This is a genomic window from Phyllobacterium sp. NPDC097923, from assembly GCF_044760925.1.
Taxonomy (GTDB): Bacteria; Pseudomonadota; Alphaproteobacteria; order Rhizobiales; family Rhizobiaceae; genus Phyllobacterium; species Phyllobacterium calauticae.
Window position 1 is genome coordinate 617057 of sequence record NZ_JBIWBL010000002.1, and the last position, 55125, is coordinate 672181.

Genomic DNA, 55125 nt, shown 5'->3' on the forward strand with positions numbered 1-55125 from the left:
CGGCCAGCCCCTTCAATTCGCGAGCAAAAACCTGCCGCGCCAGAAAACCGCTTTCGGAGATGGCCGGGAAAAGCCAGGGATTGCCGGCAAGGTTCGGCAGGGCATCGCGCACGGCGAGATAGGTGGTCATTGCCGTGCGGGCCTTGCCGGAGAGCGGGACCATCCGGTCTTTCGAGCCCTTGCCGCGCACCATCAGAAAGCGGTGATCGGAGCGGGCAACCGTCACCGGCAGCCCGACCAGCTCGGAAACGCGCAAGCCCGTCGCGTAGAGAATTTCCAACAGCGCATGCAGGCGCAGGGCGCGCAGATGATCGCCCGCCGGGGCCTCTGCATCCAGGGTTTCCAGTTCGGCCCGCCCCAGCAGTTTCTCGACATCCGCCTCGCTGAGGATTTTTGGCAGCGAACGGTCCTTCCTTGGCGCGTCCAGCGTGCCCGTGGGGTCATCGGTGCGGATATTTTCCGTATAGAGAAAGCGGAAAAACTGGCGCAGCGCGGACAAGCGCCGTGCCTGTGAGGTCGCTGCATAACCCCGTCCGGCGATATCGTCGAGATAGGCGCGGATTGTTGCGGGCTCCGCCATGGTCAGCTGCACGCCGGCGGTACTGGCAAACGCCGCCGCATCCTCCAGGTCGCGGCGATAGGACTCGAGCGTGTTCTGCGCTGCGCCCCGTTCGGCGCTCATCATCTCAAGAAATGTCTCTATCGCTGCTGCTGCACGCATGGCTCTACTTTGGATTGCCGGGTTTGACATTGAGCTTTTCCGCGGGAATGCGGATGGTCAGTTCCGTCTGCGTCGGATGCACGAAGGTCACGAGCGCCAGCATTCCCGCATAGATGAGCCCGGCGAGAACCGCGAGGGTGATGATCAATCGGGTCAGTGTGGGCATCAAATCGACTTTGCAAGCTGGCTTTCCATGTTCCATAATCCTGCAACGGAAACTCTTATGAATTGATGAAGGCCAGACATAAGGACAACCCCACACTTTGCTTGACGAAAGCCCGGTTTTCCTGTCGAAACGCATTTATGAACAGCATTGACGATATTCTTGGCACAGCCCAGGTTCCGGAGTTGGCCCGATCCATCCGGGAGCGCCTGGGGCACCGGTCTATTGTGCTCGTCGGTTTGATGGGCGCAGGCAAATCCACCGTGGGTAAAAAACTGGCTTCGCTGGTCGAACTGCCGTTTTTTGACGCCGACAACGAGATTGAAAAAGTCTCGACCATGACCATTCCCGAACTGTTCGAGGCCTATGGCGAAGCGGAATTCCGCGATCTGGAGCGCCGGGTTATCGCGCGCATGCTCGAAGAAGGCCCCATCGTTCTGGCGACCGGCGGCGGCGCCTATATGAACGAGCAGACGCGCGGTGCCATCGCATCCGAAGGCATATCGATCTGGCTGAATGCGGAACTCGACGTGCTGATGAACCGCGTGGTGCGCAAGCAGAACCGGCCGCTCTTGAAAAGCGACAATCCGCGCGCCGTCATGGAACGGCTCATGAGCGAGCGCTATCCGGTCTATGCGCAGGCGGATCTGACCATTCTCTCACGCGAGGAAAAGAAAGAAATCATCGCGCTTGAAGCGATGCAGGCCGTATCGCAGCATCTGGACAACAAGGAATTCCCGCGATGAGCGCCCTGACGACAGTTCCGGTCAAACTCGGAGACCGTTCCTACGACATTCTCATCGGCGCTGGCCTGATCGAGCGCGCCGGGCAGGAGATTGCCGGGCGTACGGGCGCAGGACGGGTGGCCATCGTCACCGACGAGAACGTTGCCGCGCTGCATCTGCAGCGCCTGGTGGACAGCCTGAAGGCCGGCGGCATCGAATCGACGCCGGTTCTCGTTGCGCCCGGTGAAAAGTCGAAAGGTTTTGCCACGCTCGAAACCGTCACCAATGCCATCCTGGCCGCCCGGCTGGAACGGGGCGATATCGTCATCGCCTTTGGCGGCGGCGTGATCGGCGATCTCGCCGGCTTTGCCGCAAGCATCGCCCGGCGCGGCATGGGCTTCGTGCAGATACCGACCTCGCTGCTGGCCCAGGTGGATTCATCCGTCGGTGGCAAGACCGGCATCAACACGGCGCATGGCAAGAACCTCGTCGGTGCTTTCTATCAGCCGCAATTGGTGCTGGCCGACACGGATGTGCTCGACACGCTCAGCCCGCGCGAATTTCGCGCCGGCTATGCGGAAGTTGCCAAATACGGGCTGATCGACCGGCCGGATTTCTTCGCATGGCTGGAGACGAACTGGCAGGGCATTTTTGCCGGCGGGCCGGAGCGGACCCACGCCATTGCCGTATCCTGCCAGTCAAAGGCCGATGTCGTGGCGCGCGACGAGCGCGAAACCGGCGACCGGGCGCTGCTCAATCTCGGCCACACATTCGGCCACGCGCTGGAGACAGCAACGCACTACGATTCCGCCCGTCTCGTGCATGGCGAAGGCGTTGCCATCGGCATGGTCCTCGCCCACCAGTTTTCGGTCAAGATGAATCTGGCGAGCGCCGACGACGCCCGGCGGGTCGAAGCGCATTTGCGGCAGGTCGGGCTGCCGGTTTCCATCGGCGACATTCCCGGTGCCTTGCCGCCGGCGGAGAGGCTGATGGAGTATATTGCCCAGGATAAGAAGGTGACGCGCGGCACGCTGACCTTCATTCTCACCCGCGGTATCGGCCAGTCCTTTATCGCCCGGGATGTGCCGCCATCGGCCGTTCTCAGCTTTTTGCAGGAGAAACACCCAAAATGAACCTGGAACTCTGGATCTTTTGCGGAATCATTTTCCTTCTGATCCTGATGTCTGGTCTTTTTTCAGGATCCGAAACTGCGCTGACCGCCGTGTCGCGCGCCCGGATGCACCGGCTCTCGAAGCGCGGCGATGACCGTGCAACGGTTGTCGAAGGTCTCATCGAAAAGCGCGACCGCCTGATCGGTGTCATGCTGATAGGCAACAATCTCATCAATATTCTTGCGTCATCCCTGACCACGAGCATGCTGCTCAACCTGTTCGGACAGGCGGGCGTTGCCTATGCCACCGCGATCATGACCGTGCTTCTGGTGATCTTCGCCGAGGTGCTGCCGAAATCCTGGGCGATTTCCAGCCCCGACCGCAATGCGCTGGCGCTGGTGCGGTTCGCGCAGGTTGCCGTGTTCATCTTCGGCCCGCTGTCGGACCTCATCAACTGGATCGTGCGCCGTATCCTCGGCCTGTTCGGCATCGATCTCGGTTCGGTGAAATCGATGCTGTCGGCGCAGGAGGAACTGCGCGGCGCCGTCGATCTCCTGCACCGGGAAGGTTCGGTGGTGAAGCGCGACCGCGACCAGATCGGCGGTCTGCTCGATCTGCGCGAGCTCGAAGTCTATGACGTCATGATCCACCGGACGGATATGGATTCGATCAATGCCGATGATCCGATCGAGGAGATCATCGGCCAGATTCTGGCGAGCCATCACACCCGCATTCCGGTCTGGCGCGGCGACAACGACAATATCGTCGGTGTCGTGCACGCCAAGGACCTGGTGCGGGCCATCCGCGATTCCAACCGGGATTTCTCCAAGATCAACATCATGAAGGTGGCGACCAAGCCCTGGTTTGTGCCCGATACGACAACCCTGCAGGACCAGCTCAATGCCTTCCTGCGCCGCAAGGCGCATATCGCGATCGTCGTGGATGAATATGGCGACGTGCAGGGGCTGATCACGCTCGAAGACATCCTTGAGGAGATTGTCGGCGATATCGCCGACGAGCATGACATCGACGTTCAAGGCTGCCGCCCCCAGCCGGATGGGTCGGTATTGGTTGATGGCTCGGTTCCGATCCGCGATCTCAACCGGGCGCTCGACTGGAACCTGCCGGATGCGGAGGCCACGACCATTGCCGGTCTCGTCATCCACGAAACCCAGAGCATCCCCACGGAAAAACAGGCATTCACCTTCCACGGCAAGCGCTTCACCGTGCTGAAGCGGGAAAAAAACCGCATTACCCGGCTTCGTATTCGACCTTTGGAGGATGACGAAAAGGGCAAAACCAGTTAAGCTGCCGCCACTGGTTCGATTATTTTAAGATATTGTTTTTTCAGACGCTTTCCTGCGCATAAGCTAGGGGCTGCATGCATATTGTTATTGCCATTTTAAGTGGAATTGCGGCGATTTTTTACTGGATGTTCCGGCTGCAATGGGCCGCTCGTTCCATTCGGGATCTGGACAGAAATACGCCTCGTCTGAGAAACAGGAGCAAGCGGGCATTCGACCGTCTCGTTGGTTCGCGCCACAGCCGGATCCGTGATCCACGGCTGGCGGCAACCGTGTTGATGATCCAGCTCGTGCGCACCGGTGCGCCGCTGACCCATGCTGAAAGACGGCAGATCATCGCGCTGTTGGCCGGTCCGCTGGGGATCGGCGATCCGGATGCGATGTTTCGCAAAGCCTGGCGCTATACCAGGCGTCGGGGTTCGTTCCCCTCGATGGCCGACGCTATGGTGCCGATGCTGCGGGCGCGCCTGAGCGTGGACGAGCGTTTTCAGCTGATCGGCATGCTGTGGCAGACTGCCGCCGCTTATGGCGGAGAGAGCGAGTTGCAGGCGCAGATGATCGCCCGCCTGCAACGGCAACTGATGCAAAGCGATGATGTTTAGGCAGGAAAGCCTCTAGCGGCGTGTCGCTTCACCGGGAGCAGCCGGTTCCAGTGCGAGCGCGTGGACACTGCCGGCCAGTTCGTCCTTCAGCACCTCGTTGATCGCCCTGTGCCGCGCGACGCGCGACAGGCCCGCAAAAGCTTCTGCGACAATGCGCACGCGAAAATGCGTTTCACCCGAACCGTCGAATGTGGCATGATGCCCGCTGTCTTCATGATGGTGGCCGGCGTGAAGGTGGCTCTCGTTGATAACGGTCAATGAAACAGGATGAAAAGCCTGCGTCAGTTTGTTTTCGATCGCTGACTGAGTGGACATTTCGTTCTCCTGCGCCCATATGGTAGTTTCATTTGGCAAACCCGTACATGATCACAAATTTACCGCCATTTCAGGCGTTAGGTTGATCCATGGGCAATTGTCAATTCTTGTCTTGTAAACCAATCCGTTGATAATCGTACGCAATGACCTCAAATTCGAAATATTTTGACAGCATCCGCATCCGCCCGAAAAAGGTGGAAGAGGAGAAATCGCGCATTCCCGTGTGCCAGTGGGATGGCTGCGACAAGCCGGGTCCGCACCGTGCACCGGTTGGGCGCATGAAGGAAGGCGAGTTCTTTCATTTCTGCATCGATCATGTCCGTGAATACAACAAAGGCTACAACTATTTTTCCGGTCTCTCCGACGCGGAAGTCGCGCGTTATCAAAAGGAAGCCCTGACCGGCGACCGGCCGACCTGGACCGTCGCAGGCCTGCCGGGCAGCGGCGCTGGCGCCAGCGCGGCGGCCGCAGCGTCTGGCGGTGCGAAGACGTCGCCGGACTTTTCCAAGCTGCGTTCGGGCCGGGCTGCCTATCAGAACCGTTTCCGTGATCCGAACAGCGTGTTCGGTGATGCACGGCCGAGTGCGCGCCTGCGCAAGGCCAAGCCTTTGGAGGCAAAAGCGCTGGATACTCTCGGTCTTGATGTAAAAGCCACTGGCGAAGACATCAAGTCGCGCTATAAAGAACTGGTGAAGCGCCATCATCCCGATGCAAACGGCGGTGATCGGGCTTCCGAGGATCGTTTCCGCGACGTTATCCAGGCTTATCAATTGCTCAAACAGGCTGGTTTTTGCTAAGGACCATGTTTGGCTGAATTCGAAGCCTCCCGTCGAGGCTTCATGGGTGTGACTATCTTATTGCGTCTGCGCGTGCAGTCGCGCTGGAGGCATGATGAATAAGGTTGATCGCGATATTGCGAATTTGCCGGATACTACGGTTTCTGCCGCAAAGCTTTTCGGATTTGATACCGACATGATGGTCCCTGCCTACAAGGCAGGCGATGCATACGTGCCGGAGACCGATCCGGATTATCTGTTCGACAAGCAGACCACGCTGGCCATTCTGGCCGGGTTTGCCTTCAACCGGCGCGTCATGGTGTCCGGCTACCACGGAACAGGCAAGTCGACCCACATCGAACAGGTCGCCGCCCGCCTCAACTGGCCGTGCGTGCGCGTCAATCTCGACAGCCATGTCAGCCGTATCGATCTGGTCGGCAAGGATGCCATCGTCGTCAAGGACGGCATGCAGATCACCGAATTCCGCGACGGTATCCTGCCATGGGCCTATCAGCACAATGTGGCGCTGGTGTTCGACGAGTATGATGCCGGCCGTCCGGACGTGATGTTCGTGATCCAGCGCGTGCTTGAATCGTCCGGCCGCCTGACCCTGCTCGACCAGAGCCGCGTGATCCGTCCGCATCCGGCGTTCCGCCTGTTCGCAACGGCCAACACCGTCGGTCTCGGCGATACAACCGGTCTCTACCACGGCACGCAGCAGATCAACCAGGCGCAGATGGACCGCTGGTCCATCGTGACGACGCTCAACTATCTGCCGCATGACAACGAAGCCGCCATCGTCCTCGCCAAGGCCAAGCACTACCAGAATAAGGAAGGCAAGGAGATCGTCTCGAAGATGGTCCGCGTTGCCGACATGACCCGTGCCGCCTTCATCAATGGCGATCTCTCCACGGTGATGAGCCCGCGTACGGTCATCACCTGGGCTGAAAATGCCGATATCTTCAAGGATGTCGGCTTCGCCTTCCGTCTGACCTTCCTCAACAAGTGCGATGAACTGGAACGTCCGATCGTTGCCGAGTTCTATCAGCGTGCGTTCGGCAAGGAACTGCCGGAGTCGACGGCCAATGTGGTCATAGGCTGAGCGTCATCAGAGCATGGCGGGCCCGGGAGACAATTCACGCACAAATCCGAAAGGCCCGGTTGATTCCGAGCCCTTCAAGCGCGCGGTTACGGCCTGCATGCGGGCCATTGCCGGTGATCATGAAATGGAAGTCGGGTTTGGCAATGATCGCCCGGCCCTGACGGGGCATCGGGCGCGTCTGCCCGACCTGCCCAAGCGTCCAACGGCGAACGATATCGCGGTTACCCGCGGCATCGGCGATTCCATGGCGTTGCGCAAGGCATGCCACAACGACCGCATTCATGCGACGCTGGCGCCGGAAGGCAAGCAGGCGCGCGCCATTTTCGATGCGGTCGAACAGGCGCGTGTCGAGGCAATCGGTGCCCTGCGCATGGACGGCATGGCCGAGAATCTCAGTTCGATGCTGTCGGACAAATATTCCCGCGCCAATTTTCCGGCCATCACCGACAAGGCCGAAGCACCGCTGGAAGAAGCGATTGCGCTTGTGGTGCGCGAGAAGCTGACGGGCCGCAAGGCGCCCGAGTCTGCCGGCAATGTCGTCGATCTCTGGCGCGACTGGATCGAGGAAAAGGCTGCGGCTGATCTTGAGCATCTCGGCGACAAGATCAACGACCAGAACGCCTTTGCCCGCGTTGTCCGCGAAATGCTGGCTTCCATGGAGATGGCCGAAGAGCTGTCGCAGGAAAGCGAGCAGGACGAGGACCAGGAAAGCAACGAGGACACGCCGGAGCCCGAAGAGAACAACGAGGGCGGTTCCGACGAAGACCAGGGCAGTGATGCATCCGAGGACGATGATTCGGAAAGCTCCAGCGATGACAGCCAATCGGGTGAAACCGAAGCAGCCGATGCCTCATCCGACGAGATTGACGACGACGCGGATACGGATGCGGAAATGCCCGGTGAGGCACGCCGTCCGAACCAGCCGTTTTCCAATCTCGGCAGCGAAAGCGGCTACAAGGTCTTCACCCAGGAATTCGACGAAACCACCGATGCGGAAGAACTGTGCGACGATGCGGAGCTGGAGCGCCTCCGGGCTTTCCTCGACAAGCAGCTCGCCAATCTTTCCGGTGTCGTGGGTCGTCTCGCCAACCGCCTGCAGCGGCGCCTGATGGCGCAACAGAACCGGTCCTGGGATTTCGATCTGGAAGAGGGCTATCTCGATTCGGCGCGTCTCGTGCGCGTGGTCATCGATCCGACGCAGCCGCTGTCCTATAAGCAGGAACGCGATACGGATTTCCGCGATACAATCGTCACCCTGCTGATCGACAATTCCGGCTCCATGCGTGGCCGCCCGATCACGGTCGCGGCGACCTGTGCCGACATTCTGGCGCGCACGCTCGAGCGCTGCGGTGTGAAAGTCGAGATTCTCGGTTTCACCACCAAGGCGTGGAAGGGCGGGCAGGCGCGCGAGGCGTGGCTGGAGCGCGGCAAGCCTGCCAATCCCGGCCGTCTCAACGATCTGCGCCACATCGTCTACAAGCGTGCCGATGCCCCGTGGCGCCGCTCACGGCGCAATCTCGGGCTGATGATGCGTGAAGGGCTGCTGAAGGAAAACATCGACGGCGAAGCACTGATCTGGGCGCATCAGCGTCTGCTGGGGCGGCCGGAACAGCGCAAGATCCTGATGATGATTTCCGACGGTGCGCCGGTCGACGATTCCACCCTGTCGGTCAACCCGGGCAATTATCTCGAACGGCACCTGCGCGCCGTGATCGAAGAGATCGAGACGCGCTCGCCGGTCGAGCTGATCGCCATCGGCATCGGCCATGACGTGACGCGCTACTACCGGCGTGCGGTGACCATTGTCGATGCGGAAGAGCTGGCGGGTGCAATGACCGAGCAGTTGGCATCGCTGTTTGAAGAACAGGAACAGCGCCGCGCCGCAGGTAAATCTGCCGCCCGCAGACATTGAGATGAACCGTATGACGCTGCTTGGTCGGCGCATACGGTTCATTCTTCTTCCGGTTCTGCCGCCCGCAGCCGTCGCGGCGACCGATTCGATCCCGCAGAGAAATCTTTATCTGGAATTCCGGTTGGCCGAATAGATCGCCGGCGCGAAGACGGCAAGAATGGCGCCGTAGGGCACCAGCATCACCACGGCCATGACAATCTTCACCATCAGGTCGCCGAAGCCGAGCGACATCCACAGCGGGATATCCTTGCCGAGGAACGGCACCAGCATGGCGAGCGATGAGTCGGCACGCCCCGTCGCCAGATCGATCCAGGCGAACTGGGCGGCAAAGGCGATGGAGAAAAACAGCAGCGTATCGAGCAGCGAACCGAACACGGCGGACGCGAACGGCGCTTTCCACCAGGTCAGCTGGCGCAGCTTGCTGAAAACGGTGACATCCAGCAGCTGGGCGCAGAGAAACGCCGAGCCCGAGGCGATGGCGATGCGCGGCGTTGCCAGCCAGACCGACAGAATCACCGCGATGACGAAACCGGCATAGACGACCTTGCGGGCGAATTGCGGTCCGAAACGGCGGTTCGACAGGTCATTGACGAGGAAGGCAACGGGATAGGTGAAGGCGCCGTAGGTCAGGATTTCGTTCAATCCAAGATGATTGAACGGGTACTGCACCAGAATATTGGAGGCAGCCACGACCAGGCACATGGCGAGGACGGGGAAAATGAAATCCGACAGGGAATAGGCGCGCGAAAGCGGCATTTTTTTATCCTGGGTAATGGAACCAGCAACAATAAGGCCAGCATGCGCTGGCCTCTAGCGATTAGGATGTCAGAGCCGTGTCGGCCGATCAGGCAGCAACCGGCGCTTCAGCCGACTTCTTGGCGATCTGACGCTTCAGGAGGCGGGCACGCTGTGACAGCTCCTTCTCGTCAGCCTTGTTCAAGAATGCATCCAGACCACCGCGATGTTCAACGGTGCGCAGGGCATGGGCCGAAACACGCAGACGGAAGCTCTGACCGAGAGCTTCGGAGATCAGCGTAACGTGGCAGAGGTTCGGCAGGAAGCGGCGGCGCGTTCTGTTGTTCGCGTGGCTCACATTGTTGCCGTACTGTACCGATTTAGCGGTCAATTCACATGTGCGGGACATTGGGTCTCACCTTCAAAATTCATTACCTATAGCCCGAATGTTCTTGTTACCATCACACGTCGCCGTGCAGCGGCGCGCATATCGGACAGGCGGCCTATTGGGAAGTCGCGTTTCTATAGTGATATGAGCCGCGCGCGTCAAGTGTGCTTCTGCTCCGGTTTTGTGTATTTAACGGACTTGTCGCAATGTTTAACACAACTTTGCCTGCTTTGTACGGTCTCACCACAGGCAATTCACACGTGCGTGATGCAATTTGAAGGAGCGGGACATGACTGGTCTCATTCGGCGGCCCGGCTGCGGATATGCTGCGATTGCCGCAGGGATACTGCTCGTTGCGGGGGCGCTCCCGGCACGCGCCGAGGAAGTCTACAAATCCGATTACCGGGTTTCGCTGCTCGGCCTGACGATTGCCAAGGCAAATTTTTCAACCAGTGTCTCGGGCGGCGCCTATACGGTATCGGGTGGCCTGAGAAGCTCGGGCCTCGTGACCGTCTTCGACGACACCAAGGGCAATATCGATGTCAAAGGCCAGTTTGGCAAAACCGGCCCGCTGCCGAACTCCTATCTGGTCAAGTACCGGCACGGCAAGAAGGACAAGAGCACGTCGATTGCCTTCGCCAATGGCAATGTGACGGAAACCACCAATGTCCCGCCAGTCAGGAAGAAGGACAAATGGGTGGAGCTTGAGCCCGCGGCGCTGCAGGGCGTGACCGATCCGATCTCCGGCGTCATGGTCGCTGCGGACAGCATCGGCCAGGTCTGCACCCAGACCCTGCATCTCTACGACGGACAGACGCGGGTGGATCTCCAGCTCTCGCCATCCGGGAGTCCGCAGCCGTTCTCCACCAAGGGTTTCAAGGGCGATACGATCACGTGCTCGGTCAAGTTCATTCCGGTCGGCGGCTACCAGGCGGGGCGCGATGCGATCGAATATCTGAAAAACAAAAGCAAGATCAGTCTCACCTTTGCATCCCTCGGCAAGTCCGGTATCTATTCGCCAGTGCAGGCGAAGATCGGCACGCAGATCGGAACGGTGACGGTTTACGCGACCCGTTTTGAAAAGATGCAATAGAAGCGGCGGGGGCGCCGCTCTTTCGAATGGGGGCGGCGCGTGGCTACATCTGTCGGGTTTCTTGCGGTTATCATGTGGGCGATGCTCGCGCTGTTCACCGATGTCTCCGGCAAGGTGCCGCCGTTTCAGCTGACGGCCATGACCTTCGCCATCGGCGCCTGCCTTGGCCTGTTGTCCTGGCTCTGGCGGCCGGGCGCGGCACAGCACCTGCGCCAGCCGGCAAAGGTCTGGGCTCTCGGCGTTGTCGGCCTGTTCGGCTATCACTTCCTGTATTTCACCGCCCTGCGCAACGCGCCGGCCGTTGATGCCAGTCTCATCGCCTATCTCTGGCCGCTGTTCATCGTGGTCGGCTCGGCGCTGATGCCGGGCGAACGCCTGCGCTGGTTCCATGTGCTGGGAACCCTTTTGGGGCTGGCCGGTACGGTGCTGATCGTCACCAAGGGCGGCGGTGTCGGCTTCGAGGCGCAATATGCCTTCGGTTACGCCATGGCCGGGCTTTGCGCCCTGACCTGGTCCGCCTATTCGCTGCTGTCGCGGCGTTTTGCCAGCGTGCCGACCGATGCGGTGACCGGCTTTTGTGTCGCGACATCGGTTCTGTCGCTGATTTCGCATCTGGCGCTCGAGCAGACCGTCTGGCCCGAATCGCTGACGCAATGGCTGGCCGTGCTGGGGCTCGGGCTTTTCCCGGTGGGCGCGGCCTTCTATGCCTGGGATTTCGGCGTCAAGCGCGGCAATATCCAGGTGCTGGGTGCATCGAGCTATGCGGCGCCGCTGCTGTCGACCCTTGTGCTGATCGCGGCGGGGGCCGCCGAACCGACGGTGCGCGTCCTGCTCGCCTGCCTGCTGATCACTCTTGGCGCGGTACTTGCCGCCAAGGAAATGATTTTCCGGAAGAGGCCTGTTTAGGGCTCCCAGCCCGGTTCGGCCAGCTCGAACTGGGCGAAGTCGAAGCCCGGTGCAACCGTGCAGCCAACCAGCGTCCAGTCGCCAAGCGATTTGGCTGTCTGCCAGTGTCCAGCGGGAACAATGCCCTGCGGCCGCTCGCCGGCCATGATATCCATGCCGAGCCGGTGGACCTCATGCGGCGCGCCTTCGGTTGCAATGGTCAGTTGCAGCGGTGCCCCGCCATACCAGTGCCAGACCTCGGCCGCGTCTTTCACCCGGTGCCAGGCGGAAACCTCGCCCTTCTCGAGCAGGAAATAGATGGCGGTCGAATGGCCGCGCCCGCCCACCGGCCAGCCGTTCTGGTTGTCGCGAAACATCTGGATATAGGCGCCGCCCTCGGGGTGCGGCTGCAGCCCCAGCGCGGCGCGGATCTGTTCAGCGGTCAACGTCATCAGAAATTGTCCTTACGCTTGCGGATTTCGGTGAAAACGGCTTCGTCGCTGGCGTTCTCCAGCTTGAGGTTGCGGCGGATCGCCGGGTCGTGCCAGCGCAGGAACGGGTTGGTTGCCATTTCGCGCAGCAAGGTGGTGGGCAATGTCGGCAGGCCAGCCTCGCGCAGGGCAAAGATCTCCCTGGCGCGTTCCTTCAGCGCCGAATTGTCAGGATCGATCGACAGGGCAAACCGCGCATTGCTTTCGGTATATTCGTGCCCGCAATAGATCTGCGTGTCGACCGGCAGCTTGATAAGGTGGTTGAGCGACCGGAACATGGTTGCCGGCGTTCCCTCGAACAGGCGCCCGCATCCGAGCGAGAACAGCGTGTCGCCGGTGAACACAACCTTGGCGTCGGGGATATAATAGGAAATCTCGCCGGCGGTATGGCCGGGCGTGGAAATGACGAACACGTCGAAATTGCCGAAGCGGAAGCGGTCACCGTGCTTCAGCGTGCGGTCGATGCCGGGTATATTGGCCTTTTCCGCGTCCGGACCGAGGATTTCAAGCTTGAACCGCTTTTTCAGCGCAAGGTTGGCGCCGACATGATCATTGTGGTGATGGGTCGAGAAAATGTGGGTCAGCGTCCAGCCGCGGCGCTTGAGCGCGTCGAGCACAGGCTTTTCTTCCGGGGCATCGATGGAAGCGGTGAGATTGGCATCGGGGTCGTGGATCAGCACGCCGAAATTGTCGCTGAGCGCGGTGAACTGTTCTATCTGCAGATTTGACATGGGGCCTGTCCGGTTTGTGCGTTGCGATCAGGATAGCCAGCTGTCCGGCAGGCGCAACCCGTCTCCAAGCCATTTTCTTGATGTTATGATTTGCCGTGTTAGGTTGAATGCATGCATCTCGATATCATCGACCTCCGTGCCTTTTATGCTTCCACCCTCGGCCACCTGACCGAGCGGGCGATTACCATGGCCCTTGCGCCGATCTGGCCGAAACTGCCGGGCGAACGGCTTGTCGGTCTTGGCTATGTCGTGCCCTATCTCGACCGGTTTCGCGGCGATACGGAGCGGACATTCGCCTTCATGCCTGCCGGGCAGGGCGCGGCGAGCTGGCCGCCGGCGGAAGCGTCGTCGACGGCGCTGGTGTTCGAGGAAGACCTGCCGCTGCCGGATTCGGCGGTGGACCGTATTTTGATGGTGCATGCGCTGGAACATGCGGAGGACCCGCGCGAGACACTCAAGGAAATGTGGCGGGCGCTTGCCCCGAACGGGCGGCTCGTCATCGTCGTTCCCAACCGGCGCGGCCTGTGGGCGCGCTTCGAGCACACGCCCTTCGGCAGCGGACGGCCCTACAGCCGGGGGCAGTTGATCCGCCTTCTGCGGGAAACCAATTTCACGCCGGGTCCGTGGGCCGAGGCGCTGTTCTTCCCGCCATCGTCGCGGCGCTGGATCATGCGCCCGTCCAGCCTGTTCGAGCGCGTGGGACGGCGTTTCTGGCCGGTGTTCTCCGGTGTTCTCATCGTGGAGGCGCAAAAGCGCATCTATCAGGGATTGCCGGTCGCCCAGCGGTCATCGCGGCGTGTCTTCGTGCCGGTTCTCTCGCCGCAGGGCACGGCGATGCGGCGGGACGGGCCGGACGAGAATTGAGCGTCAGCGCCGCAGCAGGAACACCGCCTGCTGGCCGAAGAGGTTCCAGAAACCCCAGGGCATGTTGAAGCCGATTCTCTGGCCGAAGGCATTGAGCGCCACGGCCGTTTCCACCTGCGCGCCGATCTCCCTCGTCATGTCGACAAAGTCGTTGATGGTGCAGAAATGGATGTTGGGCGTGTCGTACCAGCTGTAGGGCAGCTCTTCCGTCACCGGCATGCGGCCGTTGACGAGCAGCGAGGCGCGCATGCGCCAATGGCCGAAATTCGGGAAGGAGACGATGGCCTTCTCGCCGATCCGCAGGAGTTCGGTCAGGACATTCTTCGGGTTGCGCGTCGCCTGCAGCGTCTGCGACAGGATCACGTAATCGAAGCCCGCATCGGGATAATATTTCAGGTCGCTGTCCGCATCGCCCTGGATGACCGAGAGACCGCGCGCCACGGATTCGTTGACGCCCTTCTGCGACAGCTCGACGCCGCGTCCGTCGACATTCTTTGTGTTCTGCAGGAGTTCGAGCAGTTCACCGTCGCCGCAACCGACGTCGAGCACCCGCGCGCCGGGGTTGACCAGCGAGGCGATGACGTCGAAGTCGACGCGCGAAGTGGTGTTCACGCTCATGGCTGCAGGAGCCCCTTGGCACGCGCCGCAGAGCGGATGAAACCGTTGATGGCCGAGAACATTTCCGGCTCGTCGAGCAGGAAGGCGTCATGGCCGCGGTCCGTTTCGATCTCGACGAAGGAGACGGAAGCACCGGCGGCATTCAGCGCATGGGCAACGGTGCGGCTTTCGCTGGTCGGGAACAGCCAGTCGCTGGTGAAGGAGACAATGCAGAACCGTGTCTTCGATCCGGCAAAGGCATCGGCCAGCCGTCCCTCATGCTCCGCCGCCAGATCGAAATAATCCATGGCGCGGGTCATGTAGAGGTAGGAGTTGGGGTCGAAGCGCTCGACGAACGACATGCCCTGATGACGCAGGTAGCTTTCGATCTGGAAATCCGCGTCGAAACCGAAGGTCACGTTCTGCCGGTCCTGCAGGTTGCGTCCGAATTTGCGGTGCAGGGCGGTTTCCGAGAGATAGGTGATATGCGCCGCCATGCGGGCCACGGACAGGCCTTTGCGCGGAATGGTACCTTCTTCCAGATAACGGCCTTCCCGCCACTCCGGGTCCGCCATGACGGCCTGGCGGCCCACTTCATGGAAGGCGATGTTCTGCGAGGAGTGGCGCGCGCCCGTGGCAATGGCGACGGCGGCAAAAACCCGGTCGGAATGGCTGGATGCCCATTCCAGAACCTGCATGCCGCCCATGGAGCCGCCGACCACGGCGAAGAGCTGCCTGATGCCGAAATGATCGACCAGCATGGCCTGCGCCCGCACCATGTCGGCAATGGTGATGATCGACAGGTCGAGCGCGTAGGGCTTGCCGGTTTCGGGATTGATCGAAGCCGGGCCGGTCGAACCGAGGCAGCCGCCGAGCACATTGGAGCACAGGACGAAGAAGCGGTCCGTATCGATGGGCTTGCCCGGGCCAACGAGGGTTTCCCACCAGCCATTCTTGCCTGTCACGGGATGCACATTGGCAACATGCTGGTCGCCGGTCAGCGCATGGCAGATCAGGATGGCGTTCGACTTGTCGGCATTGAGCGTGCCGTAGCTCTGATAGGCGATACGGAACGGGGAAAGCACGACGCCGCTGTCGAGATGCAACGGCTTGTCGGCGCCAAACTCCACCACGGGGCTGTGGGGATTTGTCGCTTCCTGGCTTCTCTGATCGGGACTGGCGGACGGGTTGCTGAATTTCGTCATTTTCGCGCGATTTTAGCTTTGTGGGCGGTAGCTATGGTCGCACAACCGGCAAAGTCAATGGTTTCTTTGATTTTCCGGACTTGGCGCCGCAAGTTTGGCTCGACATCGTGTCTGTTGGCGGCTATGCCCCGTGGCTTGAGCCATTGCCTGCGATGACCATCGATTTCAACGATGTTACGGATCTTGTGAATCATGACAACGACATTGAAAGACACGCGCCCCACACCCAAACCCGGTGTTCTCGACATTGCCGCCTACGTCCCCGGCAAGGAATCGGCCCCCGGCGTTGCCAAGGTCTACAAGCTCTCTTCGAATGAAACCCCTCTGGGCGCGAGCAAGCACGCGACCGAGGCCTATCACGCCGCATCCGCACGCCTCGAAATCTATCCCGACGGCCAGGCCACCCAGCTCAAGCAGGCGATTGCCGACGTGCATGGGCTGAATGCCGACAACCTGCTGTGCGGCAACGGCTCGGATGAACTGCTCGGCCTGTTGTGCCAGACTTACCTCTCGCCCGGCGATGAGGCGATCTACACCGAGCACGGTTTCATGGTGTACAAGATCTACATCATGGCGGCCGGTGCGACACCTGTCGTGGCCAGGGAAAAGAATGAGCAGGCGCACGTCGATGCCATTCTCGCTGCTGTCACGCCGCAGACCAAGATCGTGTTCCTGGCCAACCCGAACAATCCGACCGGCACCTACATTCCGTTCGAGGAAGTGCGCCGCCTGCATGCGGGCCTGCCGAAGAACGTCCTGCTTGTTCTCGATGCGGCCTATGCGGAATATGTGCGCCGCAACGACTACGAAGCGGGTATCGAGCTCGTCTCGTCGTTCGAGAACGTCGTGATGACCCGCACCTTCTCGAAAATCCACGGCCTTGCCGCCCTGCGGATCGGCTGGATGTTCGCGCCGGCGCATGTCATCGACGCGGTCAACCGAATCCGCGGGCCGTTCAACCTGAACTCAGCCGCCATTGCGGCCGGTGCTGCCGCTGTCCGCGACCGTGCGCATGTCGACAAGGCTGTTGCCTTCAACGATACATGGCTGCCATGGCTGACCGAACAGCTGTCGGCGCTGGGCCTGCGCGTCACGCCGTCGGTCGGCAATTTCCTGCTCGTGCATTTCCCGGACGATGCGGCGAAATCGGTCGACAAGGCAGACGCCTATCTGACCAGCAGGGGCTATATTTTGCGCCGTGTTGCGGGCTACGGATTCCCCAACGCGTTGCGCCTTACCATTGGATCCGAGGAAGCCAATCGCGGCGTAGTCGCCGCACTCTCCGAATTCTTGAAGTAAACAATGTCCAAAATCCATTTCGATACCATTGCGCTGATCGGCATTGGCCTGATCGGTTCGTCGCTGGCGCGCGTCATCAAACGCGAGGGCCTGGCAGATCACATCGTCATCTCGACCCGCAGCGAAAGCACGCTGCAGCGCGCCGAAGCGCTGGGTCTGGGCGACAGCTATGTCCTCGACAGTGCGGAAGCGGTCAAAAACGCCGACCTGGTGATCATCTCGGTGCCCGTCGGCTCGTCCGGTGACGTTGCCAGGCACATTGCCGGATCGCTGAAAGCCGGCGCCATCGTCACCGATGTCGGCTCAACCAAGGGATCGGTCATCGCGCAGATGCAGCCGGAACTGCCGGCGCATGTGCATTTCATCCCCGGCCATCCGCTCGCCGGTACGGAATATTCCGGACCCGACGCGGGTTTTGCCGAGCTCTTTGCCAACCGCTGGTGCATCCTGACACCGCTTGATGGCACCGATCCGGTTGCCCTCGACCGGCTGACAAAATTCTGGGAAGCCTGCGGCTCGCGGCTCGATACAATGGACCCGGTGCATCATGACCGGGTGCTGGCCATCGTCTCGCATCTGCCGCACATCATTGCCTACAACATTGTCGGCACGGCGAGCGACCTGGAAGAAGTGACCAATTCGGAAGTGATCAAATACTCCGCCTCCGGTTTTCGCGATTTCACCCGCCTTGCCGCGTCGGACCCGACCATGTGGCGTGACGTCTGCCTGCACAACAAGGATGCGATCCTTGAAATGCTGGCGCGGTTTTCCGAGGATCTGGCCTCGTTGCAGCGGTCAATCCGCTGGGGCGACGGCGATGCGCTGTTCGATCTCTTCACCCGCACCCGTGCCGTCCGGCGCGGGATCATCGATGCGGGTCAGGAAGTGGACGCCCCCGATTTCGGACGCCAGAAGGCGGGTGCCAAGAGCGCCTGACAGCACTGCACCGGCTGTACTTGCCCTCACAGCGAGGGCAGGCGGCCGATGCTGATGAAGCCGACCGACATCTTGCCGTTCTTGACCGAGACGGGAAGTGTCGGCGCGCCGTTGGCATCCTTCGGCACGAAGGCCATGGCCTGCAGCACGGATGAAATGATCTTGTCCTGACCGGGGAAGATGCTCTTTGCCGTATTGGCAACGCTTTCCGGGTTGCGCAGGGTGATCTTGAAGTCGCCGCTGATGCGTCCGTCGTCCGCCACGGAGAAGGGCCCGGATAGGGCGATGCCGCTGCCGTCGGGCAGGGCGAGATCCACGTTGCGCAACAGGCCGGACTGTCCGCGCAGGATGCTCAGATCACGCTCCGTCTTGCCGATCAGGGCAAAGCCGTTTGCCATCTGGATATCGGCGGCGCCGGTCAGTTCGGGCAGCGGCTTGTCATAGACCGTGTTGTCGGCAACCTTCAGGCTGCTGAAGGACAGGGCGATATCCATGACCGGCTCCATGGCGCGGAAATGCAGCTGGCCGTCCTTCAGGGTGGCAAACGGTGTGCCGGCACCGGACGGGTTGTGCTGGGTGACGACGATATTGCGGCCCTGCACCGACAGGCGTTGCGGAATGGGCTTGTCCAGCCGCACGCTGGATTTCAAATTGTCCCAGTTCAGGTCGAGCGGCGGCATGCCGGGAGCGCTGACGGCAGCCGGGCCGTCGATCTCGCTCACGATGTGGAAGGGTGCATAGACCTGCGCGGCGGAGCGGAAGGCACCGGCACTGACGGAAACATTTTTCGCCTGGTCGACCCATGACACCTTGGAGCAGTTGAGGCCAAGGCGGAAGGGATAGCCGCTGGCCGCCGCATTGTCGCAAGCGGCGTTGATGCCCTTGGCCTGCAGGCCGGCAATATTGGCGGCAACCCGCGTTTCCAGCATGTTGGCCACGTAGTACCACCCGCCCGTATAGAGCAGGCCGACGAGGACGATACCTGCGGCCAGGAAACGGATACGCCGTCCGGCATTGTAAGGTTTGTCGGCAGTGCTTGACGTCATGGTCCGGGTCTCGCTATCGGTCAGGGAAGAAGCTTCGCAATGAAGTACAGCTATCAGGACGGATATGGGCGATTTTTGGGTCTTTGGCTATGGTTCTCTGATGTGGAAGCCAGGCTTTGCACATGTTGAAACCATGCATGCGCGCCTGCACGGCTACAGGCGGGCGCTGTGCGTGCATTCCTACGTGCATCGCGGCACGCCGGAACGGCCGGGGCTTGTGCTCGGTCTCGATCATGGCGGTTCCTGCCTTGGCCTGGCCTTCCGGGTTCCCGGCGAGCTTGAAGACGAGGTCGTCGCCTATCTGCGCGAGCGGGAACTGGTCACCAATGTCTATCTGGAGAAGCGGCTGGCCGTCCGTCTGAGCGATGGCCGCAAGGTCGAGGCACTGACCTATGTGGTCGACCGCAGGCATGTTCAGTATGCGGGGGCGCTGACGGTTGAACAGGCTGCCGCCACCGTGCGCGGCTCGGTTGGCCAGTCCGGCCGCAACGAGGATTACGTGCACAATACGCTTGAACACATGCGCAAGATGAATATCCGCGACCACTGGTTCGAGACCCTGGTCGCCGCCATCGACCGCAATCCCGGCTAGGGATCAGGTTGTAATTTTTCCAGTTGCAGCAGCTGCCGTGCGTGGTTCGACAAGCTCACCATGAGGGAGGTGGTTTAGCTGCATTGCTAATCACAAACGTTGCAGAATGCAGCTCTCTGCAACCCTCACCCTCCCTCATGGTGAGCTTGTCGAACCACGCACTATGGGTGTTGCGGACCCCGGAAATCTCAGACCGTTACCCCGAGCTCCTTCAGCCGCTGCACTGCCGTCGGCGGCAGGGGCGGCGGGTTTTCAGAACGGGCCGCCTCGATCAGCAGTTCATCGCATGCGGCTTCCGTCACTTCCTGCAATTTTTTCAGGAAGCTCTCGGCGTCGAGGCCCGGCTGGATCGGCGGCAGGATGCGGCAGCGGATCGTGCCGGGAAAGCGGCGGAACTTGCGGCGCGGCCAGTATAGACCGGCGACATGGGCGATCGGCAGCACCGGCACGCCAAGCTCGGTATAGATATGCGCCACGCCATATTTATAGGCGGGCGGTGCACCCGGTGCGGTGCGGGTGCCTTCCGGATAGATCATCAGCTGGCGGCCCTGGGAAACGGCGTCCCGCGCCCCCCGGATCGCCGTCTTCATGGCGACCGAGCGTTTGCCCCGGTCGATCGGCACCATCTTCATCTTGAGGATGTACCAGCCGAACAGGGGAATCCACATCAGCTCGCGTTTGAGAATATAGACGGGATCGGCGATCTGCGGCAGGAAGGCATAGGCATCCCAGAACGATTGATGTTTGGGCGCGCAGATGTAGGGACCATCGGGAATGTTCTCGATACCCTCGATCACGTGATCCGTGCCGGCCAGAACCTTCTGCAACCAATGGTTGGACCTTGCCCAGTTCTTCGGCACGCTCCAGGCATTCCTGCGGGAGCTGAGGAAGTAATAGGGCGTGAAGATGATCATCTGGATGATCAGGTTGAGATAGAAGGCGATATTGAAGACAATTGATCGGATGATCGTCATCGGGGTCCCGGTCATGGCGGTTGGTCAGGCCTTCGTTATACCAACTTGCGCGCGCCGTGAACTCCCAATCAGCCACCCCTGATCCATCGAACGAAGGTTTGTGTCCCCGCCGACAGGCTGTCGGGCAGGGCCGAGCGAATGACAGCGCCGAGATATTTCACATATTCGACGACAAGCACGCGCACCACCTGACCGCGGGCCAGCCAGTCGCCATTGCGCAGGTCGCTGTTGACGATGGGGTAGGGGATGAACTCGATCTCCTGCGAGGCGCGCCGCAGCTCCACCAGTGTCCGGGGCATGTGGTAGTTGTTGGTGACGACGATGATGCGCGCGTAATGGTTGGCCTTGGCCCACTTGATGCTCTCGGAGGCATTGCCGATCGTGTCGAGCGCCGAGCGGTCGATGTCGACACAGCATTCAAACAGCGTGGCATCGCCGCGCGTTACCCGCTGCAGCTCGCCGCGCTTGGTCGAGGGATGGACCCCGCTGATGAAAAGCCGCTTGCCACGCTTGTTCTTGAGCAGGTCAAGCGCGCCTTCAATGCGCGAATAGCCGCCCGTCAGGACGACGATGCCATCGGCCGGTTCAACCAGTTCAGGCGTCTGCATGGTGCTGACATGATCGCTGAAGACGATGAACCCGCCGAGGAACAGGCCGAGCGCCAGAACGCCGAGCAGGAAGAACGGGCGGGCAACACGCTTGCGCAATGCAGACGCAAGTCCGCGCGGGCGGGCTTCGGCGCCTGCCGGCGGTTGGTTGCTGCTGTCGTCCGTGCCGTCCATTTTCTGATCACGCGTTGCCTTGTTCGAGAGTCGTGCCACCGGGAGTGTATAAGCCTTGCCGGCAAACCTCCCATGAATTTTATGTCGTCAAATTGAATCGAAATCGCTCAGGTATCGTGACTGTCGCCTGCGCGCCCGTCGACCTGGCGTAAATGCGCTATGACTGTCATTCGTGTTGTAATCATGGTCAAAACACTGACTGCGAGAATGATCAGCACGACCCCGGTATAGCCGCCTGACCCGATGGAAAAATTGCCGAACAGGGCTGTGGCCTGATCGGCTTCCGGCGTTGCCAGATTGCGGGACGACCACCAGCCAATGAGCAGAAAGATCAGGATGGCCAGCGCGCCGCCGCATAATGCGCCTTTCAGGGCGGTCCAGAAAAAGTGCCGTTCGAACTGCCGGGCGACGAATTTCTGTTCCGCGCCGATAAAATGCAGCACTTCGATGATGTGACCATTACCAGCCATGGCGCCGCGCGTGGCAAAAATCACCGTGAGAACCGTGGCGGCGATGACCAGCCCGAGCACGGTCATGCCGATCAGCACGGTGGAACGGGCCATGGACACGAGCCGGTCGACCCAGGTGCGGTGATCGTCGAAACTGGCACCCGGGATGTTCTTCACGAGTTCGCTGCGCAGCAAGGCGAAATCCGGTGGCGAGGCCTCGTCGAGCGTGACGACGACCAGCCGGGGCACCGGCAAATCATCGATGTTGAGCCCCGTGCCGAGCCATGGCTCCAGCAGCCGGGCCGTGGCCGCCCGGTCAATGACGCGGGTGGATTTGACCCCGGAAAAGCCCTGTGCAAGCTTGCCGGCCTGAACGAGCAGCGCTTCCATGTCCTGGCCCTCGACCGGACGGATCTGGATGGTGGCTTCGGTCGAAATCTGGCTCTGCCATGTCGCCGCGGTCGACTGGACGAGACTGACCGCCCCGATGGTCAGGCAGGCGAGGAACGTCATGATGGCGATCACGATCATCAGGGCATGGCCGACGACATTGCCGGCGGGCACGATGGGCGCCTGGCCGTTCTTGCCGCGCACAAGCTGGATGGCGCGACCGGTCAGATCCGCGGCCAGCTCCCTGAGGCGGGCGGCGTCAATCATAGATGTCGAGCCTCCCCTGATCGAGAATCATGCGGCGCGCATTGACCTGATCCATCAGGGTAAGATCGTGGGTGGCGATGACCACGGCGGTACCGGAACGGTTCAGTTCGCCGAACAGGCGCAGCAAGCGCCGGGCAAGGGGCGGATCGACATTGCCGGTCGGCTCGTCGGCCAGCAGGATTTCCGGCTGGTCGATCAGGGCGCGGGCAATTGCGGCACGCTGTTTCTCGCCGCCTGACAGCACCGGCGGCAGCACGTGCATGCGTTCGCCCAGGCCAACCCAGTGCAGCAATTCCTCGACTTCCGCGCGATAGGTGGCTTCCTCCTTGCCGCGCACCCGCAGCGGCAGGGCGACATTCTGGTAGGTCGTCATGTGATCGAGCAGGCGGAAATCCTGGAACACCACGCCGATCCGGCGGCGCAGCAAAGGCATTTCCTTGGAGGAGATGGTCGCGATGTCCTTGCCAAAGACGGTGATGAGACCGCGCGTCGGCTTCAGCGTCATGAACAGCAGGCGCAGCAGCGATGTCTTGCCCGCGCCCGACGGGCCGGTCAAAAACTGAAACGAGCGGGGTGAAATATGGAGGCTGACATCACGCAGAACCTCCGGGCCCATCCCGTATCGCAAACCGACATTCTCAAAACGAATCAAGCTGACTTTCCAAGTTTCTTGTCCACGCGTGTTTTATTCAGCGCGGACGGATTTGACCACCCATCAATCGCTGCATCCGTTCGGCGAAACATTAATTATTGGGCGATAGGCTGCCACAATGATTCGGAGGATCATGACTGCAACATGGCAGAACGACCGGAAAACACGTGATTGCACGGTTTAAAACGATGAGCGGCGAAACTGTTTCGCATATTGTCCCCGCGCTCCACTTCGACAAAGGCGGGGCGGAAGACGCAATCTATGAATCCATGTCACCTCCTTCCTCCCGGCAAAGCCTGAACCCACACTTCCCCGTAAACGCGCGCATGACAATTCTCCAAAAGTCGCAGGAGGCGCAGGCGCGCATGCCCGGCTTCGCCTATTGGCTGCTGGTGCTTCTGGTTGCGGCGTCGACGTTCTGGATCTGCGGCGGGCATGTGCTTTTCAGCCAGCGGCATGCCGCCGGTCCCCACATGCCGGGCACGAGCGTATCCGCGCCCGCAGGCAACGCGATCCGCTGACCGGCGCCGATTGACCGGTCGAAAAAACGCTGAGGTTTTGCTTTTCCGGCCGATATCGGGCTATAGAGCCTTTCAAACAGGAAAGGCTCCAGGAGCCTTGCTTACCGGAAAATCAGGAAGAGTTGCATGCCGAAAGTTGGCGAGAAGAATATCGATGTTCTATTCAGTGCGCAGGAGATCGCCACGCGCAATCTGGAACTGGCGCAGGACATTGTGGCAAAACGGTTTGACAATCTGCTGGTGATCTCGATCCTCAAGGGATCGTTCATCTTCGCGGCGGACCTGATCCGCGCCATGCACGACGCGGGCGCCGAGCCTGATGTCGAGTTCATCACCGTGTCCAGCTATGGCAAGGGCACCGAGAGCAAGGAAGTGCGGCTCCTGCGCGACATCGACAGCGATGTGCACGGCCGCGACGTGCTGTTGATCGACGATATCCTGGAATCGGGCAGGACGCTGAAATTCACCCGCGAACTGATGCTGGAGCGCGGCGCGCGCAGCGTGTCCATCGCCGTATTGCTGGACAAGAGCGTGAAGCGGAAAACCGATATCGAAGCGGATTTCAAGGGCTTCGAATGTCCCGACTATTTCGTCGTCGGCTATGGCATGGATGTCGGGCATTCCTTCCGGCAGCTGCCCTATGTCGGTGTCGTCCGGGACTGAGGCTCTAGTGGAACGAATTTCACATCACGCGCAGCATGCGAATGTCAGAATCGGACCACTAGCCTCAGTTGAATTTCAGCAGGCGTTCCAGATAATCCTTTTCCATCTGCGGGCTTAGCGCATTGCCGAGCCGCTCGCGGATGGCATCGAGGATTTGCCGGGCGCGCTGGATATCGGCCTGTCCGGGCAGCATGTTCCGGTCCGGCCCGAAATCGGTGCCGCTGTCGGATTTGGACGGCCGTCCCAAGGGGTCGCGGTCACTCTGCTGCGGACCGCCCGGCTTGCCCGCCCGGCCCATGGCCTGCATCTGCTTCATCATGTCCTGTCCGCCCTTGCGCAGGGAATCCAGCGCATTGCTTTGCTGGTCAAGCGCTTGTCCGCCATCAGCCTCGCCGAGGGATTTCTGGGCATCTCCCATGGATTTTCCGGCGTCACCGAAATCCTTGTTGGGCGTAACGCCCTGGCCGTTCAGATCGTCCATCAGCTGCTGCAGGTCGGATTGCAGCTTGCCCTGGCCGTCCTGCAGGCCCTTCAGCGCCTTGGCGATATCTTCCTCTGACATCTGGCCCTGCTGGCCGTCCTGTCCCATCTGGCCGCCGAACTGGCCATTGTCCTGCATCATGCCATTCTGGCGCTGCTGTTCCAGCCTGTGGGTCTCGTTCATCATTTTCTGCTGGCGCCGCATCAGATCGCCGAGCTTGTCCATCTGCTGTTTCATCTGGTCGCCCTGGCCGTTCTTGCCCTGGGCCTGGCGCATCTGCAGATTGTTCAGCATGTCGTTGAGCTGCGAGAGCAACTGCTGGGCCTGCTCCTTCGAGCCCTGCTTGGCCAGTTCCTCGATCTGCTTGAGGATGCGGTCGATATCCTCCTGCCGCAATTCGCGGGCGTTGGGATCGGGCGCCTGCGCCATGTTGGGATTGCGCTGGGCCTGCTGGGCAAGCTCGCGCATATATTTGTTCATGGCCTTGCGCAGGTCGGCCATGCGCTTGTCGATTTCTTCGGGACTGGCATTCTGCTCGATCGCCTGCCGCAGCGCCTCCTGGGCTTCGCGCAGACTGCGCTCGGCGTCGGACAGGGCGCCGTCTTCGATGCCGCGCGCCACCTGCCACATATAGGCGACGACATCGCGCAGCTGGTCATCGCTCTTCGCAAGGTTGAGCCGGGAGCGGATGCTGCGCAGACCCAGATAACGGGCCGGATTCCGGATGGTCTCTTCCGGCCACAGGGTAATGGCATCCAGCATGTTCAGCACATCCGGCTTGGCATTGGCGTTCAGCGCCAGCATGCGCCGCTGCTCCACCACCGCGCGCGCCAGCGGATTGGCAAAGGGACGTTCCGGCATGACAAGGGTCTTGGTCTCGCTCCTGCCTTCCTGCCCGGCATCGTCAACCGCGACAAGCGTCATGCGGATTTCCGATCCGGCCCAGACATGTTCGGTCAGGTCCCGCGTCGTTTTGGTCTCGCCGCCGTCCGCGCCGCGCTTCGGCAGGCTGAGGGGGATTTCCGGGGCCTCGAACAGCGGCCTTGCATCCTTTGCCGGCGGCTGGACCTGCTCGACCTTCGCCTGCGCGCTGGCCGCACCATAATCGTCCCTGATTTCATAGGTCAGTTCCATCGTGCCATTGACGGCGCTCGATGGTTCCCTGGTGAAGCGGATGGTGGGCGGCTGGTCCGGCAACACCGCAAACGCCCATTCGGAATGTACGGTGCCGTTGTTGATCAGTCCCACTGTGGCGTTGGTATCGAGGGTCAGCTCGTAATTGCGCGGCTGGTCTTTTGCCGGGGCGGTGTCGGCCGTCTTCGCGTCCTGCTTGACCGGAACGTCGGCGGGCTTGCCGTCCGGCAGGGTCTGCGTCACCCGTTCGGTTCCGTTGCCGCCGATGATGCGGATGGTCAACGTACTGTTCTGCGGGACGGTGAACTGTTTTTCCTGGTCATTGGCCGCCGAGGTGAGGAAAACCGGCGGGCGGCCCGTATAGCGCGGCGGGGTGACCCAGGCGTCGATGCGGGGCGGCAGCGCATTGCTGCTGCTGTGGCTCTGGAATGCATCGCCGAGACGTCCGCCGAGCGGACTGCCGGAAAAGGCGAAGGCGATGACGAGAAGCAGCCCGATCACGGCCCGCAGACCCCAGGGGTCGATTTCCGGGATGTTTGTCCGGGGCAGGCCGGTTTTCAGGCCTCTGATGCGTTCGGCCATGCGCTTGCGGTGCTCGTCCCACAGGGCCTGTGCAAAAGGATCGTCCGTGCTGGTCGCCAAGATTTCCGACTGGACGGCAATCGGCTGGTGATCGAGCGTGTTGACGTCTTCAATGCGGCGGCTGACATCGGCATGGTCCGGCAGGCGGAATCTCAGCAGAGTGTAGAGGCACACCGGAAGCGACAGGACAAACAGCGTCAGCAGGCCGAGACGGACGAGATCCGGCATCATGCGGAACAGGCCGAACCAGGCGACGATCACGAACAGTGCAGCGACAAGCAACAGCGGCAGGACCCGCGGCCACAACCGCTCGAAGGCCAGGGTCAGCCACGCGGACAAGCGGAGCCGATCGATACTCTTGAAAATATCGAATCTGACCCTTTCAGCGTCCCGCTCATCGGGGTGTTGACCGGTCATCCCTGCTCCATCTCGTCACCCTGCGATTCCATCATGACCGCATTGACGCTGGTCAAGAATACCACTCATCGTGGCAAAGGCGAGGCCTTGGCGCAAAAAGCCGTTCACCGTTCTGTGTGCCGGCTGGTTTCAGAGCCAGTCCGGTATGGAATCGAGACCGATGAGTTCCTCATAGGTCGTCCGCGGGCGCACCACATGGAAGCGGTCGCCGCTGACAAGCACTTCCGGCACCAGCAGGCGGGTATTGTAGGTCCCCGACTGAACCGCGCCATAGGCACCGGCCGTGCCGATGGCGATCAGGTCGCCGGGGGTTGGACGCGGCAGGTCGCGGTCAAGACCGAGATAGTCGCCGGTTTCGCAGACCGGGCCGACGACGTCGCCGCGAATGCGCGGATGCGACGCTGATGGCTCCTTGACCGGACGGATCGTATGGAACGCGTCATAGAGCGTCGGGCGGATGAGGTCATTCATCGCCGCGTCGACGATGATGAAATTGCGCGCGTCGCCTTCCTTGACGAAGATCACTTCGCTGACCAGGATTCCGGCATTGCCGACGATCAGGCGGCCCGGCTCGAAAATGGTCTTGAGCCCGAGCGGCTTGATATGCCGGGAAACGATCGCCGCATAGGCGTCGGGCAGGGGCGGCGGATTGTTGTCGAAGTGATAGGGAATGCCGAGGCCGCCGCCGAGATCGACATGCTTGATATCGTGGCCGTCAGCCTTGAGGTCGCCGACGAGCTGGGCAAGCAGGGCGAAGGCATCGTCAAACGGCTCCAGATCGGTGATCTGGCTGCCGATATGCATGTCGATGCCGGATACCTTCAGGCCGGGCAGCCGCGCCGCGTGGGCGTAGACGGACTGTGCCTTGGCCAGCGGAATGCCGAACTTGTTCTCGGACTTGCCCGTGGAAATCTTCTTGTGGGTCTTGGCATCGACATCGGGATTGATGCGCAGGGACACCGGCGCAATCTTGCCCGCCGCCACGGCGCGGCTGGACAGGAGTTCGAGTTCCGGCTCGGATTCAACATTGAAGCAATGAATGCCCGCTGCCAGTGCAAAGTCCATTTCGCCCGGCTTCTTGCCCACGCCGGAAAAGACGATCTTGCTTGCGGGAATTCCCGCGGCCAGGGCACGGCGCATCTCGCCTTCCGATACCACGTCGGCACCGGAGCCAAGACGCGCCAGGGTCTTCAGGACGGCCTGATTGGAATTGGCTTTCAAGGCGTAGCAGACAAGCGCATCCATGTCGGCAAAGGCCGCAGCAAAGACCTTGTAGTGCCGTTCGATGGTGGCCGTCGAATAGCAGTAGAAGGGGGTGCCGACCGCGCTGGCGATATCGGGAATGCTGACGTCCTCGGCATGGAGAACGCCGTCCTTGTAATCGAAATGATTCACGAAAAATCTGCCTAGATGATGGAGTCGAGGAAAAAGCGCTTGTCTTGAACGGGCGGTCTGGCCGGTTTCGGCTCGCCCGGTGCCGGTGCGGTCACCGATGCCGGCGGCAACTCGAGCGGGCCCTTGCGGCCGCAGGCCGACACCGCGCTGACGATTGCAACCGCCATCAGAATTGTCGTGAGGTAAGAACGGCTTGTCATCGATTTTGATCCTGTCGTCCGAAAGTATGTTGTCCTGTCTAACGCATGGAGGAACGCTTTGCATCCCCCATCGTCGGACTTACGATTTCGTGATGCGTTTTTGCCAGAACCTGATCTGCTTGCGCACCTGCTCCGGCGCCGTGCCGCCATAGGATTTGCGGCTGCGCACGGATTTGTCCACGGTGAGGTAGCCGAAGACGGCCTCGGTGATGCCGGGGTGAATGCCCTTGAGGTCATCCAGCGTCAGCTTGCCCAGTTCGCTCTTCTTCTCTTCCGCCAGCGCGACGGCGCGGCCCGTCACGTGGTGGGCCTCACGGAAGGGCAGGCCAAGCTCGCGCACCAGCCAATCCGCCAGGTCGGTGGCGGTGGAATAGCCGGAACCGGCGGCCTTTTTCATGGCCGCGGTGTTGATCGTCATGTCACCGACCATGCCGGTCATGGCGGCCAGGGCGAGCTCAAGGGTTTCGGCCGCATCGAACACGGCTTCCTTGTCTTCCTGCATGTCCTTGGAATAGGTCAGCGGCAGGCCCTTCATGACGGTCAGCAGGCCGACGAGCGAGCCGGTGATGCGGCCGGTCTTGGCGCGCACCAGCTCGGCGGCATCGGGGTTCTTCTTCTGCGGCATGATCGACGAGCCGGTGGAGAAGGAATCGGAGAGACGCACAAAGCCGAACTGCGGCGTCGACCAGATGACGATTTCCTCGGCCAGCCGGGAGAGATGCGTGGCGGCAATGGCGGCCATCGACAGGAATTCCAGGGCGTAGTCGCGGTCAGAGACACTGTCGAGCGAGTTGCGGGTGGGTTCGCGGAAGCCGAGTTCCTTCGCCGTCATGTGCCGGTCGATGGGAAAGCCGGTTCCCGCCAGCGCGGCGGCGCCGAGCGGCGATTCATCCATACGCTCGATCGCGTCCTTCACCCGGCTGAGATCGCGGCCAAACATTTCCACATAGGCCATGCAGTGATGGCCGAAGGTGACGGGCTGCGCGGTCTGCAGATGGGTAAATCCCGGCATCAGCGTTGCCGCATGTTCCTCGGCGCGCTTCAGGAAAGCCTCGATCAGCTTTTTCAGCGCGGTTGCCGTGCGCTGGAATTCCTCCTTGACCCACAGGCGGAAATCGACGGCAACCTGATCATTGCGCGACCGCGCCGTGTGCAGGCGGCCAGCCGGTGCGCCGATCAGTTCGGCAAGGCGCGACTCGACATTCATGTGAATGTCTTCAAGTTTGCGTGAGAAAACGAACTTTCCGCTTTCGATCTCTGACAATATCGTGTTCAGGCCCTTTGCGATCTTGTCGTGGTCGTCCGCCGCGATTATGCCGGTTTTCGCAAGCATGGCTGCATGGGCAAGTGAACCGCGAATGTCCTGGGCATAGAGTTTCTGGTCAAACCCGATGGAAGCGTTGATTTCTTCCATGATGGCGGCCGGACCTGAGGCGAAACGGCCTCCCCACATTTCGTTGCTGTTTTTCTTGTCGGACATTGTAAGCCTTGGGTAAACCGGGGTGGATAGACGGAAAGTGTAAGATATGGACAACGGCAACGAAACACAGAAAACCACTTCAGGCGGCAGCAGGAAAATTATTGTTCTTGCCGCGCTCGCAGGCATAGTCGCCGGTGCGGTTGGGGTATACGTGATGGAGCGGCCTTCTGGCAATATTGTTGCCGGAACAAACACGACCGATCAATGCACTGCCAAGACCGATACGGCGAGGAAGATCGATGCCGCCGCCACGGGCGCTGTTGCGGCCATGCGCGGGGCTGAGAAGCCGCAATCCATGTCCGCACTGTCCTTCACCGGACCCGACGGCAAGCCGATGCGGCTGGCGGATTTCAAGGGCAAGACCGTCCTTGTCAATCTCTGGGCCACCTGGTGCGCGCCCTGCCGCGAAGAGATGCCGGCGCTCGATGCGCTGCAGACCAAGAAGGGCGGTGACAATTTTCAGGTCGTGACGATCAATATCGATACGGGCGACGACCAGAAGCCGAAAGGTTTCCTGGCGGATATCGGCGTGAAATCACTGGCGCTCTACCGCGATCCGACCATGGGCGTGTTCAATGAGCTCAAGCGCAAGAACCTGGCGTTCGGCCTGCCGGTGACGATGATCGTCGACAAGGAGGGCTGCCAGATTGCCGCCATGAACGGTCCGGCGCCGTGGGAAAGCGATGACGCCGTGCGTCTGATCGATGCGGCCATCGCGGCGCAGTGATTGCTTGCAATGCGGCGGGCCGTTGCCACGCCCGCTGTCGCGTCTGGCTGTTGAGAAGGTGGGAAAGACGGGCGGTCCATCGGGAGCGCTGAAGTCTTTGGTTGGTGTTGCGGTTGTTGCGATCCCATGGACCACCCGCCCCGGCACCCGGTTTCGTCCAACATCGCATCATTGGACTGAACCTTCCCGGCCTGGGGGTCTCCCACAGGCCGAAACGCCGGTCCTTTCCCGACTTTCGAAAGTTTCCGGAAGCATTCCCGCCGGAAAGGACGAGTGGTAGGATAAGGGATGTTTTGGTGTGTTGGATAAGTCGGCAAGATTCTTTTGAATAGGTGGATAGCAGAGCCATTTTTGCGTGGTTCGACAAGCTCACCATGAGGGCGATGGAGGATTGCAGGGAGCCAATTTCTGCTAGATTGCCGCAAACTGCATGTTCCGATTAGCTTTGCAGCCAGCCCCTCTCCCTCATGGTGAGCTTGTCGAACCACGCACCATGCATGTGCAAAAAACCCGCCGGGATTTTCATCCGCGGCGGGTTCATTGTTCATTCAATCCGAAGATCTGATTATTCCGGCTGACCGGCAGCGGCCTTGCGGGCCTTCTTGGCCTTGTACTTGTCGAAGCCGGAGGGATCGCCGGGCTTGCGCTCCTTGGGCTTTTTCACCTTTTCAGGCTTTTCCGCGGTCCAGCCTTCCGGCTTGGCCTTGGCGGGCTTGGCTGCCCAGTCGGCTTTCGGCTTGTCGTCATGCGGGCGGTCATCGCGGGCGCGGGGCGGCTTGCGGTCATCCCATTCGCGCTTTTCGCCAAAGCTTTTCTTCGGCTTGAAATCGCTGCGCGAGGAGGAGAAGCCTGCGCCCTCGCTGCGGGTGATGTTCACACCCTTTTCGCCGGTGCCGTACTGCTTGATACGCGCCAGAAACGCGTCAGCCTTGCTCGCGGTGATCTCGAAGCGGGTTTCGGTCTCGAGAATCTTGATCGAACCGACGTCGGTCTTGGTGATGTCGCCGGCCTTGCAGATCAGCGGCAGCAGCCAGCGCGGCTCGGCGCGCTGCTTGCGGCCGACACTGAGCGAGAACCAGGCACCGCTCTCGAACTGTTCGAAACGGTCCGAACGCGGCGCGCGCTCGGCGCGGTCACCCCGGTCGCCACGGCCGGGCCGGTCATCATAGCTGCCCTTGCGGATCGGCTCGAGAACGTGGGCCGGCGTGTTCGACAGTTCTTCGGGTGCAGGACGCGCGGCCATCTGCTGGCGCAGATAGGCAGCGGCAATCTGCTCGGCGGAATGCAGGCCGAGAAGCTCGCGGACATATTCGCCTTCCTCGTCGGTCATGACTTCGGTCAGTGACGGATCGTTGAGGATGCGGTCATGATTGCGCTTGTTGATGGCAGCGGCATCCGGCGGCGGCACCATCGTGGTGCTGAGCTTTGCCATCTGCAAAAGCCGCTCGGCCGAACGGCGGCGCGAAGCCGGCACGATCAGCACGCAGATGCCCTTGCGGCCTGCACGGCCGGTACGGCCACTGCGGTGCAGCAGCGTGTCCGGGTTAGTCGGCAGGTCGGCATGGATGACGAGATCGAGATTAGGCAGGTCGATGCCGCGCGCAGCCACGTCGGTGGCCACGCAAACGCGGGCACGGCCGTCGCGCATGGCCTGCAGCGCATTGGTGCGCTCGGCCTGGCTGAGCTCGCCGGAGAGCGAAACAACGGAAAAGCCGCGATTGGACAGGCGGCTGGTCAGATGCTTGACCGCTTCGCGGGTCGCGCCGAAGACGATGGTGTTCTGGGCATCGTAAAACAGCAGCGCGTTGATGATCGCATTTTCGCGCTCACGCGGCGCCACCGGCATGATGTGGTATTCAATATCGCTGTGCTGCGACTTTTCGCTGGTCGCGGTGATGCGCACCGCATCGTTCTGGAACTGTTTTGCCAGCTGGGCAATCGGTTTCGGCACCGTGGCCGAGAACATCAGCGTGCGGCGGTCCTTCGGCGCTTCGCCGAGGATGAATTCGAGGTCTTCGCGGAAACCGAGGTCAAGCATTTCATCGGCTTCGTCAAGCACCACGGCGCGCAGTTCGGTCATATCGAGCGAGCCGCGGGTGATGTGGTCGCGCAGACGGCCGGGTGTGCCGACAACGATATGGGCGCCGCTCTGCAATGCGCGGCGTTCCTTGGTCATGTCCATGCCGCCGACGCAGGAAGCGATGCGGGCGCCGGTCTTCTCATAGAGCCATTCCAGCTCGCGGCGCACCTGCAGGGCGAGCTCGCGGGTCGGGGCAATCACCAGCGCATAGGGTGCGCCGATCGAGGTGAAGCGGTCTTCGCCTTCAAGCAGCGTCGGTGCGATGGCAATGCCGAAGGCAACTGTCTTGCCGGAGCCGGTCTGGGCGGAGACGAGAAGATCCGCACCGTCCGCTTCCGGAGCAAGCACAGCTGTCTGCACCGGCGTCAGGGTCTCGTAACCACGGGCTGCCAATGCACCGGACAGCGCCGGGGCGATAGAATCGAAAATAGTCATTAATGAACTTTCAAGTACGTGTTTGGGCTGGTGTTTTCGGCTCGGCATATGTTGGGGCACGAGCGGCACGCATATAGCTTTGTTGCGCTCTCGTAGAGGTTATCGCTCATTTCGTCAATGGCAGGGCGTGGGGAGCCGATGCAGGGGAGCCCTGCAAATTCGTTGTGGGTGGTGGTTCGACAGGCTCACCATGAGGGAGGGTGAGGATTGCAGGGAGCCATATTCTGCAACATTTGCAATTAGCCTTGCAGTCAGACCACATCCCTCATGGTGAGCCTGTCGAACCACGCATATTACTGATGCCAGAAACCTCAGACAGCAAATCCGGCCCGTTTCAGGCGGACGATGGCCAGATCCAGCGCGGAGAGAAAGCTCGAGCGGTCCTTGGGCGAAAAGGGCCGCGGACCTCCGGTGATCTGGCCGGCCGAGCGCAGTTCGTCCATCAGGTTGCGCGTGGCCAGCGTGTTGCCGATGGAGGCCTCGGTGAACGCGCGGCCGGTCGGCGAGATGGCGTCGGCCCCTGCCTTCACGCAGCGGCTGGCCAGCGGAATGTCGGCGGTCACCACCACATCGCCGCGCGATACCCGTTCGGCGATCCAGTCATCGGCCGCATCGAAACCGTCGCTGACGATGACGCGTTCGATCATCGGATCGCGCGGAATGGTCATGAAGGAATTGGAAACGACATAGACCCTGACGCCGTAGCGCTCGGCAACGCGGTAAATCTCGGCTTTCACCGGACAGGCGTCGGCGTCGACATAGATGGCGATGGTTTTCTGCTCGTTCATGCTCAACCGAAGATGTGGAGGGCGGCCAGACCGACGGAGGCGGCCAGGCCGATGGCAAAGCCGATGGCGAGCGCGGCCACCAGAAAGCCGGTGCCAAGCCATGCGCCATCCTGTTCGCCGAGGCCGATGCTGAGCAGGATGATGCTGAGCGCCGGCAACTGATTGATGAGCGGAACAGGCAGCACAACGATGAGCGCCATGACCAGCGCTGCAAGGCTGACGATCCGCTCCATGACGACCTGCGGCAGCAGCCAGTAGCGCGGGCGGGCCAGCCGTTCGAAACGGATGAGCAGCGGTTCAAGCTTGCCGACAAAACGGCGATAGGTTTCCGTGCGCAGGGATTTCTTCCGCAGGAAGGCCGGGAACCACGGATTTTCCAGACCGATCAGCATCTGCAGCGAAAGAAGGATCAGGGGAATGCCGAAGATCGTCGAAGACCCCGGCGGCAGCGGCACCAGATTGAGCGCGGCAAAGAGGATCAGCAGCGCGCCGAAGCTGCGTTCGGAAAGCGCGGACAGGATGTCGTCAAACGAAACCCTGTCCGCGTCTGTTTCACCGATCTTGACCAGAATGCTGGACAGACGCCGTTCCGCAGGGTCACCCAAGGGGTCCCAATGATACGGTTTTCCGTCAGCGTTCATTCATCTTCTCCATCGATGCAATTATGCTTTCGTCGTTGTCTCGGCGATAGTGGGTGTCGAGGCAGGTTTTGCATCTATCGTTAATTCGGGTTCCGGCGCGTCGTTGCGTGTCTTCCAGAGCGAACTGAAAATGCCGGCGGCAAGGATGCCGAGCGTGATCGAGAGTGACCACATCGGCGGTATCTTTGCCAGCCCCAAAGCGTCAGCCACGAAAATCTTTCCGCCAATGAACACCAGCACGAGCGACAGTGCATATTTCAGATAGACGAAGCGATGGATAAGGCTTGCAAGGGCGAAATACAGCGCACGCAGGCCAAGGATCGCGAAGATGTTCGAGGTGAAGACGATATAGGGATCGGTGGTGATGGCAAAAATGGCCGGGATGGAATCCACCGCGAAGATCACATCTGCCAGTTCCACCATGACGAGTGCCAGGAGCAGCGGGGTAATCCATGTCTTCGACTTGCCCGTATGCGGGTCGGTGCGCCGGATCATGAATTTCTGCCCGTGCAGCTCTTCGGTGACGCGGAAGCGTTTGCGCATGAACTTGAAGACCGGATTGGCCGAGACGTCGAACTCGTCGTCGCCGGCCATGAGCATGCGGATACCGGTGATGATCAGGAACGCGGCAAAGAGATAGAGGACCCACTCATATTGTTCGACAATGGCCGCACCCGCCGCGATCATGATGCCGCGAAGGATGACAACACCGAGAATGCCGTAAACGAGCACCCGGTGCTGATATTGCTTGGGAATGGCAAAATAGCCAAAAATCATGGCGATGACGAAAATATTGTCCATCGCCAGGCTTTTCTCGACGACGAAGCCGGTGAGGTACTGCATGCCGGACTCGCTGCCCAGCTCCCACCAGATGAAGCCGCCGAAGGCGACGCCGAGACTGATGTAGAACGCCGAGAGCAAAAGGCTCTGGCGCATGCCTATATCGTGATTTTTTCGGTTGAGAACGCCCAGGTCGAGGACGAGAAGCACAAGAACAAGGGCAAAAAAGCCAAGCCACATCCATAGGGGCTTGCCCATGGCATCAACAAACAGAAGCTCCATGTGAAAAATGATCCGCCGGCATCGGTTCCAGATTACAGCTCCGACATCACGAGAGAGCCGGTAACTCTCGCCAGAGGGGCCCGGTGCTGCAATTCTGCCTGAATTGGGGAGCGGCAGGGGTCAATGCAAGGGTTTGAATGAAATAAATAATCCGTGGCCGCCGTATTGAACGGCGCTTGGCGCCCTCAGCGGGTCGGAACAGGGTTCTCGCCGCGATAGTCGTAGAAGCCGCGCCCGGCCTTGCGTCCCAGCCAGCCGGCTTCGACATATTTGACCAGCAACGGGCAGGGGCGGTATTTCGAATCCGCGAGCCCATCATGCAGCACCTGCATGATCGACAGGCATGTGTCGAGGCCGATGAAATCGGCAAGCTGCAACGGGCCCATCGGGTGATTGGCGCCCAGTTTCATCGCCGTATCGATGGCTTCGACTGAACCCACGCCCTCGTAGAGCACGTAGATGGCTTCGTTGATCATCGGCAGCAGGATGCGGTTGACGATGAAGGCCGGGAAATCTTCGGAGACCGTAAGCGTCTTGTCGAGGCTGGTAACGAATTCGCGCGCGATCTCGAACGTGACGTTTTCCGTGGCAATGCCGCGAATCAGCTCGACCAGCTTCATCACTGGAACCGGATTCATGAAGTGGATGCCGATGAAGCGCTCCGGCCGGTCCGTGGTGGCGGCAAGCCGCGTGATCGAGATGGAGGAGGTGTTGGTTGCGAGGATCGCTTCCGGATTGAGGTTGGGGCAGAGCTGGGCAAAAATCTTGCGCTTGACCGTCTCGTCCTCCGTCGCGGCCTCGATGGCCAGATCGACACCGGCGAGGTCTTCGATACGCAGGGCCGGGCGGATGCGCGACATGCCCTTGACACGCTCGGCTTCCTCAAGCTTGCCGTGGGAAACCTGCCGGGCCATGTTGCCGTTGACGGTGGCGATGGCCTTTTCCAGCTGGTCGGCGGACTGGTCATGGATCAAAACATCATATCCGGCCAGTGCACAGACGTGAGCGATTCCTCCGCCCATTTGTCCCGCGCCAACAATGCCTACAGTTTTGATCGAGCCAGCCATGTTTCCATCCGTTTCTTTTCTTTGTAGCACCAAACTAAATGGCCGGGGTAGCGTTCGTCTACCCCGGCCATGCAGATTCATTTCAATCTTGCGATGAAATTCAAAGCGCTTTTTCGAGTTCCGGCAGAATGACGAAAAGATCGCCGACCAGGCCGTAATCGGCGACCTGGAAAATCGGTGCTTCCTCGTCCTTGTTGATGGCAACGATGACCTTGGAGTCCTTCATGCCGGCCAGATGCTGGATCGCGCCCGAAATGCCGACGGCGATGTAGAGATCAGGGGCTACCACCTTGCCTGTCTGGCCAACCTGCCAGTCGTTGGGGGCGTAACCGGCATCGACGGCGGCGCGCGAGGCACCAACAGCCGCGCCGAGCTTGTCGGCCACGGGCAGGATGACTTCCTTGAACTTCTCGTTGGAGCCGAGGGCACGGCCGCCGGAGATGATGATCTTGGCCGAGGTCAGTTCCGGACGGTCGCCGCCGGAAAGCTTGGCTTCGATGAAGGTGGACAGGCCCGGATTGGCGGCGGCCGCAACAGTCTCGACCGGAGCCGAACCGCCTTCGCCGGCGGCCGCAAAGGTGGCGGTGCGCACGGTGATGACGCGCTTGGCATCGGTTGCCTGTACGGTCTGCAGGGCATTGCCCGCATAGATCGGACGCTTGAACGTATCGGGCGCGATGACCTCGATGACGTCCGAGATCTGCATGACGTCGAGCAGGGCGGCAACGCGCGGCAGGATGTTCTTGCCGTTGGTGGTTGCGGCGGCAATGATCGTGTCATAATTGCCGGCGATCGAAACGATCAACGCCGCAGTGGCTTCCGCCAGGCGGTTGGCCAGATCGTCGCTGTCAGCGAGCAGGACCTTCTTGACACCGGCAAGCTTGGCGGCCTGGTCGGCAACACCCTTGGCGCCCTTGCCGGCAACCAGAACATGCACGTCGGAACCGATGGCGAGCGCTGCGGTCAATGCCTTGGCGGTCTGGTCGGAAAGGGTCTCGTTGTCGTGTTCGGCAAAAAGAAGAATAGCCATGGTAAATTCCTTTCCTGATCTTTAGAGAACGCCGGCTTCGTTCTTCAGCTTGCTGATGAGCTCGGCAACGTCCTTGACCTTGACGCCTGCCTTGCGGCCGCCCGGCTCCTCAGTCTTCAGCACCTTGAGGCGCGGCTTAGTGTCGACGCCGTAATCGGCTGCGGTCTTTTCATCCAGCGGCTTCTTTTTCGCCTTCATGATGTTCGGCAGCGAGGCATAGCGCGGCTGGTTGAGGCGCAGGTCCGTCGTGACGATGGCGGGCAGCTTGATTTCGATGGTCTGCAGGCCGCCGTCGACTTCGCGGGTAACCTTGGCGGTATCGCCGCCGAGTTCGACCTTGGAGGCGAAGGTGCCCTGGCTCCAGCCAAGCAAAGCGGACAGCATCTGGCCGGTCTGGTTGGCATCGTCGTCGATGGCCTGCTTGCCGAGAATGACCAGCTGCGGCTGTTCGGCTTCGACAATGCCCTTGAGGATCTTGGCAACGGCAAGCGGCTCGACGATGTCGTCGACCTTGACCAGAATGCCGCGGTCGGCACCCATGGCAAGCGCCGTGCGGATGGTTTCCTGCGCCTGTGCAGGTCCGATGGAGACAACGACCACTTCCTCGACCTTGCCGGCCTCTTTCAGGCGCAGCGCTTCCTCGACCGCGATTTCGTCGAACGGGTTCATCGACATCTTCACGTTGGTAAGCTCAACGCCCGAACCGTCGCCCTTAACCCTGATCTTCACATTGTAATCGACTACCCGCTTTACCGGTACGAGGACTTTCATGGGGACTCCCTCTCATAAGAACTGCAGACAGATTTAACTGCCGGGCAATGGCACCCGCTTGCCGGATGCCGACATTGAGGTGAAAAAAACGACACATTAGTGGAACGAACTTGACATTCGCATCCCGTTGGACATCACGCGAGAGATGCGAATGTCAAATTCACAAGTTCCACTACAAGCATACATTTGGCCGTGGTCCTTTGATTCTGACATTTGCTTGAATGGCCTGTATCAAAGGGGTGCAAATGTCAGAATCGGACCGCGGCTGTGTCAGGATCGTGCGGGACCGTAAATATGACTAACGTAAAGGTCAATCATCCAGTTTGCTGTTATTGGGGCTTAAACGATTGAAACTTGCGGGATCAACGGCCCCATCGGGGTGAAGGCGGTTCGGGTGGCGTTTGCAGCGACTGCTTGTCGACGATAACGGCACGCGGCGAGACGATCGCCCGGTCAAACAGCGGCACGCTGCGGCGTTTGAACGGGATGAGGAGCAGGGCGCCGGCAATGATGCCGCCGACATGGCCGGACCAGGAAATGCGGTCTTCGCCATGGGTGACGAGCATGACGAACTGGAGCCCGATCCAGAGGACGAGCGGATAGAGCGCAGGGATGCGCAGGGGTATACGGCCGAAAGCCAGCACCCAGACCCGCACACGCGGATGCAGCATCAGATAGGCGGTGATCACGCCGGCAATGGCGGCCGATGCCCCGATCAGCGGCCCCTCGGAAGACGGATCGAGCGTACCGTGCAGGAAAGCGCCGGCGGCGGCACAGAGCAGGTAGAAAATCAGGAACCTGATATGGCCCATGGCGTCTTCGACATTGTCACCGAAGACCCAGAGGAACAACATGTTGCCGCCCAAATGGAAGATATCGGCATGGAGGAAGGCATAGGTGACATAGGTGAAGGCGGGCGGCACGAAATCATATCGCGGCGGCAGCGCCGTCATATGGTGCGCCACCGACGGGATATAGCCAAAGCCGATGGAGGCGGTCTTTGAATCTGCCCCGGCAAGGCTCGTCAGGCCGAAGATGATGACATTGAGGGCAATCAGCGCCAGAGTGACATATTGCAGCTTGATGTATTTGAGGCTGTTGGCGTCGTAGAGTGGAATGAACATCGGCGCCGTTCCCCCGTTCAGCGGTTCTTACCGGGCACCCATAACACGTCCTTCGCGCCATTGTCATTGACGGCCCGCGCGGCGACGAAGAGAAAATCGGAAACGCGGTTGATGTATTTGAGTGCGGCTGGTGTGACGGCCTCATCCGGCCTTTGCGCCAGCGCCACCATGTGCCGTTCGGCACGCCTTGCCACCGTGCGCGCCAGATGCAGTGCCGCGGAGGCTGCCGATCCGCCCGGCAGGACGAAGGAGCGCAGCGGCGCCAGCTTTTCATTCAACAGATCGATATCCGCCTCGATGCGCGCGACCTGGGTGTCGATCATGCGCAACGGTTCGTATGCGAGCTTTTCCCCGGTATCGGGTGTGGCCAGATCGGCGCCGAGATCGAACAGATCGTTCTGGATGCGGGCGAGCATGGCGTCGATTTCCGGAAACTGCTCCGCCGTATGCAGCCGCGCCAGTCCCACGCAGGCATTGGCTTCATCGACCGTGCCATAGGCTTCGACGCGCAGGTCGTGCTTCAGACGGCGTTCGCCGCTGCCGAGCCCGGTGGTGCCGTCATCGCCGGTCCTGGTGTAGATCCTGTTGAGCTTGACCATTGCCTGTCCCGCGGTCAGCTGGCGGCGCGGTGGAAGTAAATCGCGCCGACGATGAGAATGATCGCCACCAGCTGCAGGAAAATGCGCAGCTGCATCATCTTGTTGGAAAAGTTGGCATCGCCGCCCTTCATCATGTTGCGCAAACCGATCAGAAGCACGACGGTGACGGCGGCAATGGCAACGACTGCCAGAAACTTGAAGATGATATCCATGGTTTTTCCTTTTCAGGCCGGAGCGCTTTCAGGACTGGCCGGCAAGCATGCGGTATAGCGCACGCGACGACAGAAATCTGCGGGCAAGAACCGCAAATTTCGCGGGGCGCGTGACGAGATAATGCGGTTTGGGACGCGGATTTTCCAGCGCATCCTTCAGCACGGCGTAGACCGCTTCCGGGCCAAGCTTGGAGCGGGACTTGGTGCCGCCCTGCGACAGGCGGGCGATCTGCTTCTGATAATCCGCCCGATGCACCGAATTCTCGACATCGATATATTTCTCGATCTGCTGCAGCGCATTGTATGTGAAGCGCGAGGCAATCGGTCCCGGCTCGATCAGGGAGACATGGATGCCGGAGCCTTCAAGTTCCATGCGCTGGACCAGCATCAGGCCTTCCAGCGCGAATTTCGACGCGACATAGGCCCCGCGCCACTTCATCGGCACGAGCCCGAGAATCGACGAGCAATGCACGATCCGCCCATGGCCCTGACGGCGCATCACCGGGACGATGTGCCGGGTCAGCTCATGCCAGCCGAAGAAATTGGCATCGAACTGTTCGCGCAAGCCTTCGATGGGCAGGTCTTCCACGGCGCCCGGCAACGCATAGGCGCCATTGTTGTAAAGCGCATCGAGTGTGCCGCCGGTCGCGGCGAGCACATCGTCAACGAGCGCCCGGATGGAATCCGGCTCGCGATAATCGAGATAATGGGCCGAAAGGCCGTCGGCTTGAAGCGCTGCGATATCCTCGGTTCGCCGCGCCGTTGCAAAGACCTGCCAGCCATCCGCCTTGAGGGCGCGGGCGCAATGGGCGCCGATGCCGCTGGAACATCCTGTGATCAAAATCGTTCTGGAACTGGTCATTCTTTTCCGATTGCTGCAAACCGAATGGTAAAATCAAAAAAAGACTTCACATATTCGCCCGCGCCTTGCAATGTCACGAGGGGTCGGACCCGCACTAAAGGGACAAACCATTTTCAATGCGTAGAGTATATGTTTTTCTCCGGCGGGTGACCTTCGACACATTGAGGCATTTCAGCACGGATGACGGCTGGGCTCTGGCAAGCCACGTGGCGCTGTCGGGTATCCTGGCGCTGTTTCCATTTCTGATTTTCGCCACCTCGCTTGCCAGCTTTCTCGGCGCCAGCGCCTTTACCGATACGGCAGTGCATGTGGTGTTTGACACCTGGCCCGAGGTGATCGCCCGGCCGATTGCGCAGGAGGTGCGCAATGTTCTCAACGTCCAGCGCGGCGGGCTTCTGACCATCAGCGTGATAGCCGCCGCCTATTTTGCCTCCAACGGCATCGAAGCGCTGCGCATTGCACTCAACCGCGCCTACCGGGTGGTTGATACACGCTCGATCATCTATTGCCGCCTGCAAAGCCTGGGCTATGTGATCGTGGCCACCGTCGGCATCATGGCCATCAGCTTTCTTCTGGTGCTGGCGCCGCTGGCGGTGCGTATCGCCAGCAAATGGGTTCCCGAGCTTGACGTTCTGTCCGGCACCATCGGCTTCTGGCGCTACTGCATTGCTTCCGCAGTGCTGATCGTCGGGCTGCTGGTGGCGCATCTGTGGCTGCCGGCGGGGCGGCGCAAGCTCATCGATATCCTGCCGGGCATCCTCGTGACCCTGCTGGCGTGGATCGTCGGCGCATCGATTTTCGCGAGCTATCTCGAGACGTTCGCATCCTATGTGTCGACCTATGCAGGACTTGCCTCGATCATGGCGGCAATCGTCTTCCTCTATATCATCGCCGCGATTTTCATCATCGGCGCCGAGGTCAATGCCGCCATCATCCACTATCGCGAGGGCAGGGTCGCCAAGCGCTTCTGACCGGTCGACAGCGCGACGCCGAGGGTTGCCACCACCATGCCGCACAGCTGGAACAGCGTCAGTGTTTCGCCGAAAAGCACATAGGCCATCACGGCGGTCACACCGGGCACCAGATAGAACAGCGAAGCGACCTTCGACACGGCGCCCTGATTGATCAGGACCATCAGCAGCAGCACAGCGCCGATCGACAGCACGAAGACGAGCCAGAACAGCGCGAAGCCGAGAGGCGCGGCCCAGATCACCGTGTGGGTTTCGAACAGCAGTGAAAAGATGCCGGTGAGCACGGCCGCGCCGAGATATTGCAGCGTCGTACCCGCCTTCAGGTCGATGGTGCCGACAAAGCGTTTCTGCCAAACGGTTCCGGCACTGATGGCCAGCACCGAAAGGATCGACGCGCCGACGGTTGCCGGCGTGATGCCATCGGCGGAAATCGACAGTTTTGGCCAGAGCACCATGGCGACGCCGACAAAGCCGACCGCCAGCCCGGCCCAATGACGCGGCTGGATTTTCTCGCCGAGAACGGCTCCGGCAATCAGCGCCGTGATCAGCGGCTGCAACCCGACCACCAGCGCCGACATACCAGCGGGCAAGCCTCGGTGGATCGCCCAGAACACAGCGCCGAGATAGACGCCGTGGATCAGGCAGCCGGCGATGATCGCGTGCATGGCGCCGCGCCCGCTCGGCCATTGGTTGCCGGCCAGCACGACCCACGTGCCGAGAATGGCCCCGGCAATAACAAACCGGATCGTCAGGAACAGGAAAGGCTCCATGTAGGGCATGGCATAGCGGGCGCCGATGAAGCCGGTGGCCCACAGGAGGACGAACAGGGCGGGAAAATAACGGACGGGCATGATGGGGACCGGATCACGGGATGAGTTGTGATGCAGGTTTATACGAACGCCCGTGCTGCAGCCAGATGTTGTTTTAAGGTTGTGGTGTCAATCCGGCCAGGCCGATGATGTCCTCACGTGTCACCCCTGCCGCGCGCAAGGAGCGCAGTGAGGTATCCCTGCGGCTCTTGGACAGCTTTTGGCCGTCGTGATCGAGGATCAACCTGTGATGGTGATAGATCGGCGGTTGCAGTCCGAGAATGGTCTGCAGCAGGCGGTGGATGCCGGTGGCCTGGAACAGGTCCCTGCCGCGCACCACATGACTGACGCCCTGCAGCGCATCGTCAATGACGACGGAGAGGTGATAGCTGGTCGGCATGTCCTTGCGGGCGATGATGACGTCGCCCCAATCCTGCGGCCGGGCTGCGATATCGGACCCGCCATCGGCTGTTTCATGCCAGAACAAAGGTTCCCCCACATGCGCAAGCGCGCGGTCCATGTGGAGCCGCCATGAAAACGGCTGCCCGTCATCCATGCGTCGCTGGCGCTCCCGTTTGGAAATCGTACGATCGGTTGCGGGATAGAGCACCGCGCCGTCCGGATCGTGCGGCCATACCAGCCCCTTGGCCGTGGCTTTCTGCATTTCCCGTTTGATGTCGCCGCGGCTGAGGAAGGCGGGGTATACCAGATCCATGCGGATGAGGCTGTCGAGCACATCGCGGTAGACGCCGAAATGCTCGGACTGGCGGCGCACCGGCGTTTCCCAGTCAAGTCCGAGCCAGTGCAGATCCTCCTGCATGGCGGCTTCGAGTTCGGGCGTGCAGCGTTCACGGTCGATATCCTCCATGCGCAGCAGAAGCCGCCCGCCGGCCGCCTGCGCCATCTGCCGGTTGAGCAGGGCGGAATAGGCATGGCCGAGATGCAGGTGGCCATTGGGACTGGGAGCAAAGCGGAAAACCGGGACAGTCATGAACTGGGATTCTTGCGTGAGGACCTTGTCGATTGATACGGTGTTTGTTCCGAGATGAAAAGTGAACGGTTCCATGCGCAGAATAGACACGCTTGACGATGTTGCGGAAGGGCTGACGGCCCTCCTGGCGGCACACCCCGAACTGGCGGCTATTGCCGAGCGGGCAGGGCCGTTGCCGCTGCGGCGGCGGGCGCCGGGTTTCGAGAGCCTTGCCTCGGTCATCGTCTCGCAGCAGGTATCGAAGGCCAGTGCCGATTCGATCTGGAAGCGGCTGATCCAGCATGTCGATCCGCTGACCCCGGAAAACTACGTCAGGGCGGGGGAGGAGGCTTGGCGTCTGGCGGGTCTTTCGCGCGCCAAGCAGGCGACGTTGGCCCGGATCAGCGAGGCGATCATGGCCGGAAAGCTTGATCTGTTCGACCTGTGCGACCGCCCCATCGACGAAGCCATGACCGTCATGACCAATGTGAAGGGCATCGGGCCGTGGACGGCGGAAGTCTATCTCCTGTTTTCGGCCGGGCATGCGGATGTTTTCCCGTCCGGCGACGTTGCCCTGCAGCACGCCTATGCCCATGCCTATGCCGAATCAGTGAAACCTGATTCGAAATCCCTGCGCCTTTTGGCGGAGCGCTGGTCGCCGTGGAGGGGTGTCGCGGCCCGGCTTTTCTGGGCTTATTACGCCGCAACCCGTGGCCGGGATGGCACACCGGTTGGATGAAGTTGAAATAACGGGGTTTTTCGCAGCCTGAGATGCAATGGCGCTTCACATTCCTGTCACCTCGAGCTTACAATAATGGGGCCTGATGGTTGGACTGGGAGGTGATTCCTTGACAATAGCCGTCTCGCCGGACGGGTTACCGGCCCTGGTACTCAATGCGGACTACCGTCCGCTCAGTTATTATCCCTTGTCGCTGTGGTCCTGGCAGGACGCGATCAAGGCGGTCTTCCTTGACCGTGTAAATATCGTTGCCGAATACGAGCATGAGGTTTCCTCCCCCTCGTTCGCAATGCGGGTACCGAGCGTCGTTTCCCTCAAAACCTATATCAAGCCGTCGCGCACGCCTGCCTTTACGCGATTCAATGTTTTCCTGCGCGACCGGTTCGAATGCCAGTATTGCGGGTCGGAGGATGATCTGACCTTCGATCACGTGACGCCCCGTTGCGCCGGTGGTGCCACGATCTGGGAAAATGTCGTTGCAGCCTGTTCGCCCTGCAATCTGCGCAAGGGCGGCTTGATGCCGGACAAAGCCAAGATGTGGCCGCGGCAGAAGCCCTATGCCCCGACGGTGCACGACCTGCACAACAATGGCCGGCTGTTCCCGCCGAACCATCTGCATGAAAGCTGGATGGATTATCTCTACTGGGATGTCGAACTGGAGCCATAGGACCCCAGTTCCATTGTATCCGGCAAAGGCGGCGTCAGGCCGCCTTTTTTGCGCCGCGAAAGGCGATGAGCGCGAGGATCAGGCTGGCAATCGCATTCCAGCCGGCAAAGGACAGGCCAAGCACACGCAGGGCAGCCGTATCGCATGCGGGCGGATGGGTCGCATTCATGTCATTCAGGAGGTTGCCGGCATTGGTGGTGATCGACATGCTGACCGCCGTGCAATCGGTCGGTCCCGGCCAGAACTTCCATTCGACACCGGAGTGGAACACCGCAAGGCCCAGCCCGATCAGCATCAGGATGCCGCCGAGCGCCAGAAGCATGCGCGTGAGGGCCGCAGGCCAGCGAAAGGCCGCCGCAAGCACGGCGAGTGCCATCAGCGGAATGCCCGCATAGTAGGGAAAGCGCTGCTCAAGGCACAATTTGCAGGGGAGATAGCCGCCGATATACTGGAAGCCAAGCGCCGAACCCACGGTGACGATCATGGCAAGGAGCAGGAAAACCGCTGTCTTGAGATGCGGCGAAGAGCGGGTCGTCGTCATGATGGGTCTGACATCCTCATTCAGGTTGGATTGTTCAGGAGCTGTAATAGTGCAGTATGGCGTAAAGCAGGATCAGCACGGCCGCCGCCGCCGCCGCGATCAGGCCCAGGCGCTTTTCGATGAAATGGCGGATCGGTTCGCCGTAACGGCGCAAAAGCCAGGCGAGAAAGAAGAAGCGGGCGCCGCGTGTGATCACTGCGGAAACGATGAACAGCCAGATGTTGACGTTGGCCGCGCCGGACAGGATCGTCACGATCTTCATCGGCGGCAAATGGGCAAGGCCGGATGTGATCAGCAGCAGGAGGATCATGTCGGCGCTGGTCGAGCCGCGCATCTGCTCGAAGGCGTCGAGCTTGCCGTAGAATTCGAGCACGGGCTTGGCCAAGGCTTCATAGGCGTAATGGCCGAGAAACCATCCGGCGATACCGCCCAGCACCGAGAAGATCGTGGCAACAAGCGCGTAGCGGTAGGCGCGTTCAGGCCGTGCCAGCGCCATGGGCAGGTAGAGCACGTCGGCAGGAACGACGAAGACCGAGCTTTCGACAAAGGCAATGAACGCCAGCCAGACCTCAGCCGATTTGCGCGCGGCCAGTGACATTGTCCAATCATAAAGTCTGCGCAGCATGGCGTGATTCCTGTGGGTGTCGGTTCGATAAAGCTGGCGATCCTTACCCCATGCCCGGGAAAAACGGAATCGTTTCTATGGAAATTGTGTGCGGTTGACGATCTGGCATGCTGCGGCCGTGCTTTCCGGGCTGCAAATCGGCTGTAGCGGGCGGTGTCCGCCTTCGCAACACACAGAGATGTTATCCCGCCAGAAAACGTTGGAATGGTGTTGACCGGCGTGGGGTCTGCCTGTATTTGGCTTTGACGGCTGTGGTTCGCCCGCGGCCGGTGCACATTGCGGCCCCCTTGGCGGAATTGGTAGACGCGCCTGACTCAAAATCAGGTTCCGAGAGGAGTGCTGGTTCGATTCCGGCAGGGGGCACCATCCCAAAAATCACCCATTGTTTTTACCGCGTTTTTGAGTTGGGCTTTTGGAAGCCTCGTTTTCCTCCAGCATAAGCTGTGCATCTGCTTTCCCACAAGCAAGGGTTGTTTGCCCGAATCCAATGGGGCCGGCAAACGAATTTCGATAGCAGTCCATAAGTAGTCGTACGCATAGAAAGCTTGTGATTTCCGTGGTTATCTTGACTGGCATCCTCATATTTTTTTATGCGGCTGTGGCGATGACAAGGAGAGGTATTCTTATGCGCGCGTTGACCGAAGCTGAAATGGAAATTGTTTACGGTGGTTGCGGCCCTGGAGGATCACCGACAAAAGACACTGCCGCGACCTGCCAAGGTGTTTATGGTGCAAGAGCGGGGTTCAGTGGTGCTACTAAAGGTGGCCCAATTCCGACCGCATACCCAGGGACACATAGTATCAGCCCACGCGAGGGTGTTGCGGGAATAGGAGTAGCTGCGGGAACGGCAGCATCTGTATTGGTTGGTTGGCCAAAAGCTGTGGCAACAGGCATCGCCTTAACAGCAGCGGCTGTTGCAGCGGGCATGGGTAAAGGTGGCTGAATGCCTTTCGGCTTTAGTTGAAAGGTTCAGTTCATTGAAATTATCGGACTTGATATGAAATTCAACGTCATAAGAATGGCTTGTGAAGTGGCGAGTATTATTTGCTATATTTTGTTAATATTGCTATTTGGCGGTACGTGGCAAATGATAATATTTAAGATAATTATGTTGCCTCTATGTGTTATGTCTGGATTATATTTGCAGTATTTTAAAAGTTTACCACATTATTCCAATATTTATTATGCGGTAAAATCGATTTTAAATTCACTTTTAGCTACATGTGTACTTTGTATTTTTATTTGGAATCCAAGTGTGTCTGTTGTTGATATTCTTATAATAACATTTATGTCACTCGCAATTTGTTTTACATTATCAATGATATTTCAAATTGACATGATGAAAAAGTAATCACTCCTCACATCTCATAAATATAATCGTTGCGCAGAGCAAACGTGAAATTGTTTGATCAGTCCGGCGATGGTTGTTCTAACGATTATCCATCCGTTGCAAGATGCAGCCAGGACAATGGAAGTATATTGCATGCAGGAACCACCCGCAGAGAAAAGTGATAACGAGAAACAAAGTCGTATAATCAATGGAATTGGCGGGGGCGTAGGTGCACTGGTGGGCAGCCTAAGCGGATCTTTCATTTTTCATAATCTGATGATTGGCATCGCAGCAGGCGTCTTGGTCGGCTGCTCCATCGGCATCGTTTTTAATTGGGTATGGCGTAGATAGATACTGACAATGCACGGGTGGGTGGCGGTGCTTAACGTGTCAAACGAAACAAAAAGACGACTATTAGCTTCTGCAGGGGCAGGCATTGGTGCAGGGGCCGGGAACATCATGGGTAGCGTTGGTTACGGATATCCCATCATCATGGTGGTCGCCGTCATAACTGCGGCCATTGCCTATTTCCTCCTGTCAGTATTTATCCCTCAAAAATAGCACAAAAAATAGCACATATGGCTGCTCCGGTTCTGTAGATTGACCGGAGCAGAGGATAAGTCTCATGGTCAAAATCACTGACATGGCATGTCTGCGTCCCGCCGCTTCATCGACATAAATACAAAGTGAAGCGTCACGGAATTGTTGCACCCGGCGGAATATGGTTAGGTCAGCAGGCGTCGACCGGACGTTGAACTTTGGCTCGGCGTGCCATTTTTGATTGCTTTTTGAATCAAGGGAGAACGCTGATGACACAGACTCCGACAATCATTCTCGTGCATGGATTTTGGGGTGGGGCCGCCCACTGGAGCAAAGTCATTGTAGAACTGAAGCGACTTGGCCATACATCGCTGAAAGCCGTTGAATTGCCATTGACGTCCCTGGCGGATGATGCCGAGCGCACCCGCAAGATGATCGCGCAGGAAAGCGGTCCGGTGCTGCTGGTGGGCCATTCCTATGGCGGGGCCGTCATCACGGAAGCCGGCAACCATCCCAATGTGGCGGGCCTGGTCTATATCGCCGCCTTTGCGCCGGATGCCGGTGAGAGTCCCGGCGGGATCACCCAGAAGAATCCGCCGCTCGGCGCCGCCAATCTCGCACCCGACAGCGACGGCTATCTCTGGGTAAAGCAGGACAAATTCCACGAAAGCTTCTGCCAGGACCTGACGGCGGATGAGGGGCTGGTGATGGGTGTAACCCAGAAGGCGCCGCTCGCCAGCACCTTCGGCGATGAAATCACCAATCCTGCATGGAAGTCGAAGCACAGCTGGTACCAGATTTCGAGTGACGACCACATGATCCATCCCGCCAATCAGGCGTGGATGTCCGGCCGTCTCGGGGCGAAGAAGGTGATCACGCTGAAGGCAAGCCACGCATCGCTGGCCTCGAAGCCGGTCGAGGTCGCGGCGCTCATCGATGAGGCTGCAACGTATCAATAGCCTGAACTGTCGCGCGTGCCAGCCTCCGCATCCCCATCGGAATGCGGAGGCTTTTGCATTCTATGCACGGCGCTTGCAACCCCTTATAATCGATGCAAGGACCAACCACATAAGCCTTGGCGTTCCGATCTGGCGGCCGTGCCGTGGTGTCGTCATTCCAGGTCGTGTGTAGACGTGATCATGACGGGGTATTGCAATGCAATCTTTGGTGAATTTGAAGGTGACCTCGCCCGGTACGGGCGGCGGCACCTGGCCGGCTCAACGCAGTGAACTGCTCGACTGGCTGATGATCGAGACGCGCAATCAGCGCTTCATCGACAACATCCTGGTCGAGATGGGCGAACGGCTCGTGGATGCGGGCGTGCCCGTTGCCCGGATGTCGCTGCATCTGAGGATACAGCACCCGCAATGGCGCGGCGCCCGCATCCTGTGGAGGCGCGGTGCCGCCGAGGCGGAAATCCGCACATTCGAATATGGGGCCGAGCAGACTGCCGAATATCTGAACAGCCCGCTCAACGACATTTCCGAGGGAGCCGATGAAGTCCGGCTGCACTTTGACGCGGCCGGCGACACCGGGCAGGAATATTCGGTGGTGGGCGAACTGCGCGCCGAGGGGCTGACAGACTACGTGGCCTGGCCGCTGGAGCACACCCTTGGCAAGCGGCATGTGGTGACCTTCGCCACGGACCGGCCGGGCGGCTTCGGCGATGAACATATGGCTGTTCTGGCGGACCTGCTTCCCGCTCTGGCGCTGGTCAGCGAGATCCGGCTCAAGAACCGCTTCGCCCGCACGCTGCTCGAAACCTATGTCGGGCCGCATGCCAGCGAGCAGATTCTTGCCGGTGCCACCACCCGCGGCAGCGGCGTCACCGTGGGCGCAGCGATCCTGATCTGCGACCTGCGCGATTTCACCGCGATCTCGGACGCCTGGCCCCGCGACAACGTCATCGAGCTGCTCAATGGCTATTTCGATGCGATGTCGGAGCCCATCGAAAAATATGGCGGTGAAATCCTCAAATTCATGGGCGATGGCCTGCTGGCCATCTTCCCGCTGAGCAATCCGAAGGCCTGTACCGATCTGCTGCATGCCATCGCCGAGGCGCAGGCGGCCATGACCGCGTTGAATGCCGACCATGTCAGGGAAGGGCGCAAGCCGTTGGGTTACGGCATCGGCGTTCACGTCGGGGATGTCATGTACGGCAATATAGGCTCGCGCAAGCGGCTGGATTTTACCGTCATCGGACCCGCCGTGAACATTGCCTCACGCCTGGAAAGCCTGACCAAGCAGGTCAAACGCCCGGTTCTGCTGTCGAAAGCCTTCGTCGATTTGGCCGGGGTCGAATGCAACATGGAGAATCTGGGCTCCTATGCGCTCCGCGGGCTTGATGAACCCATTGATGTCTTTGCGTTCTCCGGTGATTGCCTTACTGTGGCAGAGATTCCAGCCTGATGTGGTGATTGGACATAACGAGGAGAATGCACATGGCCAATCCCCCGCGCCGGCCGGTAAACCCGATGGCAGCCGCCGAAGCACTGTTCAAGCCGGTTGCCAAGAAAATTGTTCTCCCTGTGCGTGAGACACCGGCAGTGCCCCATGCCAAGGAGCTCGTTTCGATCCGGATCGATCGCGCCGTGCTGGAGCATTTCCAGGCGGATGGGCCCGGATGGCAGGATCGCATCAATGATGTCTTGCGGGCTGCCATTCAGAAGAAGACCTGAAGCGGGTACGCGGTACGCGCCAAATTGCCAAACGGACATGCCAAGGTGAGATGATGAATGACTTTTATATTGGCCAGAAGGTCGTTTGCATCGATGACAAGTTCAAGAATGTCAGCATCGATCAGCTGATCCGCAAAGGCCAGATTTACACGGTGCGCTGGGTCGGCATGTACAAACACTATGTCGATGGCGAGTTTGTCGGCATCAAGGTCGAGGAAATCCATCGCGGCAATGACGATGGCCCGGAGGGCTATGGCGCGGCCGACATGCCCTATCGCGCGACGCGCTTCCGTCCGCTGGTCAAGGACAAGATCGGTTCCCTGCGCAAGCTTCTGGCGCCCAAGCCGGATGCTCCGGTCGAGCCGGAAAAGCCTGCGCCCGTGAAAAAGAAGGAAAAGGTATAGGCCTTACGCAGGCCTGCATCATTTCCGGCCGGTCAGTCCGCGCAACCGTTCGCGGACGATACGGGCAATGTTCTGGGTGCGCCGGTAGAGATGGATCTGCGAGGCGGCCTGGCGGGCCGCGCGATCCGATGCCGGGGTCAGGCCGATCACCAGCGTACCGATGCTTTCGCGCTCCTGAAACAGGCGGGATGCGACGGGATGATCGGGAACGGCGCAGGAATCGGTGCGATCGATGTTCGGATCGTCCAGATGGTTCTTCAGCATCTCGATCATCAGAAGCACGCCCGGCGAATAGGCGGCAAGGTTTTCGTCATAGGCCGTTTTCCAGGTCCACGCCTGTCCGGCCTCGACGAAGACCACCAGAACGGCAATCGTCCGGCCATCCAGCTCGAGTGTGTGGATGCGGGCGAGATCGCGGCCCGCGAGATTGTTGACGGCTTCGCGGGCAAATGCCGCGCGGAACCGGTCGACCGCCATGGCTGAGCCGCGCTGGCCTTTCCAGCCGCTGGCTTCCACCGCGAGAAAATCCTCGAGCCGCGCGCGGATATCGTCTTCCGTGCGGCTGACCGTGTAGGTCAGCTTGCCCTGTTCCGCCAGACGCCGCCACAACCGCCTGTATTCCTTGGCGTGCCGTGTTCCCAGCGCTTCGCGCAGATAGGCGTCGCCTTCCTGCGTGCTTTCCAGAAATGGCCGCTCCACCATGCCAATGGTGGTCGTGGGCAGGTTGCGATCAAGCGCGACCGAACGGAAAAGCTGGGCGACGGGACGGTTGAGGAGAAGATCGGGCAGCACCAGAACTTCCGGAAACTTGAGATGCTTGCGCGCAAGCATATCGAAGAGGTCGTTGAGGACGCCGACGGGATCGTCGCGGTCGATCAGCGGGGTGCCCTGCGGTCCGAACGGCGTGGCCCAGGCCCGCAGGATCGATGCGGAAAAGGTAAAGCCGGGACGCTCAATCGTGTAGGGCATCAGGAAGCGCAGACGGCTCTTCACGTCATTCTCGTCGCGCACGACCATGAACCGCACCTGGCGGTCATCGAGGCGGGGCATGGCAGGCGCCAGGAAACGCGGATTGAAGAAGACGTTCGGTTCGATGGTCCGGTAAGCGAGGTGTTCCAGCTCTTCGGAAAGATCGAACCCGGCGGAAGCGGAATAGACGGACAATTTGCGCGGCACGCCGCGGCTTCCCAGGGTTTCCTCGATCTGCTTGGCCGCATCGCGCGATTCAAAGCCGGCCAGCTGCGAAATGATCTGCGAGGACGGGCCGCCGGCCAATTCTTCGAGAAGCGGTATTGCAGCCATCAGATCTCTTCCTTGGCAGGATTCCTGCCGGCGAAAACAAACATTGTGATGTTGAGACGGTTGTAAACGGTCAACGCCAGAACAAGCGCTTCAAACACCATCGAGGCGGCCGTGGCGCAGGCTGCGCCTGCAAGGCCGTATCGTGGTATCATAAAAATGCTGAGGCAAATATTAACGACCAGGGTAATCGCGTAAACGATGGCGCAGATTTTCTGCTTTCCCGCCATGTTCAAAAGACTTTCGGCCGGTCCGACCGAAGCGCGCGCCACCACGCCGATCACCATGATGAACAGCAGCGGATAACCTTCGGTGAACTGTGCACCGAAAAGCCACAGCAACGGCTCGCCCAGAACCAACAGAACAATGGCCATGGCCAGCGACGGCCAGAACGTCCAGCGCGCCGTGTCGCGGGCAAACTGTTCGAGCCGGGTATGGTCGAAATTCTGCATCAACTCCGAGTAGCGCTGGGCCGCGCCCGCCTTCACCGAGAAGTAGACGAAATGCACCAGGGCAAGCAGCTTGACGGTGGCATAATAGGTGGCGACCTTGTCGGGATCCATGTAGCGCCCGACCATCAGGACGTCGGCATTGGTCAAAAGAAAAAAGAACCCCTCGACCAGAAAGATCGGCAAGGATACGGCGAGCCAGTCGCGGAAATGGATGGCGCGGGGGCCGGGCGGCACGACGCCGCCGAAGCGCTTGCGCACCGCAAAGAACTGCAGAACCGATGTCACATAGGTCGCAATAACGGCGGAGCCGAGAGCCGTCATGGCCGTCGGCGCCAGACCGCTGATATGGGCGATGCTCATGACCACGAGGGTCAGGACGGGACGGATGATATAGGTCGGGGTCAGGGCAACCAGCACCCATGAGCGCGAACGCGCCGTTCCATCAAGCGTATCGCCGAGGGCAATCATCGGCAGGCATATCAGCCCGACGAGGAACGGCGCGATGTAGTAGGTCTCGATCAGGTCGCGCAACGTGTAGATGAGAACGGCACCGGCCAGGGCAATGCCGGTGGTCATGCTGACCGCAAATGTCTTGCTGGTGAACAAAATTCCGCGCAAAAGGTCGTATTGCCTGCGCTCCAGATATTCCGGCACGAAGCGGATGACGGTGGTCTGGAAGCCGAGGCAGGACAGATTCCCGAGGATGACGACCGTCACCCACACGAGAACGAAGATGCCGTATTCGAACGGGCCCATCCAGCGGGCAAAGATCACCTGGGAAATCAGGGCAATGCCGGCGCTGATCACGCGGACGAGGAAGGCAATCAGGGAGACGCGCTGGGCAACGGCGTGTTCGTTCGAGCCGTCAAGCAACTGATCCAGGCGTGATAACCAGGGACGAAGACGCAGTGACAGCTTTTCCGGTAAAAATCGGTCTGCAGTCGTTACCGCAGAAAATCGCACGCGCAGCTCCACCTGTTGGCATTCCAAGGAGATATAGTCCGTAAACGTTTAAAAAACGTTCGGCCAGACCGACAGTTGCAACGGGTTCGAAAAAAGCAAAAGGCCGCGTCGTTGAACGCGGCCTTCCGTGGGTGTGTCAGGCGAACGAGCCGTGACAATGCTTGTATTTTTTACCCGATCCGCAGGGGCAGGCCTCGTTGCGGCCGATCTTGCCCCAGGTCTTCGGATTGTTCGGATCGCGTTCCTCCGGGCTCACGACGCGCAGGTCTTCGAGCACGGCCGTATCGCCGAAATCATCCTCGCCGGTCAGGCCGTCAAAATGATGGACTTCCATGGGCGGCAGTTCCGGCGACGGCGCTTCGGCAGCCTCGCGCACGATCTCGACGCGCATCAGCTGCGTCGTCACGTTCTGGCGAAGATTGGTCAGCATCGTCTGGAAGAGTTCAAAACCTTCGGTCTTGTACTCGTTGAGCGGATCGCGCTGCGCGTAGCCGCGGAAGCCGACGACCGAGCGCAGGTGGTCGAGATTGACCAGATGTTCGCGCCACAGCGCATCCATCGTCTGCAGGATGACCGACTTCTCGACATAGGCCATAATTTCCGGGCCAAAACGTTCGGCACGGTCGCCAGCAGCCTTTTCGACGGCTTCAAACAGCCGTTCGCGCAGGTCGTCCGGGGCAATATTGTCTTCGTTCGCCCACTCGGTGATCGGCAGGTCGAGATTGAGGATGGTGCGGACATCCTCATCCAGCTGCTTC

Annotated in this window: 59 protein-coding genes and 1 tRNA gene (2 of these 60 only partly in view); 24 read left to right on the forward strand and 36 right to left on the reverse strand. The window is 60.3% G+C overall.

What is annotated here, in order from left to right; genetic code table 11:
- Window positions 1–721 carry the 5' portion of a site-specific tyrosine recombinase XerD gene (gene xerD / locus ACIQWS_RS15410; protein ID WP_403181036.1) on the reverse strand. The gene continues 206 nt to the left of window position 1, outside the view, so only the first 721 of its 927 coding nucleotides appear in the window; its start codon is at window positions 719–721; its stop codon lies beyond the left edge, outside the window.
- Window positions 722–725: 4 nt separating this feature from the next.
- Window positions 726–887: a histidine kinase gene (locus tag ACIQWS_RS15415; protein WP_403180780.1), complete on the reverse strand. Its 162-nt coding sequence runs from the start codon at window positions 885–887 to the stop codon at window positions 726–728.
- A gap of 137 nt (window positions 888–1024) precedes the next feature.
- On the opposite strand from ACIQWS_RS15415, the gene ACIQWS_RS15420 reads away from it, so the two are divergent.
- The 4 genes from ACIQWS_RS15420 to ACIQWS_RS15435 all read left to right on the forward strand — a co-directional run bounded on the left by ACIQWS_RS15420 (window position 1025) and on the right by ACIQWS_RS15435 (window position 4627).
- Window positions 1025–1630, forward strand: a complete 606-nt coding sequence (locus ACIQWS_RS15420; protein WP_346305799.1) for a shikimate kinase — start codon at window positions 1025–1027, stop codon at window positions 1628–1630.
- Window positions 1627–2742, forward strand: a complete 1116-nt coding sequence (gene aroB / locus ACIQWS_RS15425; protein ID WP_346305798.1) for a 3-dehydroquinate synthase — start codon at window positions 1627–1629, stop codon at window positions 2740–2742. The genes ACIQWS_RS15420 and aroB overlap by 4 nt, the downstream gene beginning before the upstream one ends.
- Window positions 2739–4028: an HlyC/CorC family transporter gene (locus tag ACIQWS_RS15430; protein WP_223613570.1), complete on the forward strand. Its 1290-nt coding sequence runs from the start codon at window positions 2739–2741 to the stop codon at window positions 4026–4028. Before aroB ends, ACIQWS_RS15430 begins: the two co-directional genes overlap by 4 nt.
- Before the next feature lie 74 nt (window positions 4029–4102).
- On the forward strand, window positions 4103–4627 hold the full coding sequence (locus tag ACIQWS_RS15435) for a TerB family tellurite resistance protein (RefSeq protein ID WP_403180786.1): 525 nt from the start codon (window positions 4103–4105) through the stop codon (window positions 4625–4627).
- Between the two features lie 12 nt (window positions 4628–4639).
- Here the strand turns inward: ACIQWS_RS15435 and ACIQWS_RS15440 are convergent, their stop codons facing one another.
- On the reverse strand, window positions 4640–4942 hold the full coding sequence (locus tag ACIQWS_RS15440; protein WP_223613568.1) for a BolA family transcriptional regulator: 303 nt from the start codon (window positions 4940–4942) through the stop codon (window positions 4640–4642).
- Window positions 4943–5085: 143 nt separating this feature from the next.
- Here ACIQWS_RS15440 and ACIQWS_RS15445 point away from each other — a divergent pair, with 143 nt between their 5' ends.
- The 3 genes from ACIQWS_RS15445 (at window position 5086) to cobT (ending at window position 8732) form a co-directional block, all read left to right on the forward strand.
- Window positions 5086–5739, forward strand: a complete 654-nt coding sequence (locus tag ACIQWS_RS15445; RefSeq protein ID WP_105734507.1) for a J domain-containing protein — start codon at window positions 5086–5088, stop codon at window positions 5737–5739.
- A gap of 94 nt (window positions 5740–5833) precedes the next feature.
- Window positions 5834–6820 carry a cobaltochelatase subunit CobS gene (gene cobS, locus ACIQWS_RS15450; RefSeq protein WP_223613566.1) on the forward strand — a complete coding sequence of 329 codons (987 nt, stop codon included), beginning with the start codon at window positions 5834–5836 and terminating at the stop codon, window positions 6818–6820.
- A 13-nt stretch (window positions 6821–6833) separates the two neighbouring features.
- On the forward strand, window positions 6834–8732 hold the full coding sequence (cobT, locus tag ACIQWS_RS15455; RefSeq protein WP_403180792.1) for a cobaltochelatase subunit CobT: 1899 nt from the start codon (window positions 6834–6836) through the stop codon (window positions 8730–8732).
- A gap of 105 nt (window positions 8733–8837) precedes the next feature.
- Here cobT and ACIQWS_RS15460 read toward each other — a convergent pair whose 3' ends face one another.
- Together ACIQWS_RS15460 and rpmB are read right to left on the reverse strand one after the other, a co-directional pair.
- Window positions 8838–9488, reverse strand: coding sequence for a VUT family protein (locus ACIQWS_RS15460; protein ID WP_403180795.1), 651 nt, complete (start codon window positions 9486–9488; stop codon window positions 8838–8840).
- 88 nt (window positions 9489–9576) lie between these two features.
- Window positions 9577–9876, reverse strand: coding sequence for a 50S ribosomal protein L28 (gene rpmB, locus ACIQWS_RS15465; protein ID WP_091879976.1), 300 nt, complete (start codon window positions 9874–9876; stop codon window positions 9577–9579).
- Between the two features lie 268 nt (window positions 9877–10144).
- Between rpmB and ACIQWS_RS15470 the strand changes: the two genes are divergently transcribed.
- The gene (locus tag ACIQWS_RS15470; RefSeq protein WP_223613563.1) at window positions 10145–10948 is read left to right on the forward strand and encodes a DUF3108 domain-containing protein; all 804 of its coding nucleotides are present in this window, start codon (window positions 10145–10147) and stop codon (window positions 10946–10948) included.
- A gap of 72 nt (window positions 10949–11020) precedes the next feature.
- Window positions 11021–11854 carry a DMT family transporter gene (locus tag ACIQWS_RS15475; RefSeq protein WP_403181041.1) on the forward strand — a complete coding sequence of 278 codons (834 nt, stop codon included), beginning with the start codon at window positions 11021–11023 and terminating at the stop codon, window positions 11852–11854.
- Here ACIQWS_RS15475 and ACIQWS_RS15480 read toward each other — a convergent pair.
- Window positions 11851–12285 (reverse strand): cupin domain-containing protein, encoded by a 435-nt coding sequence (locus tag ACIQWS_RS15480; protein ID WP_403180802.1) that lies wholly within the window; start codon window positions 12283–12285, stop codon window positions 11851–11853. The genes ACIQWS_RS15475 and ACIQWS_RS15480 overlap by 4 nt on opposite strands.
- Window positions 12285–13055: a hydroxyacylglutathione hydrolase gene (gloB, locus tag ACIQWS_RS15485; RefSeq protein ID WP_403180805.1), complete on the reverse strand. Its 771-nt coding sequence runs from the start codon at window positions 13053–13055 to the stop codon at window positions 12285–12287. Before gloB ends, ACIQWS_RS15480 begins: the two co-directional genes overlap by 1 nt.
- A 111-nt stretch (window positions 13056–13166) precedes the next feature.
- Here gloB and ACIQWS_RS15490 point away from each other — a divergent pair, with 111 nt between their 5' ends.
- Complete coding sequence (locus tag ACIQWS_RS15490; protein ID WP_346305791.1) at window positions 13167–13919, forward strand: class I SAM-dependent methyltransferase; 753 nt, start codon at window positions 13167–13169, stop codon at window positions 13917–13919.
- 3 nt (window positions 13920–13922) lie between these two features.
- Here ACIQWS_RS15490 and metW read toward each other — a convergent pair whose 3' ends face one another.
- Window positions 13923–14537 (reverse strand): methionine biosynthesis protein MetW, encoded by a 615-nt coding sequence (metW, locus tag ACIQWS_RS15495; protein ID WP_223613559.1) that lies wholly within the window; start codon window positions 14535–14537, stop codon window positions 13923–13925.
- Window positions 14534–15721 (reverse strand): homoserine O-acetyltransferase, encoded by a 1188-nt coding sequence (locus tag ACIQWS_RS15500; protein WP_403180810.1) that lies wholly within the window; start codon window positions 15719–15721, stop codon window positions 14534–14536. The genes metW and ACIQWS_RS15500 overlap by 4 nt, the downstream gene beginning before the upstream one ends.
- Before the next feature lie 192 nt (window positions 15722–15913).
- Between ACIQWS_RS15500 and hisC the strand changes: the two genes are divergently transcribed.
- Entirely contained in the window at window positions 15914–17020 is a 1107-nt protein-coding gene (gene hisC, locus ACIQWS_RS15505; RefSeq protein WP_403180813.1) for a histidinol-phosphate transaminase, read from the forward strand.
- Between the two features lie 3 nt (window positions 17021–17023).
- Window positions 17024–17956: a prephenate/arogenate dehydrogenase family protein gene (locus ACIQWS_RS15510; RefSeq protein WP_403180816.1), complete on the forward strand. Its 933-nt coding sequence runs from the start codon at window positions 17024–17026 to the stop codon at window positions 17954–17956.
- A gap of 26 nt (window positions 17957–17982) precedes the next feature.
- On the opposite strand, the gene ACIQWS_RS15515 is transcribed toward ACIQWS_RS15510, so the two are convergent.
- Complete coding sequence (locus tag ACIQWS_RS15515; RefSeq protein ID WP_403180819.1) at window positions 17983–19002, reverse strand: DUF2125 domain-containing protein; 1020 nt, start codon at window positions 19000–19002, stop codon at window positions 17983–17985.
- Between the two features lie 64 nt (window positions 19003–19066).
- Between ACIQWS_RS15515 and ACIQWS_RS15520 the strand changes: the two genes are divergently transcribed.
- On the forward strand, window positions 19067–19594 hold the full coding sequence (locus ACIQWS_RS15520) for a gamma-glutamylcyclotransferase (RefSeq protein ID WP_346305785.1): 528 nt from the start codon (window positions 19067–19069) through the stop codon (window positions 19592–19594).
- Window positions 19595–19782: 188 nt separating this feature from the next.
- On the opposite strand, the gene ACIQWS_RS15525 is transcribed toward ACIQWS_RS15520, so the two are convergent.
- From ACIQWS_RS15525 to ftsE, 4 genes are all read right to left on the reverse strand, one after another.
- Complete coding sequence (locus ACIQWS_RS15525) at window positions 19783–20568, reverse strand: 1-acyl-sn-glycerol-3-phosphate acyltransferase (protein ID WP_346305833.1); 786 nt, start codon at window positions 20566–20568, stop codon at window positions 19783–19785.
- A gap of 68 nt (window positions 20569–20636) precedes the next feature.
- Window positions 20637–21389, reverse strand: coding sequence for a YdcF family protein (locus ACIQWS_RS15530; RefSeq protein WP_403180822.1), 753 nt, complete (start codon window positions 21387–21389; stop codon window positions 20637–20639).
- Between the two features lie 68 nt (window positions 21390–21457).
- A complete protein-coding gene (locus ACIQWS_RS15535) occupies window positions 21458–22456 on the reverse strand; it encodes an ABC transporter permease (protein WP_223613552.1) in 999 nt (332 codons plus the stop codon).
- Window positions 22449–23072, reverse strand: coding sequence for a cell division ATP-binding protein FtsE (gene ftsE / locus ACIQWS_RS15540; RefSeq protein WP_245421113.1), 624 nt, complete (start codon window positions 23070–23072; stop codon window positions 22449–22451). The genes ACIQWS_RS15535 and ftsE overlap by 8 nt, the downstream gene beginning before the upstream one ends.
- Before the next feature lie 362 nt (window positions 23073–23434).
- Between ftsE and ACIQWS_RS15545 the strand changes: the two genes are divergently transcribed.
- Both ACIQWS_RS15545 and hpt read left to right on the forward strand, forming a co-directional pair.
- The gene (locus ACIQWS_RS15545) at window positions 23435–23629 is read left to right on the forward strand and encodes a hypothetical protein (protein ID WP_288193532.1); all 195 of its coding nucleotides are present in this window, start codon (window positions 23435–23437) and stop codon (window positions 23627–23629) included.
- Window positions 23630–23755: 126 nt separating this feature from the next.
- Window positions 23756–24292 carry a hypoxanthine phosphoribosyltransferase gene (gene hpt, locus ACIQWS_RS15550; protein ID WP_223613550.1) on the forward strand — a complete coding sequence of 179 codons (537 nt, stop codon included), beginning with the start codon at window positions 23756–23758 and terminating at the stop codon, window positions 24290–24292.
- A gap of 64 nt (window positions 24293–24356) precedes the next feature.
- On the opposite strand, the gene ACIQWS_RS15555 is transcribed toward hpt, so the two are convergent.
- The 4 genes from ACIQWS_RS15555 to argH form a co-directional block, all read right to left on the reverse strand.
- Window positions 24357–26906, reverse strand: a complete 2550-nt coding sequence (locus ACIQWS_RS15555; protein WP_346305782.1) for a TIGR02302 family protein — start codon at window positions 26904–26906, stop codon at window positions 24357–24359.
- Between the two features lie 129 nt (window positions 26907–27035).
- Complete coding sequence (gene lysA / locus ACIQWS_RS15560) at window positions 27036–28301, reverse strand: diaminopimelate decarboxylase (RefSeq protein ID WP_403180829.1); 1266 nt, start codon at window positions 28299–28301, stop codon at window positions 27036–27038.
- 11 nt (window positions 28302–28312) lie between these two features.
- Window positions 28313–28501 (reverse strand): lipoprotein, encoded by a 189-nt coding sequence (locus tag ACIQWS_RS15565; RefSeq protein WP_223613547.1) that lies wholly within the window; start codon window positions 28499–28501, stop codon window positions 28313–28315.
- 79 nt (window positions 28502–28580) lie between these two features.
- Complete coding sequence (argH, locus tag ACIQWS_RS15570) at window positions 28581–29981, reverse strand: argininosuccinate lyase (RefSeq protein ID WP_223613546.1); 1401 nt, start codon at window positions 29979–29981, stop codon at window positions 28581–28583.
- A 46-nt stretch (window positions 29982–30027) separates the two neighbouring features.
- Between argH and ACIQWS_RS15575 the strand changes: the two genes are divergently transcribed.
- Complete coding sequence (locus ACIQWS_RS15575) at window positions 30028–30708, forward strand: thiol:disulfide interchange protein TlpA (RefSeq protein ID WP_223613545.1); 681 nt, start codon at window positions 30028–30030, stop codon at window positions 30706–30708.
- Window positions 30709–31273: 565 nt separating this feature from the next.
- On the opposite strand, the gene ACIQWS_RS15580 is transcribed toward ACIQWS_RS15575, so the two are convergent.
- The 11 genes from ACIQWS_RS15580 to ACIQWS_RS15630 all read right to left on the reverse strand — a co-directional run bounded on the left by ACIQWS_RS15580 (window position 31274) and on the right by ACIQWS_RS15630 (window position 41379).
- Complete coding sequence (locus tag ACIQWS_RS15580) at window positions 31274–33223, reverse strand: DEAD/DEAH box helicase (RefSeq protein ID WP_403180836.1); 1950 nt, start codon at window positions 33221–33223, stop codon at window positions 31274–31276.
- Window positions 33224–33534: 311 nt separating this feature from the next.
- A complete protein-coding gene (locus ACIQWS_RS15585; protein WP_403180841.1) occupies window positions 33535–34011 on the reverse strand; it encodes a YaiI/YqxD family protein in 477 nt (158 codons plus the stop codon).
- A gap of 2 nt (window positions 34012–34013) precedes the next feature.
- Complete coding sequence (locus tag ACIQWS_RS15590; RefSeq protein ID WP_223613542.1) at window positions 34014–34652, reverse strand: exopolysaccharide biosynthesis protein; 639 nt, start codon at window positions 34650–34652, stop codon at window positions 34014–34016.
- 21 nt (window positions 34653–34673) lie between these two features.
- Window positions 34674–35714, reverse strand: a complete 1041-nt coding sequence (locus ACIQWS_RS15595; protein WP_403180845.1) for a TerC family protein — start codon at window positions 35712–35714, stop codon at window positions 34674–34676.
- Between the two features lie 185 nt (window positions 35715–35899).
- A complete protein-coding gene (locus ACIQWS_RS15600) occupies window positions 35900–36781 on the reverse strand; it encodes a 3-hydroxybutyryl-CoA dehydrogenase (protein WP_223613540.1) in 882 nt (293 codons plus the stop codon).
- Window positions 36782–36881: 100 nt separating this feature from the next.
- Window positions 36882–37811 (reverse strand): electron transfer flavoprotein subunit alpha/FixB family protein, encoded by a 930-nt coding sequence (locus ACIQWS_RS15605; RefSeq protein ID WP_403180849.1) that lies wholly within the window; start codon window positions 37809–37811, stop codon window positions 36882–36884.
- A 21-nt stretch (window positions 37812–37832) separates the two neighbouring features.
- The gene (locus ACIQWS_RS15610; RefSeq protein WP_403180853.1) at window positions 37833–38582 is read right to left on the reverse strand and encodes an electron transfer flavoprotein subunit beta/FixA family protein; all 750 of its coding nucleotides are present in this window, start codon (window positions 38580–38582) and stop codon (window positions 37833–37835) included.
- A 362-nt stretch (window positions 38583–38944) separates the two neighbouring features.
- Entirely contained in the window at window positions 38945–39706 is a 762-nt protein-coding gene (locus tag ACIQWS_RS15615) for a rhomboid family intramembrane serine protease (protein WP_403180858.1), read from the reverse strand.
- A gap of 17 nt (window positions 39707–39723) precedes the next feature.
- Window positions 39724–40305 carry a cob(I)yrinic acid a,c-diamide adenosyltransferase gene (locus tag ACIQWS_RS15620; RefSeq protein WP_403180861.1) on the reverse strand — a complete coding sequence of 194 codons (582 nt, stop codon included), beginning with the start codon at window positions 40303–40305 and terminating at the stop codon, window positions 39724–39726.
- A 14-nt stretch (window positions 40306–40319) separates the two neighbouring features.
- Complete coding sequence (locus tag ACIQWS_RS15625) at window positions 40320–40517, reverse strand: twin transmembrane helix small protein (protein WP_105734544.1); 198 nt, start codon at window positions 40515–40517, stop codon at window positions 40320–40322.
- A 28-nt stretch (window positions 40518–40545) separates the two neighbouring features.
- Window positions 40546–41379, reverse strand: a complete 834-nt coding sequence (locus tag ACIQWS_RS15630; RefSeq protein WP_403180865.1) for an SDR family oxidoreductase — start codon at window positions 41377–41379, stop codon at window positions 40546–40548.
- 116 nt (window positions 41380–41495) lie between these two features.
- On the opposite strand from ACIQWS_RS15630, the gene ACIQWS_RS15635 reads away from it, so the two are divergent.
- Window positions 41496–42350, forward strand: a complete 855-nt coding sequence (locus ACIQWS_RS15635; protein ID WP_223613534.1) for a YihY/virulence factor BrkB family protein — start codon at window positions 41496–41498, stop codon at window positions 42348–42350.
- Here ACIQWS_RS15635 and ACIQWS_RS15640 read toward each other — a convergent pair.
- Window positions 42317–43201: a DMT family transporter gene (locus ACIQWS_RS15640; protein ID WP_403180868.1), complete on the reverse strand. Its 885-nt coding sequence runs from the start codon at window positions 43199–43201 to the stop codon at window positions 42317–42319. The genes ACIQWS_RS15635 and ACIQWS_RS15640 overlap by 34 nt on opposite strands.
- 73 nt (window positions 43202–43274) lie before the next feature.
- Entirely contained in the window at window positions 43275–44150 is an 876-nt protein-coding gene (gluQRS, locus tag ACIQWS_RS15645; RefSeq protein WP_403180872.1) for a tRNA glutamyl-Q(34) synthetase GluQRS, read from the reverse strand.
- Between the two features lie 73 nt (window positions 44151–44223).
- Here gluQRS and ACIQWS_RS15650 point away from each other — a divergent pair, with 73 nt between their 5' ends.
- Both ACIQWS_RS15650 and ACIQWS_RS15655 read left to right on the forward strand, forming a co-directional pair.
- Window positions 44224–44868 carry a DNA-3-methyladenine glycosylase family protein gene (locus ACIQWS_RS15650; RefSeq protein ID WP_403180875.1) on the forward strand — a complete coding sequence of 215 codons (645 nt, stop codon included), beginning with the start codon at window positions 44224–44226 and terminating at the stop codon, window positions 44866–44868.
- 109 nt (window positions 44869–44977) lie between these two features.
- The gene (locus ACIQWS_RS15655; protein WP_403180878.1) at window positions 44978–45535 is read left to right on the forward strand and encodes an HNH endonuclease; all 558 of its coding nucleotides are present in this window, start codon (window positions 44978–44980) and stop codon (window positions 45533–45535) included.
- Between the two features lie 34 nt (window positions 45536–45569).
- On the opposite strand, the gene ACIQWS_RS15660 is transcribed toward ACIQWS_RS15655, so the two are convergent.
- Both ACIQWS_RS15660 and ACIQWS_RS15665 read right to left on the reverse strand, forming a co-directional pair.
- On the reverse strand, window positions 45570–46076 hold the full coding sequence (locus tag ACIQWS_RS15660) for a disulfide bond formation protein B (RefSeq protein WP_403180881.1): 507 nt from the start codon (window positions 46074–46076) through the stop codon (window positions 45570–45572).
- Window positions 46077–46110: 34 nt separating this feature from the next.
- Window positions 46111–46701, reverse strand: a complete 591-nt coding sequence (locus ACIQWS_RS15665; RefSeq protein ID WP_105734551.1) for a YqaA family protein — start codon at window positions 46699–46701, stop codon at window positions 46111–46113.
- Between the two features lie 281 nt (window positions 46702–46982).
- Here ACIQWS_RS15665 and ACIQWS_RS15670 point away from each other — a divergent pair.
- The 5 genes from ACIQWS_RS15670 to ACIQWS_RS15690 all read left to right on the forward strand — a co-directional run bounded on the left by ACIQWS_RS15670 (window position 46983) and on the right by ACIQWS_RS15690 (window position 51653).
- Window positions 46983–47067: transfer RNA gene (locus tag ACIQWS_RS15670), tRNA-Leu, on the forward strand.
- A 1773-nt stretch (window positions 47068–48840) separates the two neighbouring features.
- Complete coding sequence (locus ACIQWS_RS15675) at window positions 48841–49530, forward strand: alpha/beta hydrolase (RefSeq protein WP_403180884.1); 690 nt, start codon at window positions 48841–48843, stop codon at window positions 49528–49530.
- Between the two features lie 196 nt (window positions 49531–49726).
- Window positions 49727–50980, forward strand: coding sequence for an adenylate/guanylate cyclase domain-containing protein (locus ACIQWS_RS15680; protein WP_403180888.1), 1254 nt, complete (start codon window positions 49727–49729; stop codon window positions 50978–50980).
- Between the two features lie 32 nt (window positions 50981–51012).
- Window positions 51013–51249, forward strand: coding sequence for a BrnA antitoxin family protein (locus ACIQWS_RS15685; RefSeq protein WP_346308205.1), 237 nt, complete (start codon window positions 51013–51015; stop codon window positions 51247–51249).
- Window positions 51250–51299: 50 nt separating this feature from the next.
- Window positions 51300–51653, forward strand: a complete 354-nt coding sequence (locus ACIQWS_RS15690; protein WP_105734556.1) for a CAP-Gly domain protein — start codon at window positions 51300–51302, stop codon at window positions 51651–51653.
- An 18-nt stretch (window positions 51654–51671) separates the two neighbouring features.
- Here the strand turns inward: ACIQWS_RS15690 and bspF are convergent, their stop codons facing one another.
- The 3 genes from bspF to secA all read right to left on the reverse strand — a co-directional run.
- Window positions 51672–52955 (reverse strand): type IV secretion system effector crotonyl transferase BspF, encoded by a 1284-nt coding sequence (bspF, locus tag ACIQWS_RS15695; protein ID WP_403180894.1) that lies wholly within the window; start codon window positions 52953–52955, stop codon window positions 51672–51674.
- Window positions 52955–54367, reverse strand: coding sequence for a lipopolysaccharide biosynthesis protein (locus tag ACIQWS_RS15700; protein ID WP_403180898.1), 1413 nt, complete (start codon window positions 54365–54367; stop codon window positions 52955–52957). Before ACIQWS_RS15700 ends, bspF begins: the two co-directional genes overlap by 1 nt.
- Window positions 54368–54503: 136 nt before the next feature.
- Window positions 54504–55125, reverse strand: the end of a protein-coding gene (secA, locus tag ACIQWS_RS15705) for a preprotein translocase subunit SecA (RefSeq protein ID WP_403180902.1). 2096 nt of this gene lie beyond the right edge of the window; 622 of the gene's 2718 nt are visible here — the last part of the coding sequence; its start codon lies off the right edge, out of view — the gene reads right to left on this strand; its stop codon occupies window positions 54504–54506.

Coding starts and splice junctions, on each gene's coding strand:
- ACIQWS_RS15620 (WP_403180861.1), bottom strand. CDS start 40,305: ATGGTCAAGCTCAACAGGATCTACACCAGGACCGGCGATGACGGCACC.
- ACIQWS_RS15470 (WP_223613563.1), top strand. CDS start 10,145: ATGACTGGTCTCATTCGGCGGCCCGGCTGCGGATATGCTGCGATTGCC.
- ACIQWS_RS15640 (WP_403180868.1), bottom strand. CDS start 43,201: ATGCCCGTCCGTTATTTTCCCGCCCTGTTCGTCCTCCTGTGGGCCACC.
- ACIQWS_RS15475 (WP_403181041.1), top strand. CDS start 11,021: ATGTGGGCGATGCTCGCGCTGTTCACCGATGTCTCCGGCAAGGTGCCG.
- ACIQWS_RS15665 (WP_105734551.1), bottom strand. CDS start 46,701: ATGCTGCGCAGACTTTATGATTGGACAATGTCACTGGCCGCGCGCAAA.
- ACIQWS_RS15595 (WP_403180845.1), bottom strand. CDS start 35,714: ATGGAGCTTCTGTTTGTTGATGCCATGGGCAAGCCCCTATGGATGTGG.
- gluQRS (WP_403180872.1), bottom strand. CDS start 44,150: ATGACTGTCCCGGTTTTCCGCTTTGCTCCCAGTCCCAATGGCCACCTG.
- ACIQWS_RS15545 (WP_288193532.1), top strand. CDS start 23,435: ATGACAATTCTCCAAAAGTCGCAGGAGGCGCAGGCGCGCATGCCCGGC.
- bspF (WP_403180894.1), bottom strand. CDS start 52,955: ATGGCTGCAATACCGCTTCTCGAAGAATTGGCCGGCGGCCCGTCCTCG.
- gloB (WP_403180805.1), bottom strand. CDS start 13,055: ATGTCAAATCTGCAGATAGAACAGTTCACCGCGCTCAGCGACAATTTC.
- ACIQWS_RS15600 (WP_223613540.1), bottom strand. CDS start 36,781: ATGGCTGGCTCGATCAAAACTGTAGGCATTGTTGGCGCGGGACAAATG.
- ACIQWS_RS15460 (WP_403180795.1), bottom strand. CDS start 9,488: ATGCCGCTTTCGCGCGCCTATTCCCTGTCGGATTTCATTTTCCCCGTC.
- hisC (WP_403180813.1), top strand. CDS start 15,914: ATGACAACGACATTGAAAGACACGCGCCCCACACCCAAACCCGGTGTT.
- ACIQWS_RS15615 (WP_403180858.1), bottom strand. CDS start 39,706: ATGTTCATTCCACTCTACGACGCCAACAGCCTCAAATACATCAAGCTG.
- ACIQWS_RS15605 (WP_403180849.1), bottom strand. CDS start 37,811: ATGGCTATTCTTCTTTTTGCCGAACACGACAACGAGACCCTTTCCGAC.
- ACIQWS_RS15445 (WP_105734507.1), top strand. CDS start 5,086: ATGACCTCAAATTCGAAATATTTTGACAGCATCCGCATCCGCCCGAAA.
- ACIQWS_RS15535 (WP_223613552.1), bottom strand. CDS start 22,456: ATGATTGACGCCGCCCGCCTCAGGGAGCTGGCCGCGGATCTGACCGGT.
- aroB (WP_346305798.1), top strand. CDS start 1,627: ATGAGCGCCCTGACGACAGTTCCGGTCAAACTCGGAGACCGTTCCTAC.
- cobS (WP_223613566.1), top strand. CDS start 5,834: ATGAATAAGGTTGATCGCGATATTGCGAATTTGCCGGATACTACGGTT.
- ACIQWS_RS15575 (WP_223613545.1), top strand. CDS start 30,028: ATGGACAACGGCAACGAAACACAGAAAACCACTTCAGGCGGCAGCAGG.
- ACIQWS_RS15685 (WP_346308205.1), top strand. CDS start 51,013: ATGGCCAATCCCCCGCGCCGGCCGGTAAACCCGATGGCAGCCGCCGAA.
- hpt (WP_223613550.1), top strand. CDS start 23,756: ATGCCGAAAGTTGGCGAGAAGAATATCGATGTTCTATTCAGTGCGCAG.
- ftsE (WP_245421113.1), bottom strand. CDS start 23,072: ATGGGCCCGGAGGTTCTGCGTGATGTCAGCCTCCATATTTCACCCCGC.
- argH (WP_223613546.1), bottom strand. CDS start 29,981: ATGTCCGACAAGAAAAACAGCAACGAAATGTGGGGAGGCCGTTTCGCC.
- ACIQWS_RS15675 (WP_403180884.1), top strand. CDS start 48,841: ATGACACAGACTCCGACAATCATTCTCGTGCATGGATTTTGGGGTGGG.
- ACIQWS_RS15480 (WP_403180802.1), bottom strand. CDS start 12,285: ATGACGTTGACCGCTGAACAGATCCGCGCCGCGCTGGGGCTGCAGCCG.
- ACIQWS_RS15440 (WP_223613568.1), bottom strand. CDS start 4,942: ATGTCCACTCAGTCAGCGATCGAAAACAAACTGACGCAGGCTTTTCAT.
- rpmB (WP_091879976.1), bottom strand. CDS start 9,876: ATGTCCCGCACATGTGAATTGACCGCTAAATCGGTACAGTACGGCAAC.
- cobT (WP_403180792.1), top strand. CDS start 6,834: ATGGCGGGCCCGGGAGACAATTCACGCACAAATCCGAAAGGCCCGGTT.
- ACIQWS_RS15610 (WP_403180853.1), bottom strand. CDS start 38,582: ATGAAAGTCCTCGTACCGGTAAAGCGGGTAGTCGATTACAATGTGAAG.
- ACIQWS_RS15590 (WP_223613542.1), bottom strand. CDS start 34,652: ATGAACGCTGACGGAAAACCGTATCATTGGGACCCCTTGGGTGACCCT.
- ACIQWS_RS15630 (WP_403180865.1), bottom strand. CDS start 41,379: ATGACCAGTTCCAGAACGATTTTGATCACAGGATGTTCCAGCGGCATC.
- ACIQWS_RS15525 (WP_346305833.1), bottom strand. CDS start 20,568: ATGACGATCATCCGATCAATTGTCTTCAATATCGCCTTCTATCTCAAC.
- ACIQWS_RS15635 (WP_223613534.1), top strand. CDS start 41,496: ATGCGTAGAGTATATGTTTTTCTCCGGCGGGTGACCTTCGACACATTG.
- ACIQWS_RS15510 (WP_403180816.1), top strand. CDS start 17,024: ATGTCCAAAATCCATTTCGATACCATTGCGCTGATCGGCATTGGCCTG.
- metW (WP_223613559.1), bottom strand. CDS start 14,537: ATGAGCGTGAACACCACTTCGCGCGTCGACTTCGACGTCATCGCCTCG.
- ACIQWS_RS15515 (WP_403180819.1), bottom strand. CDS start 19,002: ATGACGTCAAGCACTGCCGACAAACCTTACAATGCCGGACGGCGTATC.
- ACIQWS_RS15650 (WP_403180875.1), top strand. CDS start 44,224: ATGCGCAGAATAGACACGCTTGACGATGTTGCGGAAGGGCTGACGGCC.
- ACIQWS_RS15415 (WP_403180780.1), bottom strand. CDS start 887: ATGCCCACACTGACCCGATTGATCATCACCCTCGCGGTTCTCGCCGGG.
- ACIQWS_RS15585 (WP_403180841.1), bottom strand. CDS start 34,011: ATGAACGAGCAGAAAACCATCGCCATCTATGTCGACGCCGACGCCTGT.
- ACIQWS_RS15430 (WP_223613570.1), top strand. CDS start 2,739: ATGAACCTGGAACTCTGGATCTTTTGCGGAATCATTTTCCTTCTGATC.
- ACIQWS_RS15565 (WP_223613547.1), bottom strand. CDS start 28,501: ATGACAAGCCGTTCTTACCTCACGACAATTCTGATGGCGGTTGCAATC.
- ACIQWS_RS15435 (WP_403180786.1), top strand. CDS start 4,103: ATGCATATTGTTATTGCCATTTTAAGTGGAATTGCGGCGATTTTTTAC.
- ACIQWS_RS15555 (WP_346305782.1), bottom strand. CDS start 26,906: ATGACCGGTCAACACCCCGATGAGCGGGACGCTGAAAGGGTCAGATTC.
- ACIQWS_RS15580 (WP_403180836.1), bottom strand. CDS start 33,223: ATGACTATTTTCGATTCTATCGCCCCGGCGCTGTCCGGTGCATTGGCA.
- ACIQWS_RS15660 (WP_403180881.1), bottom strand. CDS start 46,076: ATGACGACGACCCGCTCTTCGCCGCATCTCAAGACAGCGGTTTTCCTG.
- ACIQWS_RS15420 (WP_346305799.1), top strand. CDS start 1,025: ATGAACAGCATTGACGATATTCTTGGCACAGCCCAGGTTCCGGAGTTG.
- ACIQWS_RS15490 (WP_346305791.1), top strand. CDS start 13,167: ATGCATCTCGATATCATCGACCTCCGTGCCTTTTATGCTTCCACCCTC.
- ACIQWS_RS15680 (WP_403180888.1), top strand. CDS start 49,727: ATGCAATCTTTGGTGAATTTGAAGGTGACCTCGCCCGGTACGGGCGGC.
- ACIQWS_RS15625 (WP_105734544.1), bottom strand. CDS start 40,517: ATGGATATCATCTTCAAGTTTCTGGCAGTCGTTGCCATTGCCGCCGTC.
- ACIQWS_RS15690 (WP_105734556.1), top strand. CDS start 51,300: ATGATGAATGACTTTTATATTGGCCAGAAGGTCGTTTGCATCGATGAC.
- ACIQWS_RS15520 (WP_346305785.1), top strand. CDS start 19,067: ATGGGCGATTTTTGGGTCTTTGGCTATGGTTCTCTGATGTGGAAGCCA.
- ACIQWS_RS15500 (WP_403180810.1), bottom strand. CDS start 15,721: ATGACGAAATTCAGCAACCCGTCCGCCAGTCCCGATCAGAGAAGCCAG.